The sequence below is a fragment of the Marinobacter sp. genome, from assembly GCF_039977835.1.
In the GTDB taxonomy this organism is placed as follows: domain Bacteria; phylum Pseudomonadota; class Gammaproteobacteria; order Pseudomonadales; family Oleiphilaceae; genus Marinobacter.
In genome coordinates this window covers 1-56779 of the sequence record NZ_JBDWCL010000048.1, presented here as the reverse complement: position 1 = coordinate 56779, position 56779 = coordinate 1, and the positions used below count along the sequence as shown (strand labels likewise).

Genomic DNA, 56779 nt, shown 5'->3' with positions numbered 1-56779 from the left:
TGCGCCACTCGGTCAGCGTACGGCTGACCAGCGGCTGACGGGCTTCGGGTAGGGGCTGGTGGACTTCATCCATGGAATCGCATGCCTGGGGTCAGGTGAAACGGAATGACTCGGAAAGGCAGGATGGTACCCTATTCCCTGTACAGGATGGCATAGGGTGTTTCCGTGGCGCCTGTGTACAAGATTGCCTGGTAACGGGTAAAGTGCCGCCTTTACGGATTATGGGTGCGGGTAGCATGGGTCTTCTGGTCTTTGTAACAGTTCTGTGGGCGTTCTCATTCAGCCTGATCGGCGAATTCCTGGCTGGGCAAGTGGACAGCGACTTCGCTGTACTGACCCGGGTGGTGCTGGGTGCCCTGGTGTTTCTGCCTTTTACCCGTTGGCGCGGAGTGCCTGGCGGGTTGAAGTTGGGCGTTCTGGTGACCGGCATGCTGCAGTTCGGCATCACCTACTTATGCCTGTACCGATCATTCAGCTACCTGACCGTACCGGAAGTATTGCTGTTCACGATCTTCACGCCTTTGTACGTCACCCTGATCGACGATGCGCTCTACCGCCGTTTTTCCCCGGTAGCCCTGGTGGCAGCGGCAATTGCCACCCTTGGCGCGGGCATTATCCGCTATGACGGCCTCAGCCAGGATTTTATCACCGGCTTTCTGCTGCTTCAGGTCGCCAACTTCACCTTTGCGGCGGGCCAGGTCGGGTATAAACACACCATGATGCGGTTCCCGACCACTGTGCCGGCGTACCGCACCTTCGGCTACTTCTTCGTTGGTGCGCTGATTATCGCCTTGCCTTCCTTCCTGATATTCGGCGACGCCAGCCGACTGCCAACCACCTCCTTACAGTGGGGTGTTCTCGCGTGGCTGGGGCTGGCGGCATCCGGCGCGGGGCTTTTCCTCTGGAACCGCGGCGCTTGCGTGGTGGATGCCGGCACACTGGCCATCATGAACAACGCGCTGGTGCCGGCAGGCCTGCTGGTCAACCTGCTGATCTGGAATCGGGACGCTGACCTGTTGCGCCTCGCCCTTGGCGGTAGCGTCATCGCAGTCTCCCTGTGGGTGAACGCCCGTTATCACCCGCGGGCCCGGCTGGCGGTTTCAGCATAAGTACCTGCACGGACTAAGGTCTTCCTGGCTCCTGCCGTTACGCTCCTGTACGCAGGGTACCCTTTGATGAATGTCAACGATGTTCATCCCTGGGTGACCCTTGTGCTTCACGTCTTCCCCGCAGTCGTTCCTGATTTACAAGGTGTTTTTATGCGCAACAATCTCCCGGTAACCCAGCGTGAAGTCAGAATGTCCGAGGCTGGCCGGTTGATCACCACCACTGATACCCGGGGCATCATCACCTACTGCAATGATGAATTTGTGCAGATCAGCGGCTTTGCCAGGGAAGAGTTGTTAGGGCAGCCCCATAACGTGATTCGTCATCCGGACATGCCTGCGGCCGTGTACAAGGGCATGTGGGAGTACCTCAAGGCCGGCAAACCCTGGATGGGTGTGGTGAAGAACCGCACCAAAACCGGAGACCATTACTGGGTCAGTGCCTACGTAACCCCGATCCTCGAGGACGGGAAGATGGTCGGTTACGAATCCGTGCGGGTCGCACCTGGCCGTGACGAGGTTGCGAGAGCGGAGAGGCTGTATGCGCGAATGTCCAGGGGAGGCAGCGCGGTCCATTTGTGGAGCCGGCTGGTTTCCGTGTTGAAGTCGGGCTGGCCTTTTGCGCTGTCGCTCGTGATGAGCCTGGGCGCGGTGGCCACCCTGGGTAGTTCAGGGCTGGCACTCCTGGTGATTGTGGCGGCGCATGTGCTGGCTGCCGGACTGACCCTGAAATCGGTTACCAGTCGATTGCAGCGGGTGCTTGATTTACGCCCCGATGCCTTCAGCGATGCCGTGGTGGCAAGAACCTACAGCGATGAAAGCGGTCTGTTTGCGCAGCTCGCCATGCTGATCATGAGCGAGAAGGCGCGGATTCGTACCGCCCTGGCACGTATCGACGACCAGGCGGAGCTGCTATACGAGCAGGCCAGGGCCAGCCATGGATATATCAGTGAAGGGGCGGAGGCGATTGCCAGGCAGCGGGCGGAAACCGACCAGACGGCCTCCGCTGTGAACGAAATGACTGCTTCCATTCAGGAGGTGGCAGGCACGGTCAGCGAAAATGCCCGGGTGGCGGATGAGGCCAACCGCATGGCGGCTACCGGCAGTAAACGAAGCGGCGAGGCCCTGACTGCCATCGAGCAGCTGGTTACTCGGGTCAACGGGATTGGTTCGGCGATCGAAAAACTGGGTGCTTCCACCGAGAGTATCGGCGAAGCCGCCAGCCTGATTTCGGATATTGCCGAGCAGACCAACCTGCTGGCACTGAACGCGGCGATTGAAGCCGCCCGTGCCGGTGAGCAGGGGCGTGGATTTGCGGTGGTGGCGGATGAGGTCCGGTCCCTGGCCCTACGCACCCGGGATTCCACCGTGCGCATCCAGAATGTCATCGACGATTTCCGCAACCAGGTAGAGGAAGCGGTTCAGGCAACACGCGAAGGCGAACAGGATGCCGGCAAGGGCCTGAACAAAGTGCGGGAAGCGGAAACCTCGCTGCAGGAAATTGTCTCCTCCATCCAGGAAATATCTGACAGCTTTATCAGCATGTCGGCAGCTTTCGAGGAGCAGAGCCAGGTGTCGGAGGAGATCAATCACCAGATCGTCAATATCGCCGAGCTGGCCGACCACAGCACCCGGAAAGCAGAATCCGCCACGGACAGCAGTAACCACCTGAGCGGCATGTCCAGAGGCCTGAAGGATCTGGTTTCCCGTTTCGTCAGCAAAAATGGCTAGTTACTGGCTGCGGCGCCGGCGCATGACCGCAGCCGGTGCCGTTGTCGACTGGCATCCTGTGCCCACGGCTGGCAAAATCGCGCCCCAATAGCCGAAGCAAGTCTTCGGCATACCTCTTACAATCGATTCGTCAGCGAAAAGCACAGGATGAAACAATGACTGATTCAAGATCGACCCCGATCCATCGCGGCCTGTGGTCTTCCCGGATGGCGTTTATCCTCGCGGCGACCGGTTCGGCCGTGGGGCTCGGCAATATCTGGAAGTTCCCCTATGTGACCGGCGAAAACGGCGGCGGCGCTTTCGTGCTGGTCTACCTGCTGTGTATCGCCATCGTGGGTATTCCCATCATGATGGCGGAAGTGTTCATCGGCCGGAATGGCCGGCATAACCCCATCACCAGTTTTCGTCTGGTGGCCGAGCGCAACCTGGCGTCTCCGGCATGGCGAATTTCTGCCATCGTGGGCGTGCTGGCGGCCTTCATTATCCTGTCGTTCTATTCGGTGATCGGTGGCTGGGCCGCCTCCTATGTTGGTCACGCGGCCATGGGCGACTTTACCGGGCAGAGCGCAGACGCGATTGGCGAGTTGTTTGGTGGCCTTCTGGCCAGCCCGGTTACGCTGTTGATCTGGCACAGCATCTTTATGGCCCTGGTGATTTTTGTCGTGGCTCGTGGCCTGAAATCAGGCCTTGAGAGGGCAGTGACCATTCTGATGCCGGCACTGTTCGTGCTGTTGCTGGTTGCCGTTGGCTATGCCACGACTACCGGTCACTTCGGAGAAGCGGTTGCCTTCCTGTTTACACCCAATTTCAGCGCCCTGACCGTGGATGGTGTACTGGTTGCCCTGGGCCACGCGTTCTTCACCCTGAGCCTGGGCATGGCCATCATGATGGCGTATGGCTCCTACCTGTCGGATGACGTTTCAATTGGGCGTACGGCGGTTACTGTTTCCATTATGGACACGGTTGTTGCGCTGATGGCTGGCCTGGCGATCTTCCCGGTGGTGTTTGCCAATGGCCTGGAAGCGGGCGCCGGCCCCGGCCTGATTTTCCAGACCCTGCCACTGGCCTTCGGCCAGATGCCAATGGGCAGCGTGTTTGGTGCCCTGTTCTTTGTGCTACTGCTGTTTGCCGCCTGGACATCGGCCATTTCCCTGCTGGAGCCGGTGGTGGAATGGCTGGAAGACAAGCTGATCTTTGGCCGTATCGGCAGCACCATTGTGGTGGGCGTGGCCTGCTGGTTACTGGGTGTTGCGTCAATCCTGTCCCTGAATGAGTGGTCCGGCTTTGCGCCTCTGGGTATGTTCGAGCGCTTCGAAGGCAATACAATCTTCGACCTGCTCGATTTCTTCACAGCCAATGTCATGTTGCCGTTGTCGGGACTGCTGACTGCCCTGTTCGTTGGCTGGGTGGTGGCAAAAGAGTCACTGCAGAGCAATCTGGCGCTGAAAGGAGGAAGTTTTACCCTCTGGTACAACCTGGTTCGCTTTGTGACGCCGGTTGCGGTCGCCATTGTGTTTGTCTACAACCTGCTGTCATAAGCGTGAGGGTTTAGAGCAAATTTGGACGCAAGGAAAACCCGGCCAATAAACGGCCGGGTTTTTTGGCTCTATTCATCTGCCTCGGTAGCCGCGCGCAAAGCTTCCAGATGCGGCCGCACCGCCCGCTTGTCCGCTTCCGGCGCGTTGGCTGCCTGCTTGTACGCCGACATGGCGCCGCCCATCATTTCCCGCATCTGCTGTTTCTGAGCCTCGCTCATGTTGGGATTGTTGTCGATTTCCTCCATCGCTTTGGCCATCTCCTGGTTCACCTGCCCGGACTGCTCACCCATTTCAAGGGCGCTCCAGGCCTGAAAAATACGGTCGCCGGTTTTGCCCCACTCTTCGGGGCTGGAAAAGCCGTGTTGCTGCACCACCTCCTCCAGCCGGTCATGCATCTCATGGCCCTCCATTTTTTCAACCGAAGACGAGAAAATTCGCGACAGGTCCGGCATTTCCGCAGGGTCCTCTTCGCTGGTGAGGTCTTCGTTCAGATCTTCGAATTCATTTTCCATGCCCTGAAGAGCCTCAAGGCTACTGATGAACGCACGGACTGTCTGGTCGGTCAGCGTTTCGGCATGGGCACTGAGGGGGGATAAGGCAAACAGGCAAATAATCGTCAGTAAGACGGGACGTAGTCCGATCATGAGAACATCTCCTTATGGTTGGGCATTCCCGCTTCCATCGGGCGGGGATGCCCTAAAGGTAGTTCTCCGTTAACCGGCCCGCAATACCCGAGTGTAATGCACAGGGCTTCGAAGAGCCGGGCTGCTTCAGAACAGGAGGTTCGGCAAATAGGTGGCAATCTCCGGAAATACCATGAGACAGCCAATACCCACGATCTGGATGAGCACGAAGGGAATCACCGACCTATAGATGTCGCCCATGGTTATCCCTGGCGGCACCACCCCTTTCAGATAGAAAAGGTTGAACCCGAACGGTGGCGTCATATAGCCGATCTCCATGTTGATCACGAACAGTATCCCGAACCAGATTGGGTCAAAGCCCATGGAGGCAACGATAGGCGTGAACACCGGCAGAGTGATCAGCATGATGCCAACCGGGTCCAGCACCATGCCCAACAGGAAGACAATCAGCATCATCACGATGATGACCGCCCAGGGTCCGCCGGGAATGGACTGGATCATGCCCTCTATCATTGGCTGGGCACCCATACTCTGGTAGGCGGCACTGAAAGCGTGTGCAGCAAACAGGATCCACATGATCATGCCTGTGAGCTTGAACGTCCGTATCGAGGCATCTTTGATCAGTTCGATGTTCAGCGCGCGGTAGACTGCGGCCGAGATCAGCGCGCCAAGCACACCCATCGCCGCCGCTTCCGTGGGCGTGGTGATGCCCCCGATGATCGAGCCCAATACCATGAACACCACCAGCATAGGCAGCAGCACGGAACGCAGGGCCGCGAATTTTTCACCCCAGGTGCCCCGTTCTTCCTTGGGCAGGTCCGGAGCCAGGTGCGGTTGCAGGTAGCAGCGGATCAGAACGTACGCAGAGGTAAGAATCATCAGCATGATGCCCGGCAGTATGCCGGCCGCAAACATCTTGCCCACCGACACGCCGGTGATCAGGGCATACAGAATCATCAGGATGGAGGGCGGGATGAGCACACCCCAGCCACCGCCGGTGTTGATGACGCCAAGCACCATCTTCCTGTCGTAGCCACGCTCCAGCATTGCCGGCAGGGCGATGGTGCCCATGGCGACAACCGCCGCACCGCTGATACCGACCATCGCTGCGAAAATCGCGCAGATCACCAGGGTGCCAATGGCCAGCCCGCCGCGGACGCCACCGAACCACAGGTGCATCATCCGGTAGAGGTCCCGGGCGACCCCGGTTCGCTCCAGAATCATGGCCATGAACACAAACAGAGGGATCGCCACCAGCGTAAAGCTTTCCATGGTGCTCCAGATCTGCGAAGCCACCAGGTAGAAGGAGTCGAAGCCCCAGGTAAAGTAGAGAAACACCACCGAAACGCCGCCAAGCACAAACGCCAGCGGCAGGCCCAGCACCAGGAAAAACAGCAGGGAGCCGAAGAAAAGCAGGGTCAACGCTTCAATGCTCATGGCTTCTCCTCCGGCAGTTCCTCTTGCTCAGGTTCGGGCTGGTAATAACTGAGGTTGAAAGCAATGGCTATGTCCTGCAGCAGCTTCACGATGCCCTGCAGGATCAGTAACAGGGTGGCCAGTGGGATGAAGGCTTTCACCGGCCAGATGGGGGGATCCCAGGCCGAATTCGATGTTTCCCGGCCACTGAAGGATTCCCAGGCCATGTCCACGGCGAAGTAGAATAGCGCCAGGGTGAACATGAAAAACAGTATCGAGGTAAACAGGTCCAGAAAAGCCCGTTTGCGGCGGCTGAATTTTGAATAGACCAGGTCCACGTTGACGTGCCCGTTGTTAGCCAGCAGATAGCCACCGGCCATGAGTCCGTACACCCCGAAAAGCAGCTGGGTCAACTCGCTCGTCCAGGACAGCGGCGACTCAAGTACATATCGAAAAGCCACCCCTGTGATCAATAACAGGAACATGATCATGACCAGATAGGAGAACCACCGGCCGAGCAGGTTATTGAGCCGGGTCACTCCAGTCATGAATGCGGTTAGAGCGCGCATCTTGTCCCTCCGACTTTAAGGGCTGGTTGAGATGAATTTGATTGGCAATGAAAAACCGGGCGCTAAGCCCGGTTCTGTTATTGCCTGATTACAGGCGGCCGAGTTCTTTCAGGTATTCCTTGACCATCTCAACGGCCTTCGCGGCGTTGTCGCTGGTCTTGGCTTCCTCATCCCAGAATTTCTGGGCCGCTTGCAGCATGTGGTCCTGAACATCCTGTGGCAGTGTGTTGATTTCAACACCCTCCTCTTCCACGGCCTTCTGCAGGGTGACTTTTTCCTTGTGCTCGTATTCGTTGGTGCGTACCCAGAACTGTTCTTTCAGGGCATCCTTGACCGTGGCTTGCATCCCTTCAGGCAGGGCGTCGAGCGCCTTCTGGCTGACAATGATAACGTCAGTGCCGGCCACGTTCAGGGCAGGCTTGACGTGGTATTTGGCCACCTCGTACAGGGACATGCTATAAGCGCCCTGAGCGGCGCCCCAGTGGGCGCCGTCGACGATACCGGAATCCAGTGCTGAATAGAGCTCGGCACCGGTAATGTAGGTTGTGGCCGCACCGGCTTCAGCGAGGAACTTCTCCAGTGCACCGGAGGAGCGGATCTTCAGTTGCTTCAGATCTTCGACGCTTTTGATTGGCTCTTTGACCACCATCTCGGTCTGATAGACCTTGTCGGTGGCCCAATAGACGTTATGCTCAGCGGCTTCTTCCCTCAACATCTCCTCAAAACCCATGGCCATATGGAAATACGCGGCTTCGGCCGGGGTCTGGAACGCCAGCGGCAAGCCGGACGCGACACCAGCCAGGCTGATCTTACTCTGAGCGTAAGCCGGGGAGATGGTACCCATTTCCAGAATGCCGCGGCTCACGGCGTTGAAGGTTTCCGTGGGCTTGAACAGCGCGCCAGATTCATACAGTTCCAGTTTCAGGCGACCATTGGTGCGCTCTTCAATCACGTTCTTCAGTCGAACCAGGCTGTCCTCGTAGGAGCTGCTGGCGCCCGGCCAGTGGGATTGTACCTTCCAGGTCGTGGTTTCCTGGGCGGTAACCGGCGCACTGGCCAGGGCTGCCGTCAGGCCCAGAGTCAGGGCTGAGGCGTAAACAGTAAGGGTTGTTCTGGCGGTGGTTAGTATCTTCATTGTTGGACCTCGATCATTATTGTGTTAATCGTCCCGTTCCTAGTTTCGCTCTGCAGAACTGTTGACTGCAGAATGAATCCTTGTATCCGAATCTATCACACGCTTTGCTTTTTGCAATAGGATAGAAGTGGATATTCTGTTAGCGATCTCCCGATCATAGAATTGAGTATAGTGAGGATCGCTGAACATGAAGCGGGATCTGTCCATTTCGTCATCCTGCGCTGCTATACCGTCACGGCCAATAGGGGGCCCGGAGTTCTCGCTTCAACACCTTGCCAATGGTGGACCGGGGCAGCTCCGTTCGGAGTTCAACGCCGGCCAGGCGCTGGGTTTTGCCCAGCTTGCCGTTGGCCCAGGCCAGCAGTTCTGCCTCGGTTTGTTCCCGGCGTCCGGCGCCGGGTTCAAGCACCACCAGGGCCAGTGGTGTTTCTCCCCATTGTTCGCTGGGAATGCCAATCACAGCGGCGTCGGCCACCGCCGGGTGCGACAGCAGCACCTTTTCAATGTCCACCGCGTAGATATTGAAGCCACCGGAAATAATCATGTCCTTGCGGCGGTCGAGTATGTAGACGAAACCGTCCTCGTCCACCCGCCCCATGTCACCGCTGCGGTAGAATACCAGGCCTTCCGGGCTGGTCCAGATCATCTCGCGGGTCTGGTCGTCGCGGTTGACGTAACCGCGCATCATGGAAATCGCGCGGCCGACGATTTCTCCGGTTTCGCCCCTTGGCAGTTCGTGGCCCTGTTCATCAATCACCCGTACCTCGGCACCCTCTGTTGGGAGCCCTACTGAATCCCATTTGCCGGGGTGGGCGGCACAGTCCAGGCAGGTGGAAATGCCACCTTCGGTAAGGCCGTAAACCTCGCGGATGTTCCCCGGCCAGCGAGTCATGGCCTCGCGGATAACCTCGGCGCGCAAAGGCGCGCTGGTGCATAGTTTCAGCTGGAACGATGACAGGTCGAAACGATCGAACCCGGGGTCGGCCAGAATACGCTGGTACTGCACCGGCACCAGCATTGCGTGGGTGACGCGGTGGTGTTCGGCCAGTTCCAGAAAACGCCGGGCGTCGAAACGGGCCATCAGGACCAGCGTGCCGCCATGGAACAGCGTGGGGAGCACGGATACCAGTGTGGTGTTGGAATACAGTGGCGTGGAAACCAGGTTCACTGCATCGCCATCCAGGCCAAAGCGGCTCATGCGCATCATTTGGCGCTGGCGGAAGCGGTAATCGTGGAGAATGCCCTTGGGTGTTCCGGTAGTGCCGGAGCTATAGATAATGTTGAACGGGTGATCCAGGCTAACCTTGGCCGGCCTGGCCTCTGCATCGATATTGCCGAGCCATTGGTCCAGGTTGTTCATCCCGCCGTCGCCGTCTGTGCCCAGGCCGATGCACCCTGCTGTCGCAAGAGAACTCAGCTTGCCTTCCATGGCATCCAGCAGCCGCAGATCCTTTCGGGAAACAAACAGGTAACGGGCAGCGCAGTCGTTGATCATCAGTGCAAGGCTGTCACTGCTGGCCATGCCTGATAACGGCACCATGCAGCCGCCGGCCACCAGCGTGCCCAGATACACCGCTACCGCTTCCATACGGTTCTCCGACAGCATTGCCACCGTGTCCCCTTCCTTCAGTCCCTCGGCCCGCAACCGGTTCGCAATGCGGTTGGCGAGGTGCACCAGTTCGCGCCAGGTGACGCTGCCCTGGTCGTCGATCAGGGCAGTCTGATGGGGGCGTTCGTCAGCAAGATCCTGAATGCGCTCACCAATGGCTGCCATGGTTTCTTCAGGGTTCACCGGAGCGTGTACTGGCATTTGCATCAAGCTTTCCATTTTTTGGCCTCTCGGTGTTATCGTGTTTTATCTAGTGAAATTTACTTTCGTTTATATTGACTCAAAACCGGAAGGCGTGACAAATTACCTTGAAGTGAATTTTGTGACGGCGCGAATAAACCACAACAAGGAGCATCGGCATGGGGCGTTTCGATAACCGGGCAGCCATCGTCACCGGAGCTGGCAGCGGCATCGGGAGAGCCACCGCGGTACGCCTGGCCCGTCAGGGTGCGTGCGTGATGATGGTGGACCGCTCTGAGGCTGGTCTGCTGGATACCGAAAGCCTGTTGCCAGAGGGGGCGCACGCCCTGCGACGGATTGCCGACGTGGCTGATGAGGTCCAGGTCAAGGCGCTGGTGGACGAAGCAGCCGAAACGTTCGGCAAGATTGACGTGCTCTGCAACATTGCCGGCATCGCCAGTACGGGCGATGGACACCCTGACATCACGCGCAATGATCGGGAAGAGTGGGAGAAGGTGCTGTCGATAAACCTGATCGGCACCATGTTGTTCATCAAACACGTGGCCCCCCATATGCAGGCTCGCCAACTCGGTTCGATTGTGAACACCGCCTCCGTGGCGGGCATCCGCTCCGGCGCTGGAGGCAATGCCTACAGCGCGTCCAAGGCGGGGGTGATCAACCTCACCATGACCGCCGCCTGCGATCTCGGTAAGGACAATGTGCGGGTGAACGCCGTGTGCCCTGGGCTGGTGGAAACGGGTATGACCCAGGCCGTGTTCGACTACGCCCGCACCCACGAAAAGGCCCACAAGCTGGGATCACGGTGTGAGTTGCGCCGATACGGCGCGCCGGACGAAATTGCCGCGGCGATTCTGTTTCTGGCGAGTGACGATGCCAGTTACATCACCGGTCAGGCCCTGGCCGTGGACGGCGGCAACACCGCTTCTTTGAATCTGCCCGGGATGAAAGTGTAATGAGTGAACAAGAACCGCTGTTTGCCGATGGAACTGACTTGCCGGGCTTTCACCGTCTGCTGGGGTATCGCCAGCTGTCGTGGGAAGAGAACGAGGCAGTGCTGGAACTGGCACTGCAGCCTCAGCACCTCAATCTGGGCGGAGTGATCCACGGTGGGGTGCTTACTTCCCTGCTGGACGTTGTCATGGCCCAGGCAGGCACCTACTGCCCCTATCCCGGGCGTATGCGCAAGGCCATCACCCTGACACTGACCACTACCTTTACGGGTCAGTGTTCCAGCGGAACCATCAGGGTCACTGGCCGCAAGCGCGCCGGTGGAACCCGTATATTCAACAGCACCGGCGAGGTTCATGACGAAAAGGGCAACCTGCTTGCTATCGCCGAGGGTACGTTCCGGATCCGGTCCGGCAGTGACAAACCGGAGGGCGTTCCGATCTGACGGAACGGTTACCGATTCAATGCCAACATCAAGAGGAAGCGGACATGTTTGAACTGTCTGACAAAGCAAAAAAACTTCAGGCGCAGTTGAACGAGTTCATGGATGCTTACATTTACCCTAATGAGCACAAACATCATGAACAGGTCGAGCAGGCGGAAAATCGCTGGGCTCCGGTACCGATCATCGAGGAGTTGAAGGTCAAAGCCAGGGACGCCGGCCTGTGGAACCTGTTCCTGCCGGAAAGCGAATTCGGCGCGGGACTGACCAACTACGAATACGCCCATCTGTGCGAGGTCATGGGTCGTTCCGCCATGGCACCGGAGGTGTTCAACTGCTCTGCGCCGGACACCGGCAACATGGAAACCATCGCCCGCTACGGTAATAAAGAACAGCAGGAAAAATGGCTGAAGCCCCTGCTCGATGGCGAGATCCGTTCCTGTTTTTCGATGACCGAACCCGACGTGGCGTCTTCCGATGCCACCAATATTGCCTGTGAAATCCGTCGCGAAGGTGACGAGTATGTGATCAACGGCAAAAAGTGGTGGTCGTCGGGTGCCATGACCACCACGTCGAAAATTGCCATCGTGATGGGCAAGACTGATCCGGAGGCGGAAAAGCACAAGCAGCAGTCAATGATTCTGGTCCCGCTGGATACGCCGGGGGTAAAGATGATTCGTCCGCTGACGGTGTTCGGCTATGACCATGCACCTCACGGCCACGCTGAGATTCACTACGAGAATGTGCGGGTGCCGGTGGGGAACCTGTTGCTGGGTGAGGGGCGTGGCTTCGAAATCGCCCAGGGCCGCCTCGGGCCGGGCAGGATTCACCATTGTATGCGCACCATTGGTGTTGCCGAGCGGGCACTGGAGCTGATGTGTAAACGCGCCAGTTCCCGTGAAGCCTTTGGCAAGCCGCTGTCCAGCTTCGACTCCGTCCGCAAGGATATTGCCCGCAGTCGCATCGAGATTGAGCAAGCGCGGCTGATGACGCTGAAGGCGGCGCACATGATGGATACTGTGGGTAACAAGGTGGCCCGGCAGGAAATCGCGATGATCAAGGTGATTGCGCCGAGCATGGCGTTGAACGTGATTGACCGTGCGATTCAGGTTCACGGCGGTGCCGGTGTGTCCCAGGACACCTTCCTGGCCGAGGCCTGGGCCAAGGTTAGGACCCTGCGGCTGGCGGATGGGCCGGATGAGGTGCATCTGGATTCGGTGGCCAAGATTGAGCTTCGCCAGTATCGCTGATTTTTTTCGGCCCGATACGTTGGGTGTTTGAACGAACGGGGAGGAACCTGCCGGGACACGCTGTGAATACGTCCATGTACGCTCGACAAAAACATCCATGTTTTTGACGGTCCCGGCAGGTTCCTCCCCGTTCGTTCCCAAAGTTTTGAGCATGAGGTTCGAGTATGAATAACCCGCTTTTTGACATGACCGGTAAAGTTGCACTGATCACCGGCTCCACCAAAGGCATTGGCCGTTCCATTGCCGAAGAAATGGCGAGGTTGGGTGCGAAAGTCGTGATCTCCAGCCGCAAGGCGGACGCCTGTGAGCAGGTAGCCAACGAATTGAAAGAACAGGGCTACGACGCCATCGCCATTCCGTGCCACGTAGGCAAGAAAGAAGACCTGCAGAACCTGGTGGACAAGACGAACGAAGCCTGGGGCTCGATAGATGTATTGGTGTGCAATGCGGCCACCAACCCGGTGTACGGCACCACCGCCGAGATGACTGACGATGCCTGGGACAAGATTATGGACACCAATGTCAAAGGCACCTTTTGGCTGACCAACATGGTATTGCCGCAAATGGCGGAAAAAGGTGAAGGCGCGGTTGTGCTGTTGTCCAGTATTGCCGGTATCCGCGGTAACACCACCATCGGTACCTACGGTGTTTCAAAGGCAGCGGAAGCAGCATTGGCCCGCAACCTCGCTGTGGAGTGGGGCCCGAAGGGTATCCGTGTGAACAGCATTGCTCCCGGATTGATCAAAACCGATTTCGCCAAGGCCCTGTGGGAAGATCCGGTCCGTGTCAAACGCGCCGAAGACAAAACGCCGCTGAGACGAATTGGTGAACCAGTGGATATTGCCGGCCTGGCTGTCTTCCTGTCGACAAAAGCCAGCGCATATATCACAGGCCAGGTCATCGTAGCCGACGGCGGCGAAACCATTTGTTGAGAAGAGGCATCACCGAAAGTATGCCGAGGTAGGTGGGTGGGGGTGTCTTTGTGCAGGGAATAAAGGTGTCTGAGCGAAGCGAGTTCTTTTTCCCGGAAGAAAGACACCCCCACCCACCGCCCCTATGACCGGGCCGCCACGCAATAAATGAAGGCAACAGCAAAGATGAGCATGAACCCTGAACTGGTAGACGTCCTGCCAGCCCATAAGTTCGACGAGTCCAAGCTTCTGGCTTGGCTTAAGGAAACACTGCCAGATTTCGGTGATCGCATGGAGGTCAAGCAGTTCCAGGGCGGACAGTCCAACCCTACCTTCCTGCTGAACACCGACAGTGGCCAGTATGTGCTGCGCAAAAAGCCACCCGGAAAGACGCTTCCTTCTGCCCATATGGTCGAACGGGAATACAAAGTCATGCGTGCGCTGTCCGAGCACACCGATGTTCCGGTCCCGATCACCCGTGCCTTGTGTGAAGACAGCAGCATCATCGGCACACCTTTTTACGTCATGAACTATCTGGAAGGCCGTATTGTCAGCCATCCGGCGCTGCGTGCACTGGAACGTTCGGAACGGAAGGCAGCTCACCTTTCCGCTATCGATACGCTGGCGGCTCTGCATGCGGTGGACGTGAACCAAATCGGGCTGAGTGATTATGGCCGTCCGGAAGGCTATGTGGCGCGGCAGGTTGCTCGTTGGAGCAAGCAGTACCTTGCAGCCAAGACCGATGACATGCCGGCCATGGATAAACTCATGGAGTGGTTACCCCAGAATCTCCCGTCTACCGACGAGTGTGCCATCGCCCACGGCGACTACCGTTTTGGCAATCTGATGCTGGCGCCGGACAAGCCAGAAGTTATCGCCATTCTGGACTGGGAGCTCTCTACGCTCGGGCACCCGCTGGCAGATCTTGCCTATTACTGCCTGCCCTATCATTTGCCTTCAGATATGGAAGGCATGCGCGGGCTCCAGGGCGAGGATCTGGAAGCGCTGGGCATTCCTGACGAGCAGGAAACCATCACGCGCTACTGTCAGCAGAGTGGCCGTGACGGCATTGCCGACTGGCATGTATTCCTGGCGTTTTCGCTGTTTCGTCTCGCGTCCATCCTGCAAGGGGTCTATGCCCGCGCGTTGCAGGGTAATGCTGCCAATGCCGATGCGTTGCAGGTCGGCAAGCGGGCCAGCCTGCTGGCGGAGGCCGGGTGGCGGATTGCCAGTGAGGGGGAGCGAGTATGAACGAGCCGATGGTGCAACGCATTCTGATCACCAACGACGATGGTATCAATGCGCCGGGCCTGAGAGTGCTGGAGCAGATCGCTCGCAATCTCGCCGAGGAAGTCTGGGTGGTGGCGCCGGAGCATGATCGCAGTGGCGCCGGCCAGAGCATTTCCATTCACGATCCGTTGCGGGTGTATGAGCAGGGCGACAGGCGCTACGCGGTGTCCGGCACGCCGGCGGACTGTGTACTGTATTCGCTGGCGCAGTGGTTCGGCGAAACGCCGCCGGATCTGGTGCTATCGGGGGTGAACTGCGGCGCGAACATCAGTGACTCGGTGCAGTACTCCGGTACCGTGGGCGCGGTGCTCAGCGCCGAGCATATGGGCATACCCGCCATCGCGCTGAGCCAGGCGTTCCTGAGCCGGGAAGGGGTGGATTGGGGGCCAGTTGCCATGTTCGGAGAATCTGTGGTGCGCCAATTGTGGCAGCCGGGGCAGTGCCACGCCTGGAACGTGAATTTCCCGGCCTGCGAGGCGGCGGTGATCAGTCAGGCACGTTTGTGCAAGCAATCCAACGGATCGATCCAACGAGCCCGCCTGCTTGCGGGTCAGGATGCCCGCAGTCTGCCGTACTGGTGGCTGGGGTTTGATCGCAGCTCCCGTCATATTGTGGCGCCCGGTGAAGACGTCAGTGTGTTGCGGGACAGTGCGGTTGCCATTACGCCATTACGTCATCAGGAACGCCTTCCCGGCGATACCGACATATTTGATCTGGTCGCCGCGGCGGCTCACTGAACCGAACAAGGGGAATACAACAATGACATTTACTCGCCATTACGCCGTTTGGCCGAAAGAACTGCCCAAGAGCATGGCGCTGCCCCGGACCAGCGTGTTTACCAATCTGGAAATTTCTGCATGGCGGTATCCGGATCGCACCGCGATCATTTTCTACGATGCGCCGATGACCTACAGCCGTCTGTTCCAGGAAGTCGAGACCATGGCCGGCTACCTGCAGGCGCAGGGTATTGGAAAAGGCGACCGGGTGTTGTTGTACATGCAGAACTCGCCCCAGTACGTGGTTGCCTACTACGCCATCTTGCGTGCAGATGCGGTTGTGATTCCGATCAACCCGATGAACCGGGCGGCGGAACTGGAGCATTACGTGGCCGATACCGGGGCCAGTGTCTGCCTGGCGGGCCAGGAGCTGGCGGGATTTATTGCCCCTCTGCTGGAAACCACCGATCTCAACCATATCGTGGTGGCTTCCTACAGCACTTACATCGCCCCCGACACCGATCTGGATCTGCCGGCAGAGGTCGCTGCACCGGCCTGGTCGCAGGAGGTGGCTGGTATGGTTGGCTGGGAGCAGGCACTGGCGGCAGATCTAAAACCCTCAGCCCACACAGCCGGCCCGGATGATCTCGCCGTTATTCCCTACAGTTCGGGCACCACTGGCGCCCCCAAGGGCTGCATGCACACTCACCGCAGCGTGATGGCGACTGCCGTACACCGGGCATTCTGGAACCTGAGCACTGCCAACACGGTGCAACTGGCCACCTTGCCGTTTTTCCACGTCACCGGCATGACCGGTTCCATGAACAGCCCGATCTACAGTGGCTCTACCTCCGTCATTATGACCCGTTGGGATCGCACCACCGCAGCACGGCTGATCGAGCGTTACCAGGTCACCGGCTGGACCAATATCGTCACCATGGCGGTGGATTTCCTCTCCAATCCGGACATCGGCCAGTACGACCTGACCAGCCTCAATACCATCGGTGGTGGCGGCGCAGCCATGCCGGAGTCGGTGGCTGCCAAGCTCAAGACCATGACGGGGCTGGACTACATCGAGGGGTACGGGCTGTCAGAAACCATGGCGGCCACCCACATCAATCCGTCTGATCACCCCAAACCGCAGTGCCTCGGTATTCCGGTGTTCGATGTGGATAGCCGCATCATTGATGTGGAAACCCTGGAAGAGAAAGGGCCGGGTGAAGTGGGGGAAATTGTCTCCAATGGCCCCCAGGTCACCCAGGGCTACTGGAAGCGCCCCGCGGAAACCGAAGCCGCGTTTGTGGAGATCGACGGCAAACGCTTCTTCCGCACCGGTGATCTCGCCTATTACGACGAAGAGGGTTATTTCTTCATGGTGGATCGGGTCAAGCGGATGATCAACGCCTCAGGTTACAAGGTCTGGCCCTCGGAAGTGGAGGGGCTCATGTACCGGCATCCGGGAATTCACGAGGTGTGCATCATTTCGTCGCCGCACCCCAAGCGAGGGGAGACTGTAAAGGCGTGCATCGTACTGACGCCCGACGCCGATGACACCACCACGGAAGCGGACATCATCAGCTGGTGCAAGGAACAGATGGCGGCCTATAAAGTGCCTGAAATCATTGAGTTCGTGGATGAACTGCCGAAATCGCCGACTGGCAAACTGATGTGGCGAGCACTGCAGGAAGAGGAGTGGAAAGACAAATCCTGAGTGTTTATTTCGAATTCAGTGTTCCGCAATGCGAAACCGAATTCTAAATATTGACATATGAGACGTTCGATGTAATTGTTTCAGTATGCCGACGCAGGACCGGATGGTTCTGCGCAAAACCGCAACAACAACAAGATAGCGGAGGAGCACACTTGAGCCTTTTCTTGCAACAGATCATCAACGGGTTAACCCTGGGGAGCATCTACGGTCTCGTAGCCCTGGGGCTGACGCTGGTCTACGGAATACTCCATATACCGAACTTCGCACATGGCGCGCTGTATATGGTCGGGGCATTCATGTCCTACTTCTTCATGGTGGACCTGGGAGCCCATTACTGGGTCGCCATGGCAGGATCGGCAGCCGTTGTCGCCGTACTTGCGATATTGTGCGAACGCCTGGTGTTCCACCCTTTGAGACACTCGCCGCCCATCCACGACAAGATCGCCGCCATCGGTATCCTGTTGTTCCTGGAAGCGGTGGTGCAGATGTTCTGGGGTTCGGATTTCCGCCGCATGTCCTCCCCCTACAGCGGTATCCTGAATTTCGACGGGCTGATCATTCCGGAGCAGCGGTTGCTGATCATTGCCGGTGCCTTCGTCCTGGTGGTGGCACTGCAACTGTTCCTGCGCAGGACCATGACCGGTGCCACCATCATCGCCATGGCTCAGAGCCGTGACGGCGCCTTCCTCGTCGGCATTGATGCCAACCGTGTGGCGATGATGACCTTTGCCATCTCCGGGATACTGGCCGCGTTTGCTGCGACCCTCTACGCCCCCATCAACCTGGTATACCCCGCCATGGGCCACCTGGTGATCATGAAAGCCTTTGTCATCATCATCCTCGGTGGCATGGGCAGCGTTCCCGGCGCCATCGTCGGGGGCATGATCATCGGCTTTGCCGAAGCGCTGGGTGGTTTCTACATCTCCACTTCCTACAAGGACATCATTGCCTTTGGCCTGCTGGTACTGATTCTGTCCATTCGTCCTCAGGGCCTGTTCGCGAAGGGGGCGCACTGATCATGTTCAAGTTTGCATCCTTGCTGATGACACCAGCTGCAAAGTATCTGATGCTGGCCTTTGCCGTGTTGTTCCCGCTGGTTGCGGCGAACGAATACCAGGTTTATGTCATGGCCACCGCCTTTGTCTGGGCGATCGCGGTCTATGGCCTGAACATTATCACTGGTTTCTGCGGCCAGCTGAACCTCGCCCATGGCGGCTTCTTTGCCATCGGTGCCTACACCCTTGGCCTGCTGACGGCCGATTATGGTTGGAGTTTCTGGCCGGCCTTCGCCGGTGCCCTGCTGATGACCGCGGTTCTGGGGTTCCTGGTGGGCATTGTCTCGCTGCGCCTTAAAGAGCATTACTTCGCCATTTTTACTCTGTGCGTGGGTTTCATCATCTACCTGCTGATCGACAAGTGGGAGGAACTGACCCATGGCGCCATCGGGGTCCGTGATATCGCCGCACCCTATGGTTTTGGACTGGTGGATTTCACCGAGACCACCCCGTTCTACTATCTGGTGCTGGCGTTTCTGGTGTTCGCGATCTGGTTCATGGGGCGGTTATCAAAGTCCCTGCTGGGCCGCACCTTTATTGCCATCCGTAACGGCGACGAGCTGGCCCAGTCACTGGGTATCAATCTGATGCGCAACAAAGTCCTGGCATTTGTGCTGTCCACCACCTACGCCGGCCTGGCGGGTGCCCTGTATGCCGGCATGGTGCGTTTTATCGGCCCGGAAGAGGCCAATGTCCAGCATACCTTCGACATGATCACCTACCTGCTGGTGGGCGGTATCGGCACCATTATGGGGCCGCTGCTGGGCACCATTGGTCTTGTGTGGATTACCCAGTCGCTCCAGTTCCTGGAAGAATACCGGATGATCATCTTCGGCCCGCTGCTGGTGCTGCTGGTGATCTTCTTCCCCCGGGGCATTACCGGCTCGTTCCTGACCTGGATGCACCGCAAGTCCCAGGCACTGGCGCCTGCGAAAAAGCGCCAGGAAAGCAGGGTAAACACCTCACAGTCCCGGGAGGCAGAAAGCAATGCTTAAGGTAGAACATCTGACCAGAATGTTTGGTGGCCTGGCGGCGGTGAACGATGTGTCGGTCGAATTCGAAGCCGGCAAGATCAACGCCATCATCGGCCCCAACGGTGCCGGCAAGAGCACTTTCTTTAATCTGATCTCGGGTCTGCACCAGCCCACCTCCGGCCGTATCCTGCTGGACGGTGTGGATGTAACCATCCTGCCAAGCGACAGGGTGGCGAAGATGGGCGTGGGCCGCACGTTCCAGACCACCAACCTGTTCGAACAGGCCACAGTGCTGGATAACCTGATCGTGGGGTATCGCCTGCGCACAAAGTCCGGCCTGTGGGATGTGCTGATCAATAGCAAGCGCCTGCAGCGGGAGGAAAAGGCTGCACGGGATAAGGCCATGGAAGTGCTGGAATTTGTCGGCCTCGGCCATGTCGCCGGCCAGTTCATCGCGGATATCACCCAGGAGGAGCGCAAGCGGGTGGCCTTCGCTCTGGCGCTGGCGACGGATCCCAAGATCGTGCTGCTGGACGAGCCAGCGGCCGGGATCAACCCGGAAGAGACCGTTGGCTTCGCCGCTCTGATGCGGAAAATGGTGGATGAAAAAGGCCTCACCGTGTGCCTGATTGAGCACAAGATGGACATGATCATGAGCCTGGCGGACAAGATCATGGTGCTGGACCATGGCGAAAAGATTGCCGAGGGCACCCCGGAAGAAGTGCGCAACAACCCATTGGTGATCGAAGCCTATCTGGGAGGTGACGAAGATGCTGCAGCTTGAACACGTGGATGTCTGCTACGGCAGCTTCAAGGCCCTGACCGATATTTCCATGGCCGTGGAAACCGGTGAACTGGTGGTGCTGCTCGGTGCCAACGGCGCCGGTAAGAGCAGCCTCTTCAATGCGATCAGTGGATTGGTGAAAGCGACAGCCGGCGATATCCGCTTCGAAGACAAGCAGCTCAACGGCATGAAAGCCAGCGCTATTGTCACCAGCGGCGTGGTGCAGTGTGCCGAAGGGCGCAAGCTGTTTCCCCGCATGAGCGTCATGCAGAACCTGATGATGGGTGCGTATGTGCATCGCCGGGATCGCCAGGGTAACAGGAAGCGCCTTAATGAAGTACTGGAGCTGTTTCCGATACTGGCGGACAAAGCCGGTGAAGAGGCCGGGTCGCTGTCCGGTGGTCAGCAGCAGATGGTGGCTATCGGCCGTGCGCTCATGAGCCGGCCACGGCTGCTGATGCTTGATGAGCCATCCCTCGGGCTGGCTCCGCTTGTGGTCCGGCAGGTGTTTGAAACCATCCGCCAGATCAACAGCCTGGGAACAACCGTGCTGCTGGCGGAGCAGAACGCCTTTGCCGCTCTCAAGATTGCCCATCGCGCTTACGTTATGGAAAACGGCCACCTGGTCATGGAAGGGGACCGGGAAGCGATGCTGGGCAATGAACAGGTCCGCAAGGCGTACATCGGGGCCTGAACGGCCTGAAACGTAAAAATGGAGTGACAAGCACAACACAACCAGGAGAGAACAATGAAAATAGCCAGAAAACTGGGCCAGGCTGTCGCAACAGTGACCCTTGGCATGAGCCTTTCCGCCGGCGCACTGGCCGGTGAAGTGAACATCGGATTCACCGGCCCGTTGAGCGGCGGTGCCGCGCTTTACGGCGAAAATACCCTGTCAGGGCTGCGAATGGCGGTGGACGAGATCAACGCTGCTGGCGGGTTTGATCTCGACGGAGAGAAAACCACCATCAACCTGGTTGCCCTCGACGACCGCTATTCGCCATCCCAGGCCGCCACAAACGCCAAGCGCCTCAAACAGGAGTCCGAGGTGTCGGCCGTGTTCGTGCCGCATTCCGGTGGCATTTTTGCGCTGCAGGACTTTAATGAGAAAGACGATTTTCTGGTGATGGCCTATTCCAGCGTGCCGAGTATCACCGAACAGGGAAACCGCCTGACCCTGCGTATTCCGCCCACCTTTGATGGGTATGTGAAAGCCTTCACCGACTACGCACTCGAGCATCAGGGCGAGAAACTCGGCATGGGTGGTGCTACCCACGAGTACGCCAAGATCTGGGCCACCATGATGAAGGATGAGTGGCAGGCCAAAGGGGGTCAGGTAGTGGCCGATACCCCGATGGATTACAACAAATCGGCGGACTTCTTCACCGGTGTCAGCCGCATTATCTCGGAGAGCCCGGATGTTATGTTTGTCGGCGGCGCCTCCGAACCCACCGGGCTGGTTGTGCAGCAGGCACGGCAGATGGGCTTTCAGGGTGGGTTCATCGTGATGGACCAGGCCAAGCTGGATGAAGTCGCTGATGTGGCCGGTGGGCTGGAGATGCTGGAAGGTGCCATCGGTGTGGTCCCCCTCAGTGTGTATGACACCCCGGCCGCCAAAGACTTCATAAAGCGCTATAAGGCTGAGTACGACAAGACCCCGGGTTCGGAGGCCGCGTATAACTATCTGGCGCTGCATGCACTGGTAGAAGCCATGGATGCCACCGACTCCACCGACCCGAAAACCCTCCGCGCAGCTGTGGGCGATGCCCTGAAAAACATGGACGCCAGCAAGAACCCCTACGAAGTCAGCGAAGTGACCGAAAACGGCGGGTTTGTTACTGAAACCACCCTGGCAGTGGTCAAGGATGGTGAGATTGTTCAGGAAGAAATTGACTGACCATATACTTGCCGGAACAAAGAAAAGGGGCCGCGCGGCCCCTTTTCTACGTTATGGCGGCAGATAGCTAGGCGACGTACATGACCAGATTCTCCGCCACACAGCCCGGCTTGTCCTCGCCCTGAATTTCCACAGTGGTCCGGTAAGTGGCCATGGTGCGCTGCTCGTCCACTCTGGACACCTCCATCAGTTCCATTCTGCTCCGGATAGACGACCCGGATTTCACTGCGGCGGGGAAGCGCAGTTTGTTTATCCCGTAGTTGATGCTGGCGCTTTTTCCCTGCACGTCAATCACCTGCTGATTCAACAGGGGAATCAGGGAGGCCGTCAGAAAACCATGGGCGACAGTCGTCTTCCAGGGTGATTCCCGCCGTGCCCGTTCGACATCCAGGTGGATCCACTGATGGTCACCCGTGGCATCGGCAAAAGCCTGGATCATCTCCTGGGTTATGGTTTTCCAGGGGCTGTGACCAATCAGGGACCCCGTATGTTTTTCCAGGTCCTTCAGCTCAACGGAAAGCATGCCGGCATCCTTGACTAGATGGTTGAAGCAGAACTGACATTATACGGCGTACCCGGGGTTCTTGCTGTCCAGTAGCCGGACCAGTGCCGGCCATGTCAGCGCCGCTGCGCCCCCCAGCGCCTGAGACTGATCCGTCGTGGTCCTGATGGCCTGTTCAGAGGGCATATAGGTCGGCCCACAGCTCTGGGCCTTGACCTGAATCTCACAAGCCTTCATCAGGAAGTACAGATAGGTGAACGTCTCCGGCACATCTTTCCCTGCCGTCAGCACACCGTGATTCCGCAGCAGCATCATTGACTTGTCCCCCAGATCACTGATCAGCCGCTCGCGCTCGTCCAGATCCAGGGCGACGCCTTCGTAATCGTGATAGCTCAGGTGGTTCAGGCACAGCATTGCCGTCTGGCTCAGGGGCAGCAGGCCATCGCGGTGGGCCGAAACTGCCACGCCATCGGGTGCATGCAGGTGCATCACCGCGCCGGCATCTTCCCGGCCCATGTGCACCGCGCTGTGAATGGTAAAACCGGCCGGATTCACCCGAGCGAGACCACCGGACTCCACCACCTGGCCGTCGCGGTCCACTTTCACCAGCGACGACGCAGTGATTTCATGGAACAGCAGTCCGTAAGGATTGATCAGGAAATGATGGTCCGGACCAGGCACCCGCGCCGAAAGATGAGTAAATACCAGGTCATCCCAGCCAAACAGCGCCACCAGCCGATAGGCGGCAGCCAGTTCGGTGCGTACCTTCCACTCGGCCTTTTTCAGATCCTGTTGTGTTGACTGCTCGCTTGCTGTTGTCATGGTGATCGTCCCGCTCTCTCAGCTTGCCTGCAGCAGGGCGGCGTAACGCTCCAGGTGGAAGTCGTCATCGCCCAGCTGGTGATTGATGGCGATCAGTCGCTTGGCGTAATGGGCAAAATTGTACTCCCAGGTCATGCCAATACCACCGTGGGACTGGATGCCCGCCTCGGAAATAAACTGGCCGGCACGTCCAATCACGTTCTTGGCGGCAGCCAGAACGCGACGCCGTTCATCGCTCTGTTCGCCGTCGGCAACGTTGGCCGCGAGGATTGCCATGGAACGAGCCTGCTCCAGCTCCGACATCATGTCCACCATGCGGTGCTGCAGAACCTGGAACTTGCCGATGGGTACACCAAACTGCTTGCGCTGTTTGAGGTATTCCAGCGTCAGCTCATTGGCCATTTCCATCACGCCCACGGCCTCGGCACACAGGGCAGCGATGGCGCGCCCGGCCTGGTACTCGATCACGTCGCCAGCCTTGCCTTCTTCACCCAGTAGGCTGTCTGCTCCAACCTGGACGTTGTTCAGGCTGATATCGCACCCCCTGGCACCGTCTATGGTGGGGTAAGAGCGACGTTCAACGCCGGCAGTATCCGGGCTCAGGGCAAACAGGCTGATGCCGTCGGCATCGCGGAGATCGCCCGAGGTGCGGGCAGATACCACAATCACGTCGGCACAGTGGCCACCGATCACCACCGCCTTGCGACCATTAAGCAGGTAGCCCTCACCGTTTTTCTCGGCGCGGGTTTCCACGTTGTTCAGGTCGTAGAAGCTCTGCGGCTCCTGCAGGCCTACTGCGGCTTTCAGTTCACCGCTGGCGATACCGGTCAGCCAGTGTTCTTTCTGGCTGTCGTTGCCGGCATGGGCGATCAGGCCGCCACCGAAAACGATCGACTGAAGGTACGGCTCCAGGCACAGGCCCCGGCCCAGCTCGGCCATCACTGACTGCACTTCCACGCCTCCGCCGCCGAAGCCGCCGAGCTGCTCGGAAAACGGCACAGCCGTCAGGCCCAGTTCGCTGAGCTGGTGCCAGAAATCAGCGCTGAAGCCCAGGTCGGTTTCGCTGAACCCCAGGCGCTTTTCAAAACTGTATTCACCGCGCACCAGGCGGGCCACGGTGTCCTGCAGCATCTGCTGCTCTTCGTTGAGTTGGAAATCCATGGTCGCCTCCTTAAAGCCCGAGAATCATTTTCGACACAATGTTTTTCTGGATCTCATTGGACCCGCCGAAAATCGACAGTTTGCGGTTGTTGAAGTACTGGGCTGACAGTGGCGCGGCGTCCTTGTCGGATAGGAATTCGCCGTCGTAATCCATGTCCATCTCTTCTTCCACAAAAGGCAGAGCGTAGGGGCCGATGGCGCGACGGGCCAGGTCATTGATCGACTGACGGATCTCCGTGCCCTTCACTTTCAGCATTGAGCTTTCCGCGCCCGGTACGCCGCCCCCTTCCACAGAGGCAATGATGCGCAGATTACTGATGGCAGCAGCGGTGAGGTCGATCTCCACCCTGGCAATACGCTGGCTGAACGAAGGGTCTTCGATCAGCGGTTTACCGTTTTTCAGTCGCCGGCCGGCCAGTTGCTTGAGGTGCGAAAGCGCCGCCTTGGACATGCCGATACCGGCCAGGCCGGTGCGCTCGTAGGTGAGGAGGAACTTGGCGTAGGTCCAGCCCTTGTCTTCCTCGCCGACGAGGTTTTCTGCCGGTACTTTGACATCCTCGAAGAACACCTCGTTAACTTCGTGTTCGCCATCAAGGGTGATAATCGGGCGCACGGTAATACCCGGCGTGTTCATGTCGATCAGCAGGAAGGAAATGCCTTCCTGGTTCTTGACCTCGGTATTGGTGCGCACCAGGCAGAAGATCATGTTGGCGTGCTGGCCCAGGGTGGTCCAGGTCTTCTGGCCGTTGACGATGTAATGGTCACCGTCCCGTACCGCTCGAGTCTTGAGAGAAGCCAGATCGGAGCCGGCACCGGGTTCGGAGTAGCCCTGGCACCACCAGTCCTCGCCATTGAGGATGCGCGGCAGGTATTTCTGTTTCTGTTCTTCATTACCAAACCGGATGATCACGGGTGCCACCATATTCACCCCGAACGGGATGGAGCGGGGAACACCGTAACGGCAGGATTCTTCGTCCCAGATGTGCTTTTGAACCGGCGTCCATTTCACACCGCCGTGCTCTTCCGGCCAGTGGGTGGCGTACCAGCCCTGCTCGCTGAGGATTTTCTGCCACCGCTGATGGTCCTCTTTGGACAGGCGTCGGAATCCTTTTACTTTGGCGGCAATGTCTGCCGGCAGCTTCTCATCCAGGAACGCTCTTACCTCGTCACGGAAGGCAAGTTCCTCGGCCGTGTAGTTCATGTTCATCGGATAAACCTCGTCAATGCATTACAGCGAAAATATATACCGCATAGCAGAATTACTCAATGATTATTCATTGGTTGTCTCTGTGTCAATGCAATGGAACAAGAAAACACAGAGTAATTACGGCTTTCATTAAAATTTGGTTTCATCGACTTATGAATAAAAAAATAATTGTCTACATTCAAAACACGGAAGTTGGTACTGCTATGCGAAACCACTAAATATCGAATTACCGCACAGCGAAACAAGGTGGTTGGTTTTGCGTGGCTCGGTGCCGGCGCCGGAACGTTCAATAACAACGACATGGAATCAACTCCGTTAAGAGGTTTGAGATGACAACAAAAAAATGCTTTCAAACACGCCCTATGACCCGTGCCATAACCTTTGCCGGGCTGCCACTGATGGCCCTTGCTTCCGGCTCTGTCCTGGCGCAGAGCTCCGAGCTGGATGAGCTTCGCGAGCGGGTACAGCTGCTGGAGAGCAAGCTGGAAGGTGCTGTATCCACCGCACCGGAACTTACCGAAGACAACCCCTATCTGTTGCGCGATGGCGACGGGATCAAGATCGGGAGTACCACGATCTCATTTGGTGGTTTCATCAAGGCAGATGCGATTTTCGGCTCCCACGGAAACGGTAGCCTCAACAGTTACAGTGTCGGCTTGCCCAGGACCTTTGCCAGCGCGGCCGCCTCGGATGAAAGTGACTGGAAGACCGGTTTCTCGGCCCGGGAGTCGCGCATCAGTATCGGTACCAAAACCGACGATGTCGTGGGGCATACCTTGACCACCTACGTGGAGATGGACTTCAACCAGGACCTCAACGACGGTTTGAGTGAAACCGGTAACGAAATCGTGTCCAACAGCTATTCCCCGCGCTTGCGCCAGGCCTATGGGTCCTGGAATGGCTGGGACTTCGGCCAGACCTACACCACATTCACAGACCTGGCCGCAATGCCCGAAATTCTCGATCAGGGCAAGCAGGCCGCTTTCATCTACGCCACCCAACCGATGATTCGCTACAACACGGCCGCACCCGGGGGAAAGCTCATGGTGTCCCTGGAGAACCCGGAAGACGGCTATTACGGGAACTCCTATGACGACCAGTCCTATCCGGACCTGGCCATGCGGTATCAGATTCGCGGCAATTATGGGTTTTACTCGGTCGCCGGCCTGCTGCGGAATTTTGAAGATGATGCCGCCGATGAGACGAGGACCGACGGTGCGGTCTCCCTGAGCGCCCGCATTCCCACCATTGGCCGTGATGACCTGCGGCTGCAATACAGCTATGGCGCACTCGGCCGGTACATGGGGTTATTGACCTACCCGGATGTCGATCTGGCCGCGCTGGCCCAGGGTGATGTGGAACCTCTCAAAAGCTACGGCGCCACAGCCGCCTATCGTCACTTCTGGGCGCCGGCGTGGCGCAGCAGCCTGACAGTCTCCCACACCGAAATTGTTGATGATCTTGCAGCGCCCCCCTCAGGTACTCTGAGCTATTTCGATGCTTCCACGTCGGTTCACGCCAATATCGTGTGGTCTGCCCATAGTAACCTGATGCTGGGGCTGGAATACGCCTACTGGGACTTCGGGGAGATTGCCTCCGGCAGCAGCGAGCAGTACGAGCAGGTCATGGCTTCCGCGAAGCTGAGCTTCTGACTTCAGCCATAAAAAAAGCAGAGCCGGAGCTCTGCTTTTCCAGGGCAGGCCGGGGAATCAGCTGAAAGCCTGAATCCCGGTCTGGCCGCGCCCCAGTATGAGGGCGTGAACGTCGTGGGTACCTTCGTAGGTATTCACGGCTTCCAGGTTCATCACGTGGCGGATCACGTGGTATTCGTCGGAGATGCCGTTACCGCCGTGCATGTCGCGGGCAACCCTGGCGATGTCCAGGGCCTTGCCACAGTTGTTGCGCTTGAGCATGGAGATGGCGTCCGTGGAGTAGTTACCGGTATCCATCATCCGGGCCAGTTGCAGGGCGCCCTGAAGGCCCAGGGTGATTTCGGTTTGCATATCCGCGAGCTTTTTCTGGATCAGCTGGTTGGCCGCCAGTGGCTTGCCAAACTGCTTGCGCTCAAGGGTGTAATTAAGTGCTGCGTGCCAGCAGAACTCGGCGGCGCCCAGGGAACCCCAGCTGATGCCGAAGCGGGCCTTGTTCAGACAGCTGAAAGGACCTTTCAGGCCTTCCACGTCGAGCTTGTTCTCGTCGGGGACAAAGACCTCATCCATGAAGATGGAACCGGTCTCGGAAGCCCGCAGGGAAAATTTGCCTTCGATCTTCGGCGTATCCAGACCCTTGGCGCCTTCGCGTTCGATCACGAAACCGGTGATCTTGCCTTCCAGCTTGGCCCAGACTACGCAAACATCGGCAATGGGTGAGTTGGTGATCCAGGTCTTGGAGCCGCTGACCAGATAGCCGCCGTCGACTTTCTTGGCGCGGGTTTCCATATTGCCCGGGTCAGACCCGTGGTTGGGCTCGGTGAGGCCAAAGCAGCCCACTTTTTCGCCGGAAGCCAGTTGTGGCAGGATGCGTTTTTTCAGCGCTTCCTGGCCGAAGGCGTGAATCGGGTGAATAACCAGTGACGACTGCACGCTCAGTGCTGAGCGGTAGGCGGAGTCCACCCGTTCCACTTCCCGGGCGATCAGGCCGTAGCACACGTGGTTGAGGCCAGGGCCGCCGTACTCTTCCGGCAGGGTGGCGCCGAGCATACCCAGTTCGCCCATGTCGGTAAAAATGGAACGATCGAACTTCTCGTGCCGGTTTGCTTCGGTAATGCCGGGCATCAGGCGCTGGTCGCAGAAGGAACGGATGCTGTCACGTACCTGACGCTCGGTTTCATCCAGTTGCGTGTCTAACTGCAGCAGGTCATCCCAGGGTGCGGAAGCCATGGTGTCTCTCCTCAGAAATTGGTCGGTTGCTCGTTCAATCTGTCGTGTGGCGGTCAGTGCGATCCGGGCGCACGGTCGCCATTACTCCGGCATGTCGACCGAAGGGCGTTCTCAGCCCGTCGTAGATAAATGCGCTCATGGCATCTCCCGTTTCATCAACTGGCAAGTCCCTATTGTGATCCTCCCCTGACGGGGAAGAAAGGTTCGGGGCTTGTCTTGTCATTAATGTTAATATAGTTTCGTATAGCGGAATTAAGTTTTGTATATTGAGAGCTAAAGACTAATCCGGGGCTGTGAGAAATGCAACCGATACATTATCAAGGGTCGTGAATCTTATATGAGCCGATTTCTGGTTCCCGTTGCCGTGCTGCTGGAGCTTGCGGCGCTGTGTCTTGGCAGTCCCTGGCTCAGTGCGTTGTCCGGTGTGCTGTTCCTGATGTATTTCCTTTCGACGCTGGGGCGGCTGCAGGTCTACTCCCGTTACCTTTTTCTGATAGCCACTCTCGTGGTTTGTTCCCTTGCGCTGGCGGGAAAGCTGGGGGCCGAAGAGTTGCTGCGCGCGGCTTCCAATGCGGCCTTTTATGCCACGTTTCTGGGCAGCCTGGGCATGATGCAGTGCCTGGTGCGCCGGCTGGAAGTACTGCAGCGCATCCACGATATACTGCTCGGAGGGCGCCCGGCGCTGCTGTACCCGAAATACGCGGTGGTCAGTTGCGGCATTGCCTCGGTGCTGAGTTTCGGAGTCATGAACCTGCTCTGCGGCACCCTCGCGGACACCCTTCGGGAACGGGGGGTTACCGGCGCCTCACGGCTGCGCTGGTTGCGGAGTGTGCTGATCAGTACGCTGCGAGGGTTTGCGTTGGTGCCGCTGGTTGCGCCCACCAGTGTGGCAGTGGCCATTATCACCCGGGAGGTGCCGACCCTGAGCTGGTCGGGGCTGTTGCCCTACGGTATTGGCAGTGCTGTGCTGCTGATACTCATTGGCTGGTTTCTTGAGCACAAACGCTTTCGCCTTGTCAGCAGCGAGCGGGAAGCACTGGAGCACTGGCCCGCCGGCAGCGGCCAGCTGGTTCTGCTGGTTACCGTGATTTTTGTTGCCATGGCGGTGCTGGTGCAGGTGTCTGGCCTGAGAGTCTCGGTGGCGGCGATGCTCACGGTGCCGGTAGTCACCTTCCTTTATATGTTGTGGCGCGATCGCTCGCTGCAAGGTGTCGCACGGGAGTCGGTGGATAACATGCTGGGCATGAGCAACGAAATGTCCATTTTCGCTGCCTCGGCGGGCCTCGGTGTCGCGCTGGTGGCAGTGATTCCGGCGGACGCCCTGGCGGGGCTGGCGCCAGGAGAGTTGGGTGTGTTCCTGCTGGCGGCGGGCGGCCTGCTGATGATGCCCATGCTGTCCGCCATTGGCATCATTCCGATTACCGTGTTGAGTGTGCAGGCGGGGCTTATGCCGCAACTGGTCGCCGAGGGGGTGGACCTGCTCCCCATTGCCGTGGCCCTGGTGATTGGTTTTTCCCTGGCGATGATGTTGTCGCCATTCGGCCCCGCGGTAATGTTGCTGTCGCGGTTTGGTCAGGTTTCCCGCTGGGTGGTGGCGTTTGGCTGGAACGGGCTGTTCGTGCTGCTCTCCATACCCTTGTTGCTGCTGATGCTGTGGGGGCTGTTCGTGGGGGCGCCGCGGTCAGTAGCCGCGGCTGGTGTCGACGATCCCGGTAATGGGCTGGCCGTTGTGATGGGCGCGAATCTTTCCGGTTATCTGCTCCAGAGTGGCATCCCGCAGAGTGCGGGCGGAAATGTGCGGCGTGATGGTGACCTCAGGTCGTTGCCAGAACGGATGCCCGTCGGGTAACGGCTCCTGGCGGAACACATCCAGTGCGGCCCGCGCCACATGGCCCTCGTCTATGGCCTTGATCAGGTCGTCTTCCACCAGGTGCTCACCCCGGCCGACGTTAATCACCACGGCGCCGGGCAGCAGCTGGCTGAACAGCTGGTGGTTAAGGATGTCGCGGGTTTCTGCTGTCAGCGGCAGAGTGTTCACCAGTACCCGGGTTGAACTCAGAAAAGTTGGCAGTCCGGCCGTGCCGGCGTAGGTGGTCACCCTGTCCAGGGTGTGGTCGCTACGCGCCCAACCGTTAACCTGGTAATCCAGGTCGGCGAGCGTTCGTGCCACCCGTTTGCCAATATGGCCCAGCCCCATGACTCCCACCGGCCACTCACTGCGTTTGATCGGCCGGTGAATTTTCCATACGCCCAGCCGCTGTTGCTCGCGGTAGGTTTCCATGCCCCGGCTGGCTTCCAGCAGCTGGTGCACCACGTACTCCGCCATCTGAACTGACATGCCGGCGTCTTCAAGGCGCACCACTGGCAGGTGAGGGGGCAGGTTGGGCACTGCCAGCAGGCCGTCGATGCCGGCGCCGAGATTGAACACCGCCTTCAGGCTGGTCTCGCGGTTGAACAGTTCCGCTGGTGGCTGCCAGACAATGGCGTAGTCGGCGTCCACCGCCGGGCCATTGGCGTCCCAGACGTGAACCTCGGCTTCTGGCAGCAGTTCCTTGATGGGTACGGTCCAGCGCTCTGGTTTGGGGTCTCCGGCTACAAACAGAACTTTCATGTGCTCTCCCGGGATCGTCAGATGGATGAAACTTCTTTATAATGTTTCGCTTTGCAGAATAATATACCGAAATAGATTCGTAAACCCGGGTCTGTGTATCGCAAAAGCGGCTACCATGTGAAACATAAAGGAAGAGTGTTTCATGTTTGGCAGGACTTTTAGTTATTTTCAGTACACTTTGTGGTACTTGACACTTGCAGCCATTAAAATAGCGCAACTTTTTCTATCTGACCAAGTTCCCAGCACTGTTCCAGGCACTGTGGGCTTACCGTATCAGGCAATGCTGTTGGAGGATGCCCGATTATGAACAAAGCACAAATCACCTCACCGGAACTGATGGCGGCCTCCGGCGATGGTGAGCCGGTAAAGCCGGAAAAAGACCGCAAGTTTGTAGAGGCGCTTTCCCGCGGTCTCGACGTGCTTCGTGCCTTCAGCCAGGGCTCGGTGATTCTGGGTAACCAGGATATCGCGCGCCTGACCGGGCTGCCGAAGCCCACCGTCTCGCGCATGACCTACACGCTGACCAAGCTTGGCTACCTCAGCTACAACCCGCAACTGGAGAAGTACCAGCTTAGCTCTGGTGTGCTGGCCCTGGGTTACGCTTACGTATCCAACCTGAAAGTGCGTCAGCTGGCCAAGCCCTATATGGATGAGTTCGCCCGCCAGACCAACATGTCGGTGGGCCTGACCTGCCGTGACCGCCTGCACATGATATATGTGGAGAACCGGCTACCTCCGGAAGCGTCCCTGCTGCGCATGGACATCGGCCTGAAACTTCCCATGGCCACCACCTCGGCGGGTCGCGCCTATTACTGCGCCATATCCGAAAAAGGCCGCAAGGTGATCGATGACGCCATGGAGGCCAAATACGGCGACGCCTGGCCGGAAAAGAAAGAAGGCCTCGAGCGCTCGATGGAAGACTTCAAGAAACATGGCTTCTGTCTTTCCCTTGGCGAGTGGGACCGCAACATTAACTCCGCTGGCGTGCCCATTCACCTGCAGGACGGGACCATTATGGCGCTGACCTGTGCGGCACCGTCCTATCTGGTGCCGGGTGAAAAACTGCGGACGTCCATTGCTCACCAGCTGGCAATGCTGGCCAGCGATATCGAATCGCTGGGCGTTTGATCCGACACTGGAGCAAGGAGCTGGCGGGCAGGGCGTTCCGAAACACGCTGTAAATACGTCCCTGTACGCTCGGCTCCGCCATCCATGGCTCCGCACGGTTTCGGAACGCCCTGCCCGCCAACTCCCCCGAAATTTTCTCTAGAGCCCTGGGATTCGTCTCAGGGCTTTTTTGTATCCGTGATTTAAATGGAGGTTGAAACCTGCCAGAAACTTCTATTAAATCGTTCCTATGTTTCGCTTGTTAAAACTATATTCCATATCGAGCTAGGAGAGAATATGTCTGAGGTCGTAACTTATAACCGGGAAGGCTCCATTGGTGTGATCACCGTGAATTACCCGCCGGTGAACGCCCTCAGCCACGGGGTTCGTTCCGGCCTGGTGGCTGCACTTGAGCAGGGCCAGAAAGACGCCGACGCCAAAGTGCTGTTGCTGGTGTGCGAAGGCCGCACCTTTATTGCCGGCGCCGACATTCGCGAGTTTGGCAAACCGATGCAGGAGCCGGGGCTGGCGTTTGTTGTAGAGCAGTGCGAAAACTCCGAAAAACCGATAGTGGCAGCCATACACGGGACCGCTCTCGGTGGTGGCCTGGAGACCGCTCTTGGCTGCCACTACCGGGTGGCACTGAGCAGCGCCAGGGTGGGTCTGCCTGAAGTGAAGCTGGGCCTGTTGCCCGGTGCTGGTGGTACCCAGCGCTTGCCGCGTCTGACGGGTGCAGGGAAAGCGCTTGAAATGATCACCACCGGTGACTTCGTGGCGGCTCAAGATGCCCTCGCAGCGGGCATCCTGGATGCGGTTGAAGACGGCGATGATATCCGGGCTGTCGGTCTGGCCTATGCACAGAAGGTGGCTGATGAAGGCAAACCGGTCCGCCGGGTGCGGAACCTGACCGACAGGATCGACGCCGATAAAGGCAGTGACGTGTTCCAGCAGTTCCGCGACAGCCTGCAGAAGAAGGCCCGGGGCCTGTTCTCTCCGTTCAAATGTGTGGACGCAGTAGAAGCCGCTTTCAATCTGCCGTTTTTCGAAGGCATGAAACGTGAACGCGAGCTGTTTACCGAATGCATGGACTCGCCCCAGCGTAGCGGCCTGATTCACTCGTTCTTTGCCGAGCGTGAAGTGTCCAAGGTCAAAGGTCTGCCCAAAGACACGCCGGTTCGTGAGATCCGCAAGGTGGGTGTTATCGGTGCCGGTACCATGGGTGGCGGTATAGCCATGAACTTCGCCAACGCCGGTATTCCGGTGACCATCGCTGAAGTGAAACAGGAGGCTCTCGACAAGGGCCTGGCGGTGATTCGCAAGAACTACGAGAACACCGCGAAGAAAGGCCGCATAACCCAGGCCCAGGTTGAGGAGCGCATGAGCCTGATCAGCGGCACCCTGACCTATGACGATTTCGGCGATGCGGATCTGGTGATCGAGGCGGTTTTCGAGAGTATGGACCTGAAGAAGAAAATCTTCGGTCAGCTGGATGAGGCCTGCAAGCCGGGTGCGATCCTGGCCTCCAATACATCCACCCTGAGTATTGATGACATTGCCGCCGCAACCACACGCCCGCAAGATGTGATCGGGCTACACTTCTTCAGCCCCGCGAATGTCATGAAGCTGCTGGAAATTGTGCGCGGTGAGAAAACCTCGGACGAGGTGAAAGCCACTGCCATGGCGCTGGCGAAGCAGATCCGCAAGGTGGGTGTCATGGTGGGCAACTGCTATGGCTTTGTGGGCAACCGCATGCTGCACAAGCGTGGTGCCGAGGCCATGGCGCTGGTCAATGAGGGCGCAAGCCCACAGCAGGTGGACAAGGTGTTGACCGATCTGGGCTTCCCCATGGGGCAGTTTGCGATGTCGGACCTAGCCGGTATCGATATCGGCTACAGCATTCGTCAGGAGCGTCGCAAGGCTGGCGAGGATGTGCCGGCAAGCTGGATGGATAAGCTGGCTGAGCAGGGGCGTCTTGGCCAGAAGACACAGGCGGGGGTCTACAAGTATGAGGAAGGTAACCGCAAGCCGGTCCCTGACCCGGAGGTGGACCGGATTATTGCCGAGTTCCGTCAGGAGCAGGGCATTACGCCCCGTGAGATCACTGACCAGGAGATCCTGGAGCGGTGTATGTATGTGATGATCAATGAGGGTGCCAAGATTCTGGAAGAGGGCATTGCAGACCGCGCCCTGGATATCGATATCACCTGGATCTACGGTTACGGCTTCCCGGCCTACCGCGGTGGCCCGATGTTCTGGGCGGACCAGATTGGCCTGGACACCATACTTGGCACTATTGAGCAATTCTATGATGACCTGGGGGGAGAGCAGTGGAAGCCCGCAGCCCTGTTGAAAAAACTGGTTAGTGAAGGCCGCCGGTTTGGGAATCTCTAAAAGCCTGGCCTGATGGTTTTGGGGGCTGGTCCCGGGCCGGGGTTTGAGCCACCTTTACGTTTTCGAAGGAGTTTGTTATGTCTGATGCCGTTATTGTTTCCACTGCCCGTACCGGCCTTGGTAAATCCTACCGTGGCGCATTGAACAACACCCACAGCGTGGACCTGGCCGGCCATGTGATCCAGCACGCGGTGCAACGGGCGGGTATTGATCCGTCCATTGTGGAGGACGTCATTCTTGGCGCCACCTTCCACGAAGGCGCGCAGGGCAAGAACATCGCCAGGTTGGCGGCGATTCGTGCCGGTTTGCCGGTGACGACCGCTGGCCTGTCCATCAACCGGTTCTGCAGCTCCGGCCTTCAATCCATTGCCATTGCCGCCCAGCGGGTGGTGTCGGAGAAGGTACCGGCCATGGTGGCTGGTGGTGTTGAATCCATTTCCATGGTGCAGAACGAGAAACTCAACAGCTTCCACGCGACCAACGACTGGCTGATGAAAAACAAGCCCGAGCTGTACCTGGCGATGATCGAAACCGCCGACATTGTGGCCCAGCGTTATGGCATCAGCCGTGAGTCACAGGATGAATATGCGCTGATTTCCCAGCAGCGCACCGCGGCGGCCCAGGAGGCGGGCAGGTTCGATGATGAGATTGTGCCTTTCGACGCCACGATGATGCTGAAGGACAAGGAAACCGGCGACATCAGTTATAAAGACGTCACCCTGACCCGTGATGAGTGCAACCGCCCCAACACCACTTTGGAAGGCCTTCAGGGCCTGAATCCGGTGCGCGGGGACAACCAGTTTGTCACGGCTGGTAATGCGTCCCAGTTATCTGACGGTGCATCGGTTTGCACGGTGATGAACAGCACCTACGCCGAGAAGAACAATATCGAACCCATGGGCATTTTCCGTGGTTTTGCGGTGGCTGGTTGCGAGCCGGACGAAATGGGCATCGGCCCTGTTTTCGCAATTCCACGACTGCTGGAGCGTAATGGCCTGACGATGGATGACATTGACCTGTGGGAACTGAACGAGGCCTTTGCATCCCAGGTTGTTTATTGTCGCGATCGTCTGGGTATCCCGATGGAGAAGCTGAATGTTAACGGTGGTTCCATCTCTATTGGCCACCCATACGGGGTCACCGGTTCCCGCCTGACCGGCCATGCCCTGATCGAAGGCAAACGTCGTGGCGCCAAATACGTTGTCGTGACGATGTGCATCGGCGGAGGCCAGGGCGCGGCTGGTCTGTTCGAGGTGGTTTAAACCTCATGCAACAGAAGATCATCAACACTCAGGACCTGGCATTCCAGCTCTTCGAACTCCACGAAGTTGAAAAGGTTCTGGGCTACGAGCGCTATGCCGAGCACAACCGCGAAACCCTGCAGGCAGCACTGGACCTGTCGCTGAAGGTCGCCGCCGAGGAGTTTGCACCTCACGCCCGCCTGGTCGATGAAGAAGAGCCCAGGTTTGAAAACGGCCGCGTGGAAATGCGCCCGGAGGTCAAGAAGGCTCTGGATGTCTTGCGGGACACTGGCCTGATGGCCGCCGGCCAGGACTTTGACCGCGGCGGCATGCAGCTGCCTGCGGCGGTGGCGCAGATGTGCGTGGGCATGCTCAAGGGCGCGAACGTGGGCACTCAGGGCTATGCCGGGCTGACCATTGCCGCGGCGAACCTGATCATGGCCCAGGGTAGCGAACACCAGCAACAGACGTACGCCGGCCCAATGATGGCCGGGCGATTCTTCGGCACCATGTGCCTGACCGAACCCCATGCCGGTTCCTCCCTCGGGGATCTGCGCACCCGCGCGGAACCGCAGGATGACGGCAGTTATCGCCTGTTCGGCAACAAGATCTACATCTCCGGTGGCGACCATGAGTTGAGCGAGAACATCATCCACATGGTGCTCGCCCGCTTGCCGGATGCCCCTGGCGGTGTAAAAGGCATTTCCCTGTTCATCGTCCCCAAAATCCTGGTTAACGAAGATGGCAGCCTTGGGAAGCGCAACGACGTCGCGCTCGCCGGCCTGATTCATAAGATGGGGTATCGCGGAACCACCTCCACCATGCTCAACTTTGGTGAGAAGGACGGTGCCATGGGTTATCTGGTGGGTGAGCCTAACAACGGCCTGGCAGCCATGTTCCACATGATGAATGAAGCCCGCATTGGTGTCGGCCTGGGTTCAGTCATGCTTGGTTACACCGGCTATCTCCACGCCCTCGACTACGCCCGCGAGCGCAAGCAGGGCCGCCCTGTTGGTGAGAAGGGCCCCAACTCGCCACAAGTGCCACTTATCCGTCATGCCGACATCCGCCGCATGCTGCTGACCCAGAAGGCTTATGTGGAAGGCGGCCTGGCGTTATGCCTGCAGGGCGCCATGCTAGTGGATGAGAAAAAGTACGGGGAGACTGCAGAGCAGCGCCAACTCGCCGCCGGGCTGCTGGATCTGCTGACGCCTGTCATCAAATCCTGGCCGTCCCAGCTCTGCCTGGAAGCCAACAGTCTGGCGATTCAGGTTCATGGCGGTTACGGCTATACCCGTGAGTATCCTGTTGAGCAGTTCTACCGCGATAATCGCCTCAATCCCATCCATGAAGGTACCCACGGGATTCAGGGCATCGACCTGCTGGGTCGCAAAGTGTCCATGGCCGGTGGCCGATATTACCAGGAATTGGTGGAACGCATAGATGCCACCCTCGATGAGACCCGTGATATCGAGCGCTTGGTTCCGTGTGCGGAGAATCTGGCCCGGGCGGTAAGGTCCCTGTCCGCGTCGACGGACGCCATCAACGCCGAGAAAGCCAAGGGCAACGTGGAACAGGCTCTGGCCAACGCTTCGCTCTACCTGGAAGCGTTCGGCCACACCGTGGTCGGTTGGCTCTGGCTGCGTCAGGCCATCCGGGCCATTGCCGGACTGGAGGGAAGCGGTGAGCAGACAGCTGAGTTCTATGAGGGGAAGGTGAAAGCCTGTGAGTATTTTTCCAGGTACGAATTGCCCAAGGTGGTCAGCCTGGCCGAGTTGCTGGCTGGAGTGGATACCACGGTGCTGGGTATGCAGGATTCTGAATTCTAGGAGCTAAAAAGAATGGATAGGAAAGCCAAAGCCGTTGTCTGCCGCGAATGGGGGCAGCCCGTGCAGGTAGAGACCATTACCGTGGAAGGCCCGAGACGGAATGAAATTACCATCAAGATAGGTGCCTGCGGCGTCTGTCACAGCGACCAGTCTGCCACTACCGGCAAAATTCCCTACCCGGCGCCGCTGGTTCTCGGCCACGAAGCCGCCGGCGTCGTCATAGAAGTGGGCGAGGGTGTCACCGCCTTCAAGGAAGGCGACCATGTTGTCAGTTCCTTTATATCCATGTGTGGCAAGTGCCGCCAATGTGTAAGAGGCCGTCCTGTCCTCTGTGAAAACGCCCGCAAGGCCATGTTTACCCTCCCCGACGGCAGTGTTCGCACCAAAGGCGCGAATGGAGAGGACCTCAATGTCTTCGGCGCCTGTGGCGTGATGGCGGAGTACGCCACCATGCATGTGGACAACTGCGTCAAGGTGGACGAATCCATACCCATGCAGAACGCCGCCCTGGTGGGCTGCGCAGTGATGACCGGTGTGGGTGCTGTGTTCAACACCGCCAAGGTCGAGCCCGGTTCCCGCACGGCTGTGTTCGGAATCGGCGGCGTGGGGCTGAACTCCATTCAGGGTTGTCTCGCCGCCGGCGCTGAAATGATTGTGGCCGTGGACAACAATGAGAGGAAACTGGAAATGGCCCGGGAATTCGGCGCCACTCACACCGTTAACATCAGCGAGGTGGACGACGGCGCCAGGGCGGTGAAAAAGCTCACCGGCGGTGTCGATTACGCGTTCGAATGCGTCGGCGCCGGCGCAGTGGTCGAGCAGGCCTACAAATGCCTCGGGCCCGGGGGCACCGCAGTGGTGGTGGGCGTTTCGGACCCGAAAGACAAGACCTCGATCACCACCCTGACCTTGCCTGCTGACGAGAGAACTCTCAAAGGCAGCTGGCTGGGCTCTGCACGCCCCCAGTACGACTTTCCCCGTATCCTGGGGCTGTACAAGGTTGGCAAGCTCAAGCTTGATGAACTTGTTACCCGCACCTATCACATTGATGACGCACCCCAGGCGTTCGATGATATGTTGGCCGGCAAGAACGCCCGTGGCGTGATCGTGTTCGACTGATTCAGGAGCAGAACCATGAAAGATCTCAGCAAGAACTACATTAACGGCCAGTGGCAGGACTGGGGTGGCGACAACATTGATGTCCATGAGGCCGCCACAGGGGATGTGATTGCCAGGGTTCCCGCCTCCGGCCGTGAGGAAATGGAGCAGGCTATTACTGCTGCCCATGCAGCTTTCGAGAGCTGGTCTGAGAGCACCCTGGAAAAGCGACTTCACGTGCTGGAACAACTCCACGCCGGCCTGAAAGAGCGGGCACCGGAAATTGCCGAAACCGTGTGCCGGGAAGTGGGCATGCCCATCAAACTGGCCACCGGGATTCAGGCGGGGCTGCCTGCAACCATCACCAAAAGTTATCTGAAGCTGTTGCCGGACTTCCCGTTCAGTGAGCAGGTGGGCAATTCCGAGGTGCAATACACGCCGGTCGGCGTGGTGGGTTGCATCACCCCCTGGAATTACCCGTTGCACCAGGTGATTCTCAAAGTGGTTCCGGCCATTGCCGCCGGTTGCACAGTGGTGCTCAAACCATCCGAAATCGCCCCCCAGAGCGCCTACATACTGGCGGAAATCCTGGACCAGACAGATCTGCCCAAGGGCGTCTTTAACCTGGTCTGTGGCGAAGGCCAAACCGTGGGCGACACCCTGATCAAACATCCAGCCGTCAACATGGTGTCCTTCACCGGCTCCACCCGTACGGGCAGCCTGATCGCCCACGCCACTGCGGATGACTTCAAGCGTTTTGCCCTGGAAATGGGTGGCAAGTCCGCATCGGTCGTCCTGGCGGATGCCGACCTGGCCAAAGCGGTGAAGGGAACGGTTAACAACTGCCTGCTGAACTCCGGCCAGACGTGCACAGCTCTGACCCGCATGTTGGTGCCAGCAGACAAGCATGACGAAGCCTGCGAACTGGCCGCTGCAGCAGTGGCGAAAATGACCCCTGGCAACCCGCTGGAAGAAACCACACGACTGGGCCCGCTGGCCTCCGCGCAACAACGGGACAAGGTCATTGATTACATCAAACTCGGCATTCAGGAAGGAGCAACCCTGGTTGCCGGCGGCCCGGAAGCGCCGGAAGGCTGCGAGCAGGGGTACTTCGTCAGGGCCACGGTATTCGGCAACGTCAAACCCAACAGCCGCATCGCCCAGGAAGAAATCTTCGGTCCCGTCTTGTGCGTGATCCCTTACGAGGATGAAGCCGAGGCCATCGAAATTGCCAACGGGACCGCCTATGGCCTGTCAGGCGCCGTCTGGTCCGGTGATGATGCCCACGCCAAAAAAGTGGCCGGCAAGTTGCGCACCGGCCAGGTCTTCGTTAACGGCGGCGACTTCAACCCATTGGCACCGTTCGGCGGGTTCGGACATTCCGGTATTGGCCGCGAGTTCGGTAAGTGGGGGCTGGAAGAGTTCCTGGAGGTGCGTTCCCTGCAGCTTTAGGCCTTCCCGCCAAGCAGTATCCGCACCGCGATGCAGGCGTCCTCCAGCTCCTCATCGCGGGGCTGGCGACCGTTGATTATGTCGCTGTACAGGCAGGATTCGGCCAGCCGCACCATGAAGTAGGACAGGCTGTCGACGTTCAGGGGCGGATTGATATGCCCGCAGGCTATCTGGTCACGAAGCGTGCGGGTATTGGCCTCGACAGCGCGGCTGTGAATCGTGGACTGCGACGAGGTCAGTATCTTGAGCGCGTATTCCGGGTCCTCATGGACAAAGCGTCGCAGTGGTTCGGAGTGCAGCAGGGTGGAATTGATGTACCGGTAGACGCCTACCACGAAATCCACACCTTGCCCCGGCGTTGCGCTGAGCGCTTCGAGCCTGAGCGGCTCGTAGAGTGACCAGAGCACTTCCCCCAGCAGTAAATCCTTGTTGCCAACCCAGCGAAACAGGGTAGCCCTTCCGATATTCAGCTCGGCCGACAGCGAGGCCAGGTGAATGCGCTCGCCTTTCAGCCACATGCTGCGTGCTCGCCGGAAGGCGTCGGCAGGTGTTGCCCTCGTTGTTCTTTCTGTCACTGCAACCTCGTATCGGAGTTCGATTTTATTCTAACGACAAAACAGCAAACCCGCTATGAAGACCAGAAGCTCCGGGCTGTCCCAGCCTACTCCGGAATATCTGTCCTGGGAAATTACACGTTATGCTGAGATGACCGGTGGGCCCAAAGGCCCAATGCCGGCGTGATACATTTGTGAACTTTGCGCTATACACTGGTACCAACAGATTGTGATTCCTGCGAAATGGCCCGCGGCCAGGAACCTATGACACGAAACGTACTGATAGTGGAAGACAACCCTGGTATTGGCGAGTTGGTGCGCATGCACGTGGCGGACCTTGGCATGAACCCCATCCTGTGCGATCGGGGTGATAGCGGGTTGGCGCGTTTTCGTGAAGGGGATATTGACCTGGTGGTGCTGGATCTGATGTTGCCCGGTATGGATGGTCTCTCAGTATGCCGCGAGATCCGCTCCGGCCCGGGTTATGTGCCGGTGCTGATGCTGACGGCAAAAAGCACCGAACTCGACCGGGTTCTGGGTCTGGAAATGGGTGCCGACGATTACCTCACCAAGCCCTTCAGCGTTGCAGAATTGTCGGCACGGGTAAAAGCCCTGTTCCGGAGAGTGGATGCCATGGCGGCCACGCCGCCTACCTCCGATGAGAGTGGTGGTGAACTGCAGACCGATGGGTTGCGAATCGACCCGTCGCGGCGCCGGGCGTTTGTGCGGGATCAGGAAGTGGAGCTGACGGCCCGGGAGTTCGACCTGCTCTGTCACTTTGCCAGCCATCCGGGCCGTGTGTTCAGCCGCGTTCAGCTACTGGACAAGGTCTGGGGCTACAACCATGAAGGCTACGAGCACACCGTCAACACTCACATCAACCGCCTGCGTGGCAAGATCGAAAAGGATCCGGCCAAGCCGGAGTTCATCGAGACCGTGTGGGGGGTGGGTTATCGTTTCCGGGACTGACCCATGTTGAGGACTCTATACACCCGGCTGGCCGTTGGGCTATTCCTGTTGTTGCTGGGCGTCGGTCTGTTGTACGCCTTTATCAGCCTCTACTCGCTGAGGGAGTACAACGCGTCAGTGAACCAGGAGCTACACCGGGACCTGGCGAGAAACCTGGTGGCCGACCGGAACCTGGTGAATGAGGGTGAGCTCGACCGCAGCGCCCTGAAAGAGCTTTTCGCACTGTACATGACCATCAACCCCAGTATCGAAATCTATCTGCTCGACCTCGATGGCACCATTCTCTCCTACTCGGCGGACCCCGCAAAAATCAAGCGCAAGCAGGTTTCGCTGGAGCCCATACGCCGGCTGATGGATGACATGAGCCGTTACCCAGTCCTGGGAGACGACCCCCGCAGCCACGACCGACAGAAAGTATTTTCCGTGACTCCGGTGCCTTCAGCAGACAATCCGGAAGGTTATCTGTACGTGGTGTTGCGAGGTGAGGAATACGATGCCGCGGAAACCATGGCCCGCGGCGGCCAGTTGCTGGAACTGAGTGCCTGGGCCCTGCTGGTCAGCCTTGCGGTGGTGATGCTCGCCGGGCTGGCGGTGTTTCGGCTGCTGACCCGCCGGCTGACATGGCTGACCCGGCTGGTGGAGGATTTCGAGCATGGCGACATGCGCCATCAACCCGCGACCACCTGGCGAGACAGGCGACCGGTGGTACGGGACGAAATCGACTACCTGGGTGCCACTTTCGATGACATGGCCGCCCGAATTGCCTCCCAGATTGAACAGCTGACGGAAAAGGACGCTCAACGCCGCCAACTGGTGGCCCAGGTTTCTCACGACCTGCGCACCCCCCTGGCTTCGATGCAGGGCTACATTGAAAGCCTGAAACTGCGGCGGGATCGCCTCAGCCCGGAAGAGCAGGACCGATTTCTCGACATCGCCCTTAAAGAGGGCCGGCGCCTGAGCCGGCTGGTCGACGAGTTGTTTGAACTTGCTGCCCTGGAAGCCCGCGAAAAGCAACCCGTGCCCGAGCCGTTTCCCCTGGCAGAGCTGGTGCACGATGTGGTCCAGAAGCATGGACCGGAGGCCCACAACCGGCAGCTTGAGCTTGCGGTGACCGGCAACCCGGAACAACCGATGGCCCATGCCGACCTCGCCATGACCGAGCGGGTGCTGGATAACCTGATTGGCAATGCCATTGCCTACAGCCCCGCCGGCGGGCGCATCGAGGTTTTGCTCCGGCAGGTGGCCGGCCTGCCGGAAGTCTGCGTGCGCGACAGCGGCCCGGGCATTCCGGAGCCGGACCTGCCCCATATCTTTGATCCGTTCTATCGTGGCGATTCTTCCGCCGGGGCTGGCAGCCATGCCGGCCTCGGGTTGGCTATTGCCCGCCGGATCATGACACTGCAGGGTGGCGATATCCGTGTTGAAAACGGAGCCTCCGGGGGCGCATGCTTCTGTATAAGGCTTCCGGCAGGGTGATTAACCTGAAGTGACCGCATCCATAATGATCTCTCCGGCGTTATACAAACGTAATAAACTGGAGAAGATGCTGTGATGAATCCAGCGCAAACTGGTCACAGTATTCAAAGGGCAAGAGGTTAAGGTTATGAAACGGTATCTGTTACTGATCTCAATGGCGGTGGCCATCGCACTGACCGGGTTCCAGGTGGTCGCCTCCAGTGAGTCGGATTCACAATACGCTCCCGACGACCCGGATCTGGCGGTTGCCACCTTTGCCGGTGGGTGTTTCTGGTGCGTTGAAGAGGCTTATGAAGAGAAAGTGCCGGGGGTCGTTGAAGCGGTGTCCGGTTATAGCGGTGGCGAGGAGAAAGATCCTACCTATCAACAGGTTGCCGGAGGACGTACCGGGCACACCGAGGCCGTGCAGGTGTATTACGACCCTGATGTTATTACCTACGAAGGCCTGCTCCAGGCCCTGTGGCGTACTGCGAATCCCACCGATGTGAAAGGCCAGTACGTGGACCGGGGCCGGCAGTACCGGCCTGCGATTTTCTATCACAACGAAGAGCAGAAGCGCGCTGCTGAAGCCTCGGTGAAGGCACTGGAAGAGTCGGGCCGTTACGATAATCCGGTAAAGATTGAAATCGTACCTTTCGAAGCCTTCTATGAGGCCGAGGAATACCATCAGGATTACTACAGTAAGAACCCGGTGCGGTACCAGATCTACACCTTCAACTCCGGCCGCTACCAGTTTATCGAAAAGGTATGGGGCGAGGACCAGGAAGTGGATTATGCCCAGTATCGACCGGAAGGAAGTGATTCATCCGGCCAGGCTGGCGGTGACGAGTCCGGCATGAACCAAAGCCAGGTTGAGGGCTTCAATCCGGAGACATTCGAAAAACCGGATGATAAAACGCTGAAGGCACGGCTGACGAAGGAGCAGTACTACGTCACTCAGGAAGACGGGACCGAACCCGCCTTCAAGAACGAGTACTACGACGAGAAGCGGCCCGGCCTTTATGTGGATATTGTCTCCGGAGAGCCACTGTTCTCATCCAGAGACAAGTACAAATCCAACACCGGTTGGCCCAGCTTTACCCAACCGATCAGCCCGGATGTGGTGGTTGAAAAAGAAGATAATTCCTTCTTCATGAAACGGACCGAGATCCGCAGCAAGTACGCGGACTCTCACCTCGGCCATGTGTTCAACGATGGCCCCGCACCGACTGGCCTTCGTTATTGCATGAACTCCGCGGCGATGAAGTTCATTCCGCTGGAGGAAATGGAAGCCCGGGGCTACGGCGCATTGATCAGCGAAGTGGAAGAAAGCAGCCGTACCGCGTCCAACTGATTCTCCTTCCGGTCACAGCCAGAGATCCCCGACGGGGGTCTCTGGCGAAAAGTGATGTTGAACCTGGGCCATCAGTAATTCGGCGCTGGCCAGCGCGTCCACCAGGGCATTGTGGGGAGGATAGTGTGGCAGGCCATATCGTAGCCGGCTGTCCGGCAGCCGAATGGAAATGGCCTGTTGCCCCTTTAGCCTCTGCCACCAGTTGGGTTGCCTGCGCGGATGCAGATAGGACTCGATGGCCATGGTGTCGACCACCGGAAAACGTATCTCCTCCCCGATTCGCCACTGCAGTGCGACATTCAGAAACGGCCTCTCAATACCGCGGTAGTGCACCACCGGAATGCGGCCGGCCAGGCTTTCGAGAACTCCATCAAGCACCTCGGACAGGTCCGGAGCCTTGTCGATGTCAGTATGGGTGATGCCGTGTATCGTAACGGATGTCTGATGCAGCGGCAGTTGCGGCTTCACCAGCCAGTGCCGCGAGCCCCCCAGATGTACCCGGTCGATGGTGAACGGCACCACACCGATACTGACAATGGAGTGCTTGTTGGGGTCCAGCCCGGTGGTTTCGAAGTCCAGGCCCACGAAAGGAACCTCTTTCAGGGGCGTGTCCGGAGCAACGCAACCCGCTTCGTAGAAGGCCTTCAGCCGTTCATCCGTGGCGTGTCCGGCAAGCTCACGAAAACGCTCAGGCCATGGCAGGTTCTCGACGGGGGCGTCGGTGGCCATGGATTCGTGGAGGTCAGACATTCCGTGCCACCTGCGCGTGATATCGGAACTTGAGGAACTTCTGCGCCTGGCTGACCACCTGGAAGGCGTCTTTAAGGTGACTGCGTTCGAAGGGCGACAGGTCTTCCGGCCGCACGTTATTGTCTGGCTCGCGGCCAGCCTCGATGGCAAGGGCCTGGTGGCGAATCCGCACAATAGCGATGAACTCGAAGGCGTCCCGCAGGTTATCCACTCCGTCTTCAGGAATCAGCTTGGTGCCAGCGATGGCCTTGAGGCGGTTGAAGGTATTCTGGGCCTTCGAGCCACAGGCCAGGGAATGCACCCGGATCAGGTCAGAAACCGGCGCCGTACCGCGGCGCTTGAGGTTAAAGGTTTTGGCCTGCTTGCCTCCTTCGTCCATGACAAAGGTACGGAAAAAACCCAGTGGGGGTGTGCGATTGAGCGCATTGCGTGCCAGCATTGCCAGGAACCGCTGGCTATTGCTCGCCCTTTCGGCAATGAACGCTTTGAGCTCTTCCGTATACTCTGTGCGGCCGAAAATACCGTCCAGGTCGAAGAAAATATTGCTGTTGAGCAGGGCCTCGGCTTTTGGGTTTTCAATCCAGTCGGCGAAGTACTCTTTCCACACTTTTAGCGGCTGGCGCCATTTCTGGTTCGTGGCCATGATATCGCCGGTACAGTAGGTGTAGCCGCAATCCGCCAGGCCGTCGCTGACAAATTTCGCCAGCGCCAGAAAATACTCGTCGTGTTGTGCCGGGTCGAAGCTGTCGTCCAGCACCATGGCGTTGTCCTGGTCGGTTACGACCAGCTGCTCATCCCTGGCCATGGAGCCCAGGGCCATGAAACAGTATGGCACCGGCGGCGGCCCCAGTTTCTCTTCCCCCAGTTCCAGCAGCCGCTGGCTGAAGCTGCGGCCGATACCGGCCATGGCGCTGCCAATCATATGGGAGTTGGCATCTTCATGGACCATACGAACAAAGGTGCTGGGTACTTCTTTACTAAGGCGTTTCAGGCCTTGTACATCCTGTTGCTGGTAGATGTTGCTGACCAGGTAGAGGCTGCTCTGGGACTCGTGCTTCACGATATCCGACAGGGCGATTACGCCGCGGATAGTGTCGCCCTCCATTACCGGCAAGTGGTGCACGTTGTTGTGGAGCATGGTCAGCATGGCTTCGAAAATAAAGGAGTTGGAGCTCGTAGTAATCAGGCTGTCGGTCATGATGTCACTGATCGGTGTTTCCGACGGCAGGGCCTCGCTGAGGGCGCGGGTGCGGAGGTCGCGGTCCGTTATGATGCCGGAAAGTCTGGAACCATCCCCGCTTTCGTCCATGAGAAGCAACGCTGAAACACCCTCTTCGGTCATGATGCGGGCAGCTTCCTGCAAGCGAACGCTGATCGGCGCAGTCACCGGCTCACGGGAAATCAGCCGGGTTACCCGGGCGGTCATGGGCTGACTGGACCTCCGCCGCCGGGACAACGCAGAGCGCAGGCGGGAGCGGTCTTCAACTTCGACAAAATCGGTGAAGTTGTCGTCGTTTTTCCACAGATACTGGAAGATCTCGTCGGGGATCAGGTAAATCAGAGAGTCCTCTATCGCCTTCACTGGGAAGCGCACCGTTTTGCTCATCAGCAGGCCATACTGGCCGAAAATCTCGCCTTCACCGAGACGGTTGTAGAGCTCGCCCGTGCGACGATACATCTCGACTGCGCCACTGCGTATGTAATGCAGGTGGCTGTTGCGCTCACCGAACTTGAGGATGTCGGCCCCAGCGCGGAAATAAGTAACCTCGATACCCGCGACGATTTTGTCGAGAGTTTCTTCCGGCATCTCGTCAAACGGCGCATGCTGGGCCAGGTGGTTGCGTATCTCGATCAGCTCTGCCTGCATTACTCGCTTCCTTTTTGCACCGGTCCGGCGTGGTGAATTCAACACGCAATATAGCAGTGGCGCTGTTTTACGGCCATGATGGGAGGCAAGACGTTAGCTGTATGGGAAGAAGGATTGTTTGTGGCTGGACTTTGTACGCTTGTTCTGGGGGGTATCCGCTCCGGTAAAACCGCACTGGCCGAACAGATCGCCAGCGATTCGGGGGAGCCAGTGGTGTATCTGGCCACCGCAACGGTTGGCGATGATGAGATGGCCCTGAGGGTGGCGCGTCACCAGCGAAGCCGGCCCCCGGAATGGGGCCTGGTGGAGGCTCCTGTAAAACTGGCTGGCGTGCTGGATGACCATGGCAGCAGGCCGAGGCCGCCGTTGTTGCTGATAGACTGCATGAGCCTGTGGGTCAGCAACCTGCTGTTTGCAGGCGATGACGTATTCACCCGCGAGAGGGAAGCTTTCCTGCACGCCTTGAGGGAGTACCCTGGCCAGGTGGTGATTGTCAGCAACGAAGTCGGCCTGGGCACCATCGGTATGGACCCGCTTACCCGCCGTTTCTGTGACGAACTGGGCTGGCTCAACCAGGACCTAGCCGCCTGCTGCGACCGGGTTCTGATGAGTGTGGCCGGGCTGCCGCAAACCTTAAAAGGCTGACGGAGTGCCGTGGCTCTGCAGGCAGCTGAGCAGCCCGTGCCTTGACTCGTCTATGCGGATACGGCTGCGACAGGCGTAGGGCACGGCGATGGCAGAGAATGAGCGTTGCAGGGGTATGCCCATCACCTCAGCCAGAATCATGCGGATAACACCCCCGTGACACACCACCAGTACCCGTTTTCCGGAAGCTTCGCATTGCCAGTGTTGCCATGCCCTGGTGACCCGTTCGCTGAATGCTGTAATGGCTTCGCCCCCGGGTGGCGGATGGTTCACCGGGTCACTCCAGAAACGGGCAAGCGCGTCGGGAGTATGTGCCAGAATGTCAGTGGAGGTTCTGCCTTCCCAGTCGCCAAAACCGATTTCCCGTAGCTGCGGTTCTTCATGGACAGGCAGTTGTCGCTGCCGGGCCAGTTGCCATGCAAAAGCCTGGCAGCGCAAGAGGGGTGATGTAATGATAAGGTCCCAGTGGTCATCTTCCGTTATGGCGGCGTTGATCTGCTGCCAGCCGGTATCGCTCAGCGGGTCGTCCTTGCTGCCCCGGAACATGGGCCCGCCGGCAGGTTCTCCATGGCGGATCAGGTCGAAGAATGTGGTGGTGTTACCGCTCATGATCAGGACTCCCGGCCTTCGGTCTGGTCCTTGTCGGTGACGCCGGCATCCGCGAAGCTTGCCATCCCGTTGTGGAGCTCACACGCCGCGCGAAGCAAGGGGACCGCCACTGCGGCGCCGCTGCCTTCACCCAGCCGCATACCAAGGTCCAGCAATGGTTTGGCGTCAAGCGCCTGCAGCACGGCCTGGTGCCCCGGTTCGGCGGACTGATGGGCGAACACAAGCCAGTGCCAGGCATCTGGCTGCTGGCGAACGGCCACCAGCGCGGCGACCGAAACGATAAACCCGTCTACCAGTACAGGAATGCCCCGGTAAGCGCAGCCCAGGATTGCGCCGGTCAACGCGGCGATTTCAAACCCGCCCAGGGAGGCCAGTGTCGCAAGAGGGCCAGTATTGCTGCCGTGGCGATTCAGGGCCCGGCTTACCACCGCGCTTTTATGGGAAATGCCGGCGGCGTCCAGGCCGGTGCCGGGGCCCACGAGTGTTTCCGGGGGCAAGTTGAGCAGGGCACAGGCAAGGGCCGCGGCGCTGGTGGTGTTTCCGATCCCCATGTCGCCGCCGATGAACAGCCGGCATCCGGCGCTGGCCGCCCGTTCCGCCGCCGCATCGCCACTGGTCAGTGCGGAACAGACCTGGGCTTCCGTCATTGCATCCGTCACGGCCAGGTTGGCGGTAACCGGTGCGATCAGTTCATCCCGCACGCCCGCGAGAACCGACACCTCGCCTACCGTGCCCAGATTGACCACTTCCAGTGAGGCGCCCAGATATCTGGCCATCACACTGATGGCCGCGCCCCCGCTGGCGAAGTTGGCGATCATCTGCGCCGTGACTTCCTGCGGAAACGCAGACACGCCTTCTTCACATACGCCGTGGTCACCGGCGAATATGGTAATCCTTACCGGATCGATTGCCGGATGCTCCATCCCCTGCAAGCCGGCAAACCGGATGGCGAGTTGTTCCAGTTGGCCCAGGGAACCCGGCGGTTTGGTCAGTACCTGCTGGCGCTCTGCGGCCTGTGAGGCTGCCTGCGAATCGGGTTTGCAAAGCTGGTGGCTCCAGCTTGGCGGCAAAGAAGGCATGGTGGATTCCTGGCCAGTGAAAACATGGAATGGTCTACCGGGCCTGAAACAGTGTCAAGATTGGCGATGACTCGGTTAGACTGCACAACCGCTCCGTAATCCAGATACGTCCCTTCCAGGAGATGGTGCCGATTTGAACGTGTTTGTTACCTCTGTAATTGTGTGCCTTGCTGCCGTGCTGTTGGACCGATGGCTGGGGGAGCCCCACCGGTGGCATCCGCTGGTTGGGTTCGGGCGCCTGGCCGGGTGGGTGGAACATTGGTTAAACCGGTTGCCAGTGCGCAAGGGCCGGTCAATCACGATGGGGTTGCTGGGCGTACTGGTGGTGGTATTCCCGGTGTTGTTCGTGGCGGAAATGCTGCGATGGGCGCTGAATGGATGGCTGTACCTGTTGCTGCAGGTGGTGGTTCTGTATTTTGCTCTTTCCATCCGGGGGTTGAAGGAACATGGCCGCGCGGTGTCGAAGGCGTTGCACCGGGGTGACCTGGAGGGTGCGCGAGAGCGGGTAAGCCGCATTGTCAGCCGCCAATCCAGTGAGCTCAATGAAAACGGTGTAGCGACTGCAGCGAGTGAATCGATGCTGGAGAACGGCGCAGATGCGGTGTTTGCCAGTCTGTTCTGGTTTCTGGTGGCGGGCATACCCGGGGTCCTCCTTCACCGGATGGTGAACACCCTGGATGCCATGTGGGGTTACCGCAATGAACGCTACCGTTATTTCGGGCGGGTTGCCGCAAGGCTGGACGATGTCCTGAACTGGCTGCCAGCCCGGTTGACTGCGCTTACCTACGCCTTACTGGGACATACCCGCCTGGCCTGGCGTTGCTGGCAAACCCAGGCACCGAAATGGGATAGCCCGAATGCCGGGCCAGTGATGGCGGCAGGGGCAGGTGCACTGGGGGTGTCTTTGGGCGGCCCGGCCCCCTATTCATCCGGTATCCGGCAGCGACCGGTGCTCGGAGACGGCCCGGAAGCCTCCGCGGACACTGTTGATGAAGCCATTGGGCTGGTGCAGCGGGGAGCCTGGCTCTGGCTGGGTGTACTGGGGCTGGCGGCTGCCGGGTGTGTGCTTGTGTACTAAAGGCTCGCCAGGCCGAGTAACAACACGAGTTCAGCGAACACCACGCTGGCCCCCAGCGTGTCCCCGGTATAGCCGCCCAGTTGCTGGCGCAGATACAGGCCCCACGCCAGAGCCGTACCCAGAGTCGCCACTGTACTCCACAGCAGGATCCCGCCCTGGAAACCGGTCAGTAAAAGGGTTGCCATGAGGGTGAAGGCCGCCGCGAGGGCCAGCCGGGTATTCGAGAAATCATCTGCCACCGGCTTGCTCTTGCTTTTATCCGGGTCCGTCACATAGGACAGGTGGCCCATGATCAGGAGTGGTGCAAGACGGGCCACCATGGGGGCCAGAAGCAGCGCGAGCCACACCGGTTGAGCTTCGGCCAGCAAAGCCACCTTCAGCCCCAACGCCACCACCAGCGCGACCGTACCGTAGGTGCCGATGCGGCTGTCCTTCATGATGCGCAGCCTGGCTTCTACCGAATACCCACCGCCCAGCGCATCCAGGCTGTCTGCCAGCCCATCTTCATGAAAGGCCCCGGTAATCCAGAGGTGAAACCCGGTGACCAGCACAAGGCACACCAGAGGGCTCCAGAAATGCATGAGAGCGATATACAACGCAGCGTAGATGGTGCCGAGTATCAGCCCCACAAGTGGAAAATAGACACTGCACTGGTTCATCAGTTGCGGCGAGTAGTCTATCCGTACCAGCATGGGAATGCGGGTGAGGAACCCGATGGCCAGCCAGAGAGCCTGCCACTCCCTGTGGATGATGGGTTTCATATTGTCCAATGGCTTGCCCTGTTATTGAGGATCACGTTGGTTTCCCGGCCAGTCTAGCATTATAGGTGTTCGTGGCCGTTAGAGGCGGGACCCTGGTGAATGGTCGTCCAGTGGACTCCTGATCCCGCGCTCATGGGTGCCAATCACATGAGTGTATATCTGCGTGGTGCCTATGTCGTTGTGGCCCATTAACTCCTGAATGCTGCGAATATCTGTTCCGTGCCGTAGCAAGTTGGTGGCAAAACTGTGACGAAAGGTGTGACAACTGGCCTTCTTGCGAATGCCTGCGTGCCTGATGGCAGACTGAACCGAACGCCTGACCTGCTGTTCACCAATATGATGCCGGCGACGAACACCAGAGCGAGGGTCGATGGCCAGGCGTTGGGCGGGAAATACATACTGCCAACCGGGACTGCGGGCGGCGCCAGGGAACTTCTTTGACAGCGCATTGGGCAAATAGACTTCTCCGAAGCCATCCTGCAAATCCTGCTGGTGGAGAGCCAGCGCAAACTCAATCTGGGTTTTCAGTGCGTCGCAGAGCGAAGAGGGAAGAATCGTACGCCGCCACTTATCGCCTTTAGTCTCCCGCACAAACAGACAGGGCTCGGAAAATTCCACATCCTGAACACGAAGCCGGGCTGCCTCCATCACTCGTAAACCTGAGCCATACATAAGACTGGCAACCAACCGATGCGTGCCCTGCATGTGTGCTAATACCGACATTGCTTCGTCATGGGTGAAAACGGTGGGCAGTTTGCGCCCTCTGGACGTTTGGACGAACTGCAATTCACCTAATTCCTTGCCGAGAAACTGGTGATACATAAACACAACCGCGTTCAATGCAGTTTTTTGGGTGTTCACAGCGACATTGCGATTGTTCGCCAGATGACTCAGCCATTGATTCACCTCTACGGGCCCCATTGATTCCGGATGGCGTTTATTATGAAAGCGAATAAATTCCCGTACCCACAGGCAGTAAGTTTTCTCCGTACGGTAGGCCAGATGCCTGGCACGAATAAATGCACGGAAACGATCCATAAAGCGGGTAGGGTTGGATGGCAGCGGGGCTGGTATATCGTCCATGAGTACAAATCCTTGAGACTGTATATGCATACAGTTTATTTGGTGAAGTTGCTCTTCTGCAACTGGAAAAATGGCCGTAGCGACCATGATCTGGGTGGGATGTGGAAAGGTTGCTATTTTTATTTATAAATCATTTGGTTGGAAAATCCTGCGAAAATGGGATAGTAGTCGTCGAGAGCGTTTTTACGTCGAGAGAAGTGGAGAGAAATAATCGGAACTTATTGACCTGACGGGGATTCCTGCCTAGCTTTGGTGAACGTTCAAGTTGAGATATGACTCGCTGGGGAAGTGGTCGTGGCGACTCATATACAAATGTTAGGGGCAGTTCACGAGTTCCAAGCGTGTGAGGAGATTTATGGCTAAGCAAAAGGATTTGTCCCACATCTCATACGGTTTGGAAACGCCGGAGGACCTGATGGGCAAACTGCTGCACGACGCCGAGAAAATCCATGGGGTCCCTCATCGTTACGACCTATTCAATTTCTTTGTGACTGCTGCCGTCCTTTATGAATGGTGCCGGAAATACTATCAGGAGCACGAAATATCGAAGCAGTTAACCGAGGCTATCGGGCATTCTGATTATGATGCACTGCCATTGGATGCTTCTAGCTGGATCAAAGACCAGTCTTGTGTTCCAAACAGTGGGCAAGATGCACGGAGGCATATAGTCCATGCGCTTCGCATCTGTATCGAGACGGCCAATGCAAGCAAGCACTATCACTGGTTGCGTTCCAGTCAGGTCACGGCAATAGAAGATCAGCCTGTCGTCAAGGATTGGTATCAGTACTTTTTCACCTCGGTAGGTGAAGGAATCTATGTCGAATATGCAAACCAGTACTACACGGTAGAACAAATCCGGGGCATTGTGGTTCAGTTCTTCGAAGGGATGCTCAAGCATGTCTGTCGACCCTAACAATCGGCTGCACAGTGACCGATTTTCCGCCGCTTCGCGGCTCCAAACCGGCGCGTGAGCCGGGCGTTAACCCTTGTGACCAGCATCTTGCAAAACTCCGTCAATGACGTATATTGACTGTCATGTTTACCATCATCGAAACCCCTACATTTGAAGCAGATGCCAGAAAAATCTGGACTGAGGAAGAGCGAAGCGCTTTCTTTGCCTGGCTTGCGGCAAGTCCGGAAATTGGTGACCCCATTCCGGGTAGCGGCGGATGTAGAAAGGTTCGTTGGTCGGTAGCGGGTTCAGGGAAGCGCGGTGGGGTGCGAGTCATTTACTTCACCAAGTTGGCAAATGGTGAGATCTGGTTATTGGTGATCTACAAGAAAGCCGTCAGGGGCAATATACCCGCTCATATCCTGAAGTCGATTCGTGAGGTATTGGAAAATGAGTGACGAGACACTAAGTGCTGAGGAGCTTGGCAACAAGTTGCTTCAGTCTGTTAAAGAAATGAAAGCGGGCAAAACTGCACGAGTCAGTCGTGTTGAGCCTAACGAGGTGGCAGAGGCTCGAGGCAAAACCGGACTGACTCAGGTCGAGTTTGCTGAGGTACTGCATATTTCCGCGCGAACCCTGCAGGAGTGGGAGCAAGGTCGACGTGAACCCTCTGGTCCAGCAAAAGCGCTCATTGAGATTGCTTCCCGTCATCCCGAGGTCATTCGAGAAGGCCTCGAGCTACGGGGTTAACAAGCGGCTGTTGTCGGACGCGCCTACGCTGCGCTCCGGCACGCCGCAAAGCCGGGCGTTAACTGTCACGGAAGGTCTCAGTGAAATTTGAAGTATCGAGCAATCTTAAAATCAGTCCCGAAGATGTTGCTGGGCTACTCACCATGAAGGGCGTAAATAGGGAATTGAGCCCTCTCATCCGTATGACGGCTCCCTCAGAATGGTCAAGCAAGCCGATCTTCGAATGGCCCTCCGGTAGGGTGCTCTTTTCGAGCTGGATACTCCTTTTCGGTATCCTTCCCATTGATCGGCACACGTTCTTTTTTCAATCCATTGATCGCCAACGGGGTTTTGTGGAGGTGTCCAGTACTTTAACCAATAAGCTGTGGCACCATCGGCGGGACATCAATCGGAACGGGGCATTATGCTGGGTCACCGATACCGTCGAGTTCCAGTGTAGGTTGCCAGTGTTGGCAGACGTTCTGGCACCTGTCTACCGACTCATCTTCAAGCACCGTCATCAGGTGCTAAGGTCATACTATGGTGGCAGCGCCAGTTAACCAGTCAATTAAGTTCGTTCCGGCCTGCGGCCTCCACCGGACGCCCCTGTCGGGCCGCCGCTTATTTCAGCGTTATGTGTTACTGCCAAGAGGTCAATTTCATTGCCTGAGTTGAAAACAGTCGGTCTTTTTCTCGTTACCGCATTGGCAGAGATCGTGGGTTGTTATTTGCCTTACCTCTGGCTTCGTGAGGGCAAAACCATCTGGCTTCTGGTGCCAGGTGCGTTGAGCCTTGCAGCATTTGCGTGGTTGCTTTCGCTGCACCCAACCGCTGCCGGCAGGGTCTATGCGGCGTATGGTGGTGTGTATATTTTTATGGCGATTGTATGGCTTTGGGCCATCGATGATATTCGTCCCACCGCTTGGGATTTAGTTGGCTCAGCCGTTGCTCTGGTGGGTATGGCTATCATCATGTTTGCGCCGCGCACCACATAACCAACTGTTGTAGTTCGTTCCGGGCCTCCGGCCCTACACCGGACGCCCATTTCGCTGCGCTACATGGGCGCCGCTAAACAAGGGCGTTACACCGCATGAATACAACCGAGTTCGTCGTTTACTATTTAATAGCGGTATCAGCGATCTTTTTGCTGATCGCACTGGTGCGTTTTTCGCAGCTAAAGCCATTGTCTGGGGCCAGACAGACCTCAGCAATGGTTGAGCAGAATCATCGTGCTGCTCTAGTTCGGTTAGTTCAACTGGGCATCAGGGTTGAAGGAAGGGGGCCTATCCATTTTATCGCTCCTCCCCCTTACACACCCGACGAGGAATTAGTGGTTGGTACCGAGATGGCAGTTTGGATTTCGGATGAGCTTCCTGGAGTCGTTTTGCATACCAAACCGACTTTTTTAACACTGTTAGCTCGATCAATGTTCCCAGCATTCGTTGTCGCGTTCATCCTGCTGACGCCTATTGTGTTCATTCTTAGGGGGAATTTCGGTGCTGTGTAACAAGTGCAGGCACAGCGACGCCCTTTTCATTGCGCCTTCGGCTCCATTCCAATGGCGCGCATGCTGCAAGCGTTATGCAATACGAGGTAAGAAATGAATAAAGGAGTATTGACATTTTTCTGTGGAAAAATGGGGGCAGGTAAAACTACAAAGTCTCTTGAAGTTTCCCATGAGCGAAACGCCGTGCTGCTTTCTGAAGACGAGTGGCTTGCGTCAGTTTATCCGGATAGTATTAAGACACTGGAAGATTACGTAAAATATGCTGGTAGGCTCAAGCCTCAAATGAAGAAGCTGGCTCAGTCGATCTTGGCAGCAGGAACTAATGTGGTAATGGACTTTCCTGCAAATACAATTTCGCAACGAGAGTGGTTTAAAAGCATTTTTTCTGAGATCCAGGCTTCACACGAGCTGATTTACATCGACCAGCCAAATGAAATTTGCTTGGAGCAAATCGCAAAAAGGCGGATAGAGCAGCCACAGAGAGCGGCAACTGATACGGAAGAGATGTTTGAGCTTGTTACAAAGCACTTTGTTGCCCCAACTTCTGATGAAGGGTTCAACACAACCGTAATTGCGGCAAATGCATAACAATCGCAGGCACGGCGACGGCTTTTTCGTTGCGGCTTCGCCTTCACTACAAAGCCGCGCGTGCTGCGGGCGTTATGTGGGCGTTCCTATAGAGAATCTACATGGCATTCAGTGAGTTTGAAGCAAAGAAAATTGATCGGGCTGCTTCGGATTTTCTGGAAGCGAGGCGGCCACCAGTCCATATTCGTTCCCAAGTGGATTTGGACGTTCGCGTTTCTGGCCAAAGTGTGCAGATTGTCGAAATTCGCCCGCATTTTCGTGAGCCGTCCACGATCATTGAGTCGCCTGTGGCAAAAGCTACCTACGTCAAGAAGTCTCAGCGCTGGAAAATCTACTGGATGCGCAGCGATCTAAAATGGCATTCATACACGCCAGAACCTGAGTCACGCTCCATAGAGGAATTTTTTGCTATCGTGAATGCCGACGAGAATGGCTGTTTCTTCGGGTAGCACATAACCAGTCATTCAAGTTCGTTCCCTGCCTGGCGGCCGTCCACCGGACGCCCTAGTCGGGCGCCGCTTAATGTTGGCGTTGAGGCTGTAGAAAAACCCCGAAATCTCCACCCCGGTTTGGTAGGATCAGGCAAACGGACAAGGAGTCGTTGGCATGCCTCGCTTCAAGCATTACAACTA

General features: G+C 58.0%; 53 protein-coding genes and 1 pseudogene (1 of these 54 cut by a window edge). 35 read left to right on the top strand and 19 right to left on the bottom strand.

All coding sequences use genetic code 11. The annotated features are described in order from the left end of the window. On the bottom strand, nt 1-73 hold the beginning of the coding sequence (locus ABJM11_RS14855) for an MATE family efflux transporter (protein WP_348293195.1). Its footprint begins 1319 nt before the window's first position; 73 of the gene's 1392 nt are visible here — the first part of the coding sequence; its start codon is at nt 71-73; the stop codon falls past the left edge of the window. A gap of 163 nt (nt 74-236) precedes the next feature. On the opposite strand from ABJM11_RS14855, the gene ABJM11_RS14850 reads away from it, so the two are divergent. The 3 genes from ABJM11_RS14850 (at nt 237) to ABJM11_RS14840 (ending at nt 4375) form a co-directional block, all read left to right on the top strand. Then, nucleotides 237-1109, top strand: a complete 873-nt coding sequence (locus ABJM11_RS14850) for a DMT family transporter (protein WP_348293193.1) — start codon at nt 237-239, stop codon at nt 1107-1109. A gap of 150 nt (nt 1110-1259) precedes the next feature. Then, nucleotides 1260-2837, top strand: coding sequence for a methyl-accepting chemotaxis protein (locus ABJM11_RS14845; protein WP_348293191.1), 1578 nt, complete (start codon nt 1260-1262; stop codon nt 2835-2837). A gap of 155 nt (nt 2838-2992) precedes the next feature. Further along, nucleotides 2993-4375 (top strand): sodium-dependent transporter, encoded by a 1383-nt coding sequence (locus ABJM11_RS14840; RefSeq protein WP_348293190.1) that lies wholly within the window; start codon nt 2993-2995, stop codon nt 4373-4375. Between the two features lie 68 nt (nt 4376-4443). Here ABJM11_RS14840 and ABJM11_RS14835 read toward each other — a convergent pair whose 3' ends face one another. The 5 genes from ABJM11_RS14835 to ABJM11_RS14815 form a co-directional block, all read right to left on the bottom strand. Then, the gene (locus tag ABJM11_RS14835; RefSeq protein WP_348293188.1) at nt 4444-5019 is read right to left on the bottom strand and encodes a hypothetical protein; all 576 of its coding nucleotides are present in this window, start codon (nt 5017-5019) and stop codon (nt 4444-4446) included. A 126-nt stretch (nt 5020-5145) separates the two neighbouring features. Beyond that, a complete protein-coding gene (locus ABJM11_RS14830; protein ID WP_348293187.1) occupies nt 5146-6456 on the bottom strand; it encodes a TRAP transporter large permease subunit in 1311 nt (436 codons plus the stop codon). Beyond that, a complete protein-coding gene (locus tag ABJM11_RS14825; RefSeq protein WP_348293186.1) occupies nt 6453-7004 on the bottom strand; it encodes a TRAP transporter small permease subunit in 552 nt (183 codons plus the stop codon). The genes ABJM11_RS14830 and ABJM11_RS14825 overlap by 4 nt, the downstream gene beginning before the upstream one ends. Before the next feature lie 88 nt (nt 7005-7092). Next, on the bottom strand, nt 7093-8139 hold the full coding sequence (gene dctP, locus ABJM11_RS14820; RefSeq protein WP_348293185.1) for a TRAP transporter substrate-binding protein DctP: 1047 nt from the start codon (nt 8137-8139) through the stop codon (nt 7093-7095). A 232-nt stretch (nt 8140-8371) separates the two neighbouring features. Continuing rightward, complete coding sequence (locus ABJM11_RS14815) at nt 8372-9955, bottom strand: class I adenylate-forming enzyme family protein (protein ID WP_348293184.1); 1584 nt, start codon at nt 9953-9955, stop codon at nt 8372-8374. Between the two features lie 152 nt (nt 9956-10107). On the opposite strand from ABJM11_RS14815, the gene ABJM11_RS14810 reads away from it, so the two are divergent. From ABJM11_RS14810 to ABJM11_RS14755, 12 genes are all read left to right on the top strand, one after another. Beyond that, nucleotides 10108-10902 carry an SDR family NAD(P)-dependent oxidoreductase gene (locus ABJM11_RS14810; protein WP_348293182.1) on the top strand — a complete coding sequence of 265 codons (795 nt, stop codon included), beginning with the start codon at nt 10108-10110 and terminating at the stop codon, nt 10900-10902. Then, a complete protein-coding gene (locus tag ABJM11_RS14805; protein ID WP_348293180.1) occupies nt 10902-11342 on the top strand; it encodes a PaaI family thioesterase in 441 nt (146 codons plus the stop codon). Before ABJM11_RS14810 ends, ABJM11_RS14805 begins: the two co-directional genes overlap by 1 nt. A 44-nt stretch (nt 11343-11386) precedes the next feature. Further along, a complete protein-coding gene (locus ABJM11_RS14800; RefSeq protein ID WP_348293179.1) occupies nt 11387-12589 on the top strand; it encodes an acyl-CoA dehydrogenase family protein in 1203 nt (400 codons plus the stop codon). 164 nt (nt 12590-12753) lie between these two features. Next, nucleotides 12754-13521: an SDR family oxidoreductase gene (locus ABJM11_RS14795; RefSeq protein ID WP_348293178.1), complete on the top strand. Its 768-nt coding sequence runs from the start codon at nt 12754-12756 to the stop codon at nt 13519-13521. A gap of 165 nt (nt 13522-13686) precedes the next feature. Further along, on the top strand, nt 13687-14751 hold the full coding sequence (locus ABJM11_RS14790) for a phosphotransferase (RefSeq protein ID WP_348293176.1): 1065 nt from the start codon (nt 13687-13689) through the stop codon (nt 14749-14751). After that, complete coding sequence (gene surE / locus ABJM11_RS14785; RefSeq protein ID WP_348293175.1) at nt 14748-15527, top strand: 5'/3'-nucleotidase SurE; 780 nt, start codon at nt 14748-14750, stop codon at nt 15525-15527. The genes ABJM11_RS14790 and surE overlap by 4 nt, the downstream gene beginning before the upstream one ends. 22 nt (nt 15528-15549) lie before the next feature. After that, nucleotides 15550-17217 carry a long-chain fatty acid--CoA ligase gene (locus ABJM11_RS14780; RefSeq protein ID WP_348293174.1) on the top strand — a complete coding sequence of 556 codons (1668 nt, stop codon included), beginning with the start codon at nt 15550-15552 and terminating at the stop codon, nt 17215-17217. A gap of 152 nt (nt 17218-17369) precedes the next feature. Next, nucleotides 17370-18233 (top strand): branched-chain amino acid ABC transporter permease, encoded by an 864-nt coding sequence (locus ABJM11_RS14775; protein ID WP_348293172.1) that lies wholly within the window; start codon nt 17370-17372, stop codon nt 18231-18233. Between the two features lie 2 nt (nt 18234-18235). Beyond that, the gene (locus tag ABJM11_RS14770) at nt 18236-19267 is read left to right on the top strand and encodes a branched-chain amino acid ABC transporter permease (RefSeq protein ID WP_348293170.1); all 1032 of its coding nucleotides are present in this window, start codon (nt 18236-18238) and stop codon (nt 19265-19267) included. Next, on the top strand, nt 19260-20030 hold the full coding sequence (locus tag ABJM11_RS14765; RefSeq protein ID WP_348293169.1) for an ABC transporter ATP-binding protein: 771 nt from the start codon (nt 19260-19262) through the stop codon (nt 20028-20030). Before ABJM11_RS14770 ends, ABJM11_RS14765 begins: the two co-directional genes overlap by 8 nt. Further along, the gene (locus tag ABJM11_RS14760; RefSeq protein ID WP_348293167.1) at nt 20017-20724 is read left to right on the top strand and encodes an ABC transporter ATP-binding protein; all 708 of its coding nucleotides are present in this window, start codon (nt 20017-20019) and stop codon (nt 20722-20724) included. Before ABJM11_RS14765 ends, ABJM11_RS14760 begins: the two co-directional genes overlap by 14 nt. 54 nt (nt 20725-20778) lie before the next feature. Beyond that, nucleotides 20779-21927, top strand: coding sequence for an ABC transporter substrate-binding protein (locus ABJM11_RS14755; RefSeq protein ID WP_348293166.1), 1149 nt, complete (start codon nt 20779-20781; stop codon nt 21925-21927). A 67-nt stretch (nt 21928-21994) separates the two neighbouring features. On the opposite strand, the gene ABJM11_RS14750 is transcribed toward ABJM11_RS14755, so the two are convergent. The 4 genes from ABJM11_RS14750 to ABJM11_RS14735 are packed head-to-tail and all read right to left on the bottom strand — an operon-like array spanning nt 21995 to nt 25619. Next, nucleotides 21995-22450, bottom strand: a complete 456-nt coding sequence (locus ABJM11_RS14750) for a MaoC family dehydratase (RefSeq protein WP_348293165.1) — start codon at nt 22448-22450, stop codon at nt 21995-21997. 39 nt (nt 22451-22489) lie between these two features. Further along, complete coding sequence (locus ABJM11_RS14745) at nt 22490-23251, bottom strand: class II aldolase/adducin family protein (RefSeq protein WP_348293163.1); 762 nt, start codon at nt 23249-23251, stop codon at nt 22490-22492. Nucleotides 23252-23269: 18 nt separating this feature from the next. Next, on the bottom strand, nt 23270-24412 hold the full coding sequence (locus tag ABJM11_RS14740) for an acyl-CoA dehydrogenase (protein WP_348293161.1): 1143 nt from the start codon (nt 24410-24412) through the stop codon (nt 23270-23272). 10 nt (nt 24413-24422) lie between these two features. Next, nucleotides 24423-25619 (bottom strand): acyl-CoA dehydrogenase family protein, encoded by a 1197-nt coding sequence (locus ABJM11_RS14735; RefSeq protein ID WP_348293160.1) that lies wholly within the window; start codon nt 25617-25619, stop codon nt 24423-24425. Between the two features lie 329 nt (nt 25620-25948). Between ABJM11_RS14735 and ABJM11_RS14730 the strand changes: the two genes are divergently transcribed. Next, complete coding sequence (locus tag ABJM11_RS14730) at nt 25949-27271, top strand: DcaP family trimeric outer membrane transporter (RefSeq protein WP_348293158.1); 1323 nt, start codon at nt 25949-25951, stop codon at nt 27269-27271. A 57-nt stretch (nt 27272-27328) separates the two neighbouring features. Here ABJM11_RS14730 and ABJM11_RS14725 read toward each other — a convergent pair whose 3' ends face one another. Then, nucleotides 27329-28498, bottom strand: a complete 1170-nt coding sequence (locus ABJM11_RS14725; protein ID WP_348293156.1) for an acyl-CoA dehydrogenase — start codon at nt 28496-28498, stop codon at nt 27329-27331. Between the two features lie 337 nt (nt 28499-28835). Between ABJM11_RS14725 and ABJM11_RS14720 the strand changes: the two genes are divergently transcribed. After that, a complete protein-coding gene (locus tag ABJM11_RS14720; protein ID WP_348293155.1) occupies nt 28836-30347 on the top strand; it encodes a hypothetical protein in 1512 nt (503 codons plus the stop codon). Here ABJM11_RS14720 and ABJM11_RS14715 read toward each other — a convergent pair. After that, nucleotides 30348-30779: pseudogene (locus ABJM11_RS14715) on the bottom strand (NAD(P)-dependent oxidoreductase); the annotation flags it as partial. It lies immediately after the preceding gene. Between the two features lie 666 nt (nt 30780-31445). Here ABJM11_RS14715 and ABJM11_RS14710 point away from each other — a divergent pair. From ABJM11_RS14710 to ABJM11_RS14685, 6 genes are all read left to right on the top strand, one after another. Beyond that, nucleotides 31446-32237 carry an IclR family transcriptional regulator gene (locus ABJM11_RS14710; protein ID WP_348293323.1) on the top strand — a complete coding sequence of 264 codons (792 nt, stop codon included), beginning with the start codon at nt 31446-31448 and terminating at the stop codon, nt 32235-32237. A 276-nt stretch (nt 32238-32513) separates the two neighbouring features. Then, nucleotides 32514-34607, top strand: coding sequence for a 3-hydroxyacyl-CoA dehydrogenase NAD-binding domain-containing protein (locus tag ABJM11_RS14705; RefSeq protein WP_348293154.1), 2094 nt, complete (start codon nt 32514-32516; stop codon nt 34605-34607). Nucleotides 34608-34684: 77 nt separating this feature from the next. Further along, nucleotides 34685-35869: an acetyl-CoA C-acyltransferase gene (locus tag ABJM11_RS14700; RefSeq protein WP_348293152.1), complete on the top strand. Its 1185-nt coding sequence runs from the start codon at nt 34685-34687 to the stop codon at nt 35867-35869. 5 nt (nt 35870-35874) lie between these two features. Then, the gene (locus ABJM11_RS14695; RefSeq protein WP_348293150.1) at nt 35875-37677 is read left to right on the top strand and encodes an acyl-CoA dehydrogenase; all 1803 of its coding nucleotides are present in this window, start codon (nt 35875-35877) and stop codon (nt 37675-37677) included. A 12-nt stretch (nt 37678-37689) separates the two neighbouring features. Further along, a complete protein-coding gene (locus ABJM11_RS14690; protein ID WP_348293149.1) occupies nt 37690-38796 on the top strand; it encodes a Zn-dependent alcohol dehydrogenase in 1107 nt (368 codons plus the stop codon). A gap of 15 nt (nt 38797-38811) precedes the next feature. Continuing rightward, nucleotides 38812-40227 carry an aldehyde dehydrogenase family protein gene (locus ABJM11_RS14685; RefSeq protein WP_348293147.1) on the top strand — a complete coding sequence of 472 codons (1416 nt, stop codon included), beginning with the start codon at nt 38812-38814 and terminating at the stop codon, nt 40225-40227. On the opposite strand, the gene ABJM11_RS14680 is transcribed toward ABJM11_RS14685, so the two are convergent. Further along, on the bottom strand, nt 40224-40802 hold the full coding sequence (locus tag ABJM11_RS14680; protein ID WP_348293146.1) for a QsdR family transcriptional regulator: 579 nt from the start codon (nt 40800-40802) through the stop codon (nt 40224-40226). The two genes, ABJM11_RS14685 and ABJM11_RS14680, sit on opposite strands and share 4 nt — an antisense overlap. 243 nt (nt 40803-41045) lie before the next feature. Here ABJM11_RS14680 and ABJM11_RS14675 point away from each other — a divergent pair, with 243 nt between their 5' ends. The 3 genes from ABJM11_RS14675 to msrB all read left to right on the top strand — a co-directional run bounded on the left by ABJM11_RS14675 (nt 41046) and on the right by msrB (nt 44559). Next, the gene (locus ABJM11_RS14675) at nt 41046-41750 is read left to right on the top strand and encodes a response regulator transcription factor (RefSeq protein ID WP_348293144.1); all 705 of its coding nucleotides are present in this window, start codon (nt 41046-41048) and stop codon (nt 41748-41750) included. A 3-nt stretch (nt 41751-41753) separates the two neighbouring features. Then, on the top strand, nt 41754-43226 hold the full coding sequence (locus tag ABJM11_RS14670) for an ATP-binding protein (protein ID WP_348293143.1): 1473 nt from the start codon (nt 41754-41756) through the stop codon (nt 43224-43226). Between the two features lie 127 nt (nt 43227-43353). Then, the gene (msrB, locus tag ABJM11_RS14665; protein WP_348293142.1) at nt 43354-44559 is read left to right on the top strand and encodes a peptide-methionine (R)-S-oxide reductase MsrB; all 1206 of its coding nucleotides are present in this window, start codon (nt 43354-43356) and stop codon (nt 44557-44559) included. A 12-nt stretch (nt 44560-44571) separates the two neighbouring features. Here msrB and ABJM11_RS14660 read toward each other — a convergent pair whose 3' ends face one another. After that, complete coding sequence (locus ABJM11_RS14660) at nt 44572-45309, bottom strand: 3'-5' exonuclease (protein ID WP_348293141.1); 738 nt, start codon at nt 45307-45309, stop codon at nt 44572-44574. Further along, the gene (locus ABJM11_RS14655) at nt 45302-47176 is read right to left on the bottom strand and encodes a putative nucleotidyltransferase substrate binding domain-containing protein (protein ID WP_348293140.1); all 1875 of its coding nucleotides are present in this window, start codon (nt 47174-47176) and stop codon (nt 45302-45304) included. The genes ABJM11_RS14660 and ABJM11_RS14655 overlap by 8 nt, the downstream gene beginning before the upstream one ends. A 120-nt stretch (nt 47177-47296) precedes the next feature. Between ABJM11_RS14655 and cobU the strand changes: the two genes are divergently transcribed. Beyond that, the gene (gene cobU / locus ABJM11_RS14650; protein WP_348293138.1) at nt 47297-47821 is read left to right on the top strand and encodes a bifunctional adenosylcobinamide kinase/adenosylcobinamide-phosphate guanylyltransferase; all 525 of its coding nucleotides are present in this window, start codon (nt 47297-47299) and stop codon (nt 47819-47821) included. Here the strand turns inward: cobU and ABJM11_RS14645 are convergent. Together ABJM11_RS14645 and cobT are read right to left on the bottom strand one after the other, a co-directional pair. Then, on the bottom strand, nt 47810-48430 hold the full coding sequence (locus tag ABJM11_RS14645; RefSeq protein WP_348293136.1) for an alpha-ribazole phosphatase family protein: 621 nt from the start codon (nt 48428-48430) through the stop codon (nt 47810-47812). The two genes, cobU and ABJM11_RS14645, sit on opposite strands and share 12 nt — an antisense overlap. Before the next feature lie 2 nt (nt 48431-48432). Next, complete coding sequence (gene cobT, locus ABJM11_RS14640) at nt 48433-49500, bottom strand: nicotinate-nucleotide--dimethylbenzimidazole phosphoribosyltransferase (RefSeq protein WP_407070002.1); 1068 nt, start codon at nt 49498-49500, stop codon at nt 48433-48435. Between the two features lie 142 nt (nt 49501-49642). Here cobT and cbiB point away from each other — a divergent pair, with 142 nt between their 5' ends. Then, entirely contained in the window at nt 49643-50587 is a 945-nt protein-coding gene (gene cbiB / locus ABJM11_RS14635) for an adenosylcobinamide-phosphate synthase CbiB (protein ID WP_348293134.1), read from the top strand. Here cbiB and cobS read toward each other — a convergent pair. Further along, a complete protein-coding gene (gene cobS, locus ABJM11_RS14630) occupies nt 50584-51348 on the bottom strand; it encodes an adenosylcobinamide-GDP ribazoletransferase (RefSeq protein WP_348293322.1) in 765 nt (254 codons plus the stop codon). The two genes, cbiB and cobS, sit on opposite strands and share 4 nt — an antisense overlap. A 78-nt stretch (nt 51349-51426) precedes the next feature. Continuing rightward, on the bottom strand, nt 51427-52431 hold the full coding sequence (locus ABJM11_RS14625; RefSeq protein ID WP_348293133.1) for an integron integrase: 1005 nt from the start codon (nt 52429-52431) through the stop codon (nt 51427-51429). A 355-nt stretch (nt 52432-52786) separates the two neighbouring features. Here ABJM11_RS14625 and ABJM11_RS14620 point away from each other — a divergent pair, with 355 nt between their 5' ends. The 7 genes from ABJM11_RS14620 to ABJM11_RS14590 all read left to right on the top strand — a co-directional run bounded on the left by ABJM11_RS14620 (nt 52787) and on the right by ABJM11_RS14590 (nt 56596). Next, on the top strand, nt 52787-53344 hold the full coding sequence (locus ABJM11_RS14620) for a hypothetical protein (protein WP_348293132.1): 558 nt from the start codon (nt 52787-52789) through the stop codon (nt 53342-53344). A gap of 122 nt (nt 53345-53466) precedes the next feature. After that, nucleotides 53467-53781 carry a hypothetical protein gene (locus ABJM11_RS14615; RefSeq protein ID WP_054641851.1) on the top strand — a complete coding sequence of 105 codons (315 nt, stop codon included), beginning with the start codon at nt 53467-53469 and terminating at the stop codon, nt 53779-53781. Further along, nucleotides 53774-54073 (top strand): DNA-binding transcriptional regulator, encoded by a 300-nt coding sequence (locus ABJM11_RS14610; RefSeq protein ID WP_062373489.1) that lies wholly within the window; start codon nt 53774-53776, stop codon nt 54071-54073. The genes ABJM11_RS14615 and ABJM11_RS14610 overlap by 8 nt, the downstream gene beginning before the upstream one ends. Before the next feature lie 641 nt (nt 54074-54714). Further along, a complete protein-coding gene (locus tag ABJM11_RS14605) occupies nt 54715-55047 on the top strand; it encodes a YnfA family protein (protein ID WP_348293131.1) in 333 nt (110 codons plus the stop codon). Between the two features lie 95 nt (nt 55048-55142). Beyond that, nucleotides 55143-55559 (top strand): hypothetical protein, encoded by a 417-nt coding sequence (locus ABJM11_RS14600; RefSeq protein ID WP_348293130.1) that lies wholly within the window; start codon nt 55143-55145, stop codon nt 55557-55559. A gap of 93 nt (nt 55560-55652) precedes the next feature. Beyond that, nucleotides 55653-56147, top strand: coding sequence for an ATP-binding protein (locus ABJM11_RS14595; RefSeq protein WP_348293128.1), 495 nt, complete (start codon nt 55653-55655; stop codon nt 56145-56147). 101 nt (nt 56148-56248) lie between these two features. Further along, complete coding sequence (locus ABJM11_RS14590) at nt 56249-56596, top strand: DUF3024 domain-containing protein (RefSeq protein WP_224849412.1); 348 nt, start codon at nt 56249-56251, stop codon at nt 56594-56596. Nucleotides 56597-56779 lie beyond the last annotated feature (183 nt).

What these genes read in the sequence shown, in the direction of transcription:
- ABJM11_RS14850 (WP_348293193.1), top strand. Translation starts at nt 237, where the DNA reads ATGGGTCTTCTGGTCTTTGTAACAGTTCTGTGGGCGTTCTCATTCAGC.
- ABJM11_RS14845 (WP_348293191.1), top strand. Translation starts at nt 1,260, where the DNA reads ATGCGCAACAATCTCCCGGTAACCCAGCGTGAAGTCAGAATGTCCGAG.
- ABJM11_RS14840 (WP_348293190.1), top strand. Translation starts at nt 2,993, where the DNA reads ATGACTGATTCAAGATCGACCCCGATCCATCGCGGCCTGTGGTCTTCC.
- ABJM11_RS14835 (WP_348293188.1), bottom strand. Translation starts at nt 5,019, where the DNA reads ATGATCGGACTACGTCCCGTCTTACTGACGATTATTTGCCTGTTTGCC.
- ABJM11_RS14830 (WP_348293187.1), bottom strand. Translation starts at nt 6,456, where the DNA reads ATGAGCATTGAAGCGTTGACCCTGCTTTTCTTCGGCTCCCTGCTGTTT.
- ABJM11_RS14825 (WP_348293186.1), bottom strand. Translation starts at nt 7,004, where the DNA reads ATGCGCGCTCTAACCGCATTCATGACTGGAGTGACCCGGCTCAATAAC.
- dctP (WP_348293185.1), bottom strand. Translation starts at nt 8,139, where the DNA reads ATGAAGATACTAACCACCGCCAGAACAACCCTTACTGTTTACGCCTCA.
- ABJM11_RS14815 (WP_348293184.1), bottom strand. Translation starts at nt 9,955, where the DNA reads ATGCAAATGCCAGTACACGCTCCGGTGAACCCTGAAGAAACCATGGCA.
- ABJM11_RS14810 (WP_348293182.1), top strand. Translation starts at nt 10,108, where the DNA reads ATGGGGCGTTTCGATAACCGGGCAGCCATCGTCACCGGAGCTGGCAGC.
- ABJM11_RS14805 (WP_348293180.1), top strand. Translation starts at nt 10,902, where the DNA reads ATGAGTGAACAAGAACCGCTGTTTGCCGATGGAACTGACTTGCCGGGC.
- ABJM11_RS14800 (WP_348293179.1), top strand. Translation starts at nt 11,387, where the DNA reads ATGTTTGAACTGTCTGACAAAGCAAAAAAACTTCAGGCGCAGTTGAAC.
- ABJM11_RS14795 (WP_348293178.1), top strand. Translation starts at nt 12,754, where the DNA reads ATGAATAACCCGCTTTTTGACATGACCGGTAAAGTTGCACTGATCACC.
- ABJM11_RS14790 (WP_348293176.1), top strand. Translation starts at nt 13,687, where the DNA reads ATGAGCATGAACCCTGAACTGGTAGACGTCCTGCCAGCCCATAAGTTC.
- surE (WP_348293175.1), top strand. Translation starts at nt 14,748, where the DNA reads ATGAACGAGCCGATGGTGCAACGCATTCTGATCACCAACGACGATGGT.
- ABJM11_RS14780 (WP_348293174.1), top strand. Translation starts at nt 15,550, where the DNA reads ATGACATTTACTCGCCATTACGCCGTTTGGCCGAAAGAACTGCCCAAG.
- ABJM11_RS14770 (WP_348293170.1), top strand. Translation starts at nt 18,236, where the DNA reads ATGTTCAAGTTTGCATCCTTGCTGATGACACCAGCTGCAAAGTATCTG.
- ABJM11_RS14765 (WP_348293169.1), top strand. Translation starts at nt 19,260, where the DNA reads ATGCTTAAGGTAGAACATCTGACCAGAATGTTTGGTGGCCTGGCGGCG.
- ABJM11_RS14760 (WP_348293167.1), top strand. Translation starts at nt 20,017, where the DNA reads ATGCTGCAGCTTGAACACGTGGATGTCTGCTACGGCAGCTTCAAGGCC.
- ABJM11_RS14755 (WP_348293166.1), top strand. Translation starts at nt 20,779, where the DNA reads ATGAAAATAGCCAGAAAACTGGGCCAGGCTGTCGCAACAGTGACCCTT.
- ABJM11_RS14750 (WP_348293165.1), bottom strand. Translation starts at nt 22,450, where the DNA reads ATGCTTTCCGTTGAGCTGAAGGACCTGGAAAAACATACGGGGTCCCTG.
- ABJM11_RS14745 (WP_348293163.1), bottom strand. Translation starts at nt 23,251, where the DNA reads ATGACAACAGCAAGCGAGCAGTCAACACAACAGGATCTGAAAAAGGCC.
- ABJM11_RS14740 (WP_348293161.1), bottom strand. Translation starts at nt 24,412, where the DNA reads ATGGATTTCCAACTCAACGAAGAGCAGCAGATGCTGCAGGACACCGTG.
- ABJM11_RS14735 (WP_348293160.1), bottom strand. Translation starts at nt 25,619, where the DNA reads ATGAACATGAACTACACGGCCGAGGAACTTGCCTTCCGTGACGAGGTA.
- ABJM11_RS14730 (WP_348293158.1), top strand. Translation starts at nt 25,949, where the DNA reads ATGACAACAAAAAAATGCTTTCAAACACGCCCTATGACCCGTGCCATA.
- ABJM11_RS14725 (WP_348293156.1), bottom strand. Translation starts at nt 28,498, where the DNA reads ATGGCTTCCGCACCCTGGGATGACCTGCTGCAGTTAGACACGCAACTG.
- ABJM11_RS14720 (WP_348293155.1), top strand. Translation starts at nt 28,836, where the DNA reads ATGAGCCGATTTCTGGTTCCCGTTGCCGTGCTGCTGGAGCTTGCGGCG.
- ABJM11_RS14710 (WP_348293323.1), top strand. Translation starts at nt 31,446, where the DNA reads ATGGCGGCCTCCGGCGATGGTGAGCCGGTAAAGCCGGAAAAAGACCGC.
- ABJM11_RS14705 (WP_348293154.1), top strand. Translation starts at nt 32,514, where the DNA reads ATGTCTGAGGTCGTAACTTATAACCGGGAAGGCTCCATTGGTGTGATC.
- ABJM11_RS14700 (WP_348293152.1), top strand. Translation starts at nt 34,685, where the DNA reads ATGTCTGATGCCGTTATTGTTTCCACTGCCCGTACCGGCCTTGGTAAA.
- ABJM11_RS14695 (WP_348293150.1), top strand. Translation starts at nt 35,875, where the DNA reads ATGCAACAGAAGATCATCAACACTCAGGACCTGGCATTCCAGCTCTTC.
- ABJM11_RS14690 (WP_348293149.1), top strand. Translation starts at nt 37,690, where the DNA reads ATGGATAGGAAAGCCAAAGCCGTTGTCTGCCGCGAATGGGGGCAGCCC.
- ABJM11_RS14685 (WP_348293147.1), top strand. Translation starts at nt 38,812, where the DNA reads ATGAAAGATCTCAGCAAGAACTACATTAACGGCCAGTGGCAGGACTGG.
- ABJM11_RS14675 (WP_348293144.1), top strand. Translation starts at nt 41,046, where the DNA reads ATGACACGAAACGTACTGATAGTGGAAGACAACCCTGGTATTGGCGAG.
- ABJM11_RS14670 (WP_348293143.1), top strand. Translation starts at nt 41,754, where the DNA reads ATGTTGAGGACTCTATACACCCGGCTGGCCGTTGGGCTATTCCTGTTG.
- msrB (WP_348293142.1), top strand. Translation starts at nt 43,354, where the DNA reads ATGAAACGGTATCTGTTACTGATCTCAATGGCGGTGGCCATCGCACTG.
- ABJM11_RS14660 (WP_348293141.1), bottom strand. Translation starts at nt 45,309, where the DNA reads ATGTCTGACCTCCACGAATCCATGGCCACCGACGCCCCCGTCGAGAAC.
- ABJM11_RS14655 (WP_348293140.1), bottom strand. Translation starts at nt 47,176, where the DNA reads ATGCAGGCAGAGCTGATCGAGATACGCAACCACCTGGCCCAGCATGCG.
- ABJM11_RS14645 (WP_348293136.1), bottom strand. Translation starts at nt 48,430, where the DNA reads ATGAGCGGTAACACCACCACATTCTTCGACCTGATCCGCCATGGAGAA.
- cobS (WP_348293322.1), bottom strand. Translation starts at nt 51,348, where the DNA reads ATGAAACCCATCATCCACAGGGAGTGGCAGGCTCTCTGGCTGGCCATC.
- ABJM11_RS14625 (WP_348293133.1), bottom strand. Translation starts at nt 52,431, where the DNA reads ATGGACGATATACCAGCCCCGCTGCCATCCAACCCTACCCGCTTTATG.
- ABJM11_RS14620 (WP_348293132.1), top strand. Translation starts at nt 52,787, where the DNA reads ATGGCTAAGCAAAAGGATTTGTCCCACATCTCATACGGTTTGGAAACG.
- ABJM11_RS14615 (WP_054641851.1), top strand. Translation starts at nt 53,467, where the DNA reads ATGTTTACCATCATCGAAACCCCTACATTTGAAGCAGATGCCAGAAAA.
- ABJM11_RS14610 (WP_062373489.1), top strand. Translation starts at nt 53,774, where the DNA reads ATGAGTGACGAGACACTAAGTGCTGAGGAGCTTGGCAACAAGTTGCTT.
- ABJM11_RS14600 (WP_348293130.1), top strand. Translation starts at nt 55,143, where the DNA reads ATGAATACAACCGAGTTCGTCGTTTACTATTTAATAGCGGTATCAGCG.
- ABJM11_RS14595 (WP_348293128.1), top strand. Translation starts at nt 55,653, where the DNA reads ATGAATAAAGGAGTATTGACATTTTTCTGTGGAAAAATGGGGGCAGGT.
- ABJM11_RS14590 (WP_224849412.1), top strand. Translation starts at nt 56,249, where the DNA reads ATGGCATTCAGTGAGTTTGAAGCAAAGAAAATTGATCGGGCTGCTTCG.